Origin of the sequence: Bacillus sp. FJAT-29814 (assembly GCF_001510715.1) — a bacterium.
GTDB lineage: Bacteria > Bacillota > Bacilli > Bacillales > Cytobacillaceae > Neobacillus.
In genome coordinates, this window is sequence record NZ_LMTJ01000017.1 from 1 (window position 1) to 50,886 (window position 50,886).

Sequence of the window (50,886 nt, forward strand, 5' to 3'; positions counted from 1 at the left end):
AAGAAATGAATGTTTTTATTGTTGACGTTTTTGTTTGTTTAGTTTTCAAAGAACAATCATGTTCGCTCGTAAAAGCGACTTTCTTATCATAACAAGTTATCAACTGAAAGTCAACAACTTTTTTTATTCCTTTTTGTTGGAGAGAATCTGTCTCGCAACAACGAATATTAATATACCACCATTAATAATTTCGTGCAATAGTTTTTTCTCCATTAATCATAAGTTTTAATTTTCGCATTTTTTATCACAAATATACAAAAAAAAGTGCCGGTAAATGGCACTTTTTTAAAAAAATATTATTTATGACGCATAAGCGGGAATAACAATACATCGCGGATGGACGGCGAATTGGTTAGTAACATTACTAGACGGTCAATGCCAATTCCCAAGCCTCCTGTTGGCGGCATGCCGTACTCCAGCGCTTCGATGAAATCTTCATCCATCATATGGGCCTCATCATTGCCCTGCTCGCGCTCTTTTAGCTGCGCTTCAAAACGCTCACGCTGATCAATTGGATCATTTAGCTCCGTGAATGCATTGGCATGCTCGCGGGCGACAATAAACAATTCAAAACGATCTGTGAAGCGCGGGTCTTCTTCATTTTTCTTGGCAAGCGGCGAGATTTCCACCGGATGGCCATAAATGAAGGTTGGCTGGATTAATTTTTCCTCGACCTTTTGCTCAAAGAATTCATTGACGATATGGCCATAAAGCATATGATCAGTTATTTCAACGCCATGGTCTTTGGCAAGCTGTCGTGCTTCCTCGACGCTCATTTCCTTCCAGAAATCAACACCAGTGTATTCCTTGATCGCATCGACCATATGGAGTCTCTTCCATTCCGGCTTAAGGTCTACCTCATATTCTCCATATTGAATCGTAGTTGTTCCTAATACCTCTTGGGCAATATGAGCAATCAAGTTTTCTGTCAAACTCATAATATCGCGGTAATCAGCATACGCCTCATAAAGCTCAATCATTGTAAACTCAGGATTGTGACGGGTTGACACACCCTCATTACGGAACACGCGGCCAATTTCATATACTTTCTCAAGACCGCCGACAATCAACCGCTTTAGATGCAGTTCGATGGCGATCCGCATGTATAATTCCATATCAAGCGCATTATGGTGAGTGATAAACGGACGAGCAGAAGCACCGCCGGCAATGGCATGCATCATAGGTGTTTCCACTTCCAAGTACCCGTGGTCATCCAAGTAACGGCGCATGGATTGTATGATACGGCTGCGGGTAATAAACGTCTCCCGGCTTTCCTGGCTCATGATTAAATCCAAATAGCGTTGGCGATAACGCTGTTCAACATCCTTTAAGCCGTGGAACTTGTCCGGCAGCGGACGTAGTGCCTTGGTCAAGAATACAAAGTTTTCAACTTTGACAGACAGCTCGCCTACTTTTGTTTTAAATAGAGTGCCGTGGACGCCGACAATATCGCCAAGGTCCGCTGAATCAAATACTCCATACTGATCCTCACCAACTGCATCCTGGCGGACATAGATCTGGATTTGGCCTTTTAAGTCCTGGATATGGGCAAAGCCTGCCTTCCCTTTGCCGCGCTTTGTCATAATTCTTCCGGCAAGCGTAACAGAAATGTTCTTTGCTTCTAGTTCATCTTTTTCCATTTCATTGTATTGTTCAACTAGTTCTTGGGTATTGTGGGAACTGTCGAATCGCTTGCCAAAAGGATCAAGCCCATTTTCACGCATCGTTTGCATTTTTTCCCGTCTGACCCTTAATTGGTCATTTAACTCTTCATGATTCACGACTAATCAACTCCAATACTGTCTATATTATGTAAAACGCTATAAAGTGAAACTTCAATCAGTGGGGGTTTTACTGCCCGTTAATGTGGGATAAAACCTGCGTAAAATACCTGTCTTTACATTCTATTATTTTACACAATCTCAGAGATTCAGACATCTAAAATAAAATAAAAACTGCCAGTTTCCCACTGGCAGCTTGCATTGTAAACAAAATTATTATAGGTAATGACACTGTCTATGTCAAATATTAGCCAACAATTGCCTGGCTCGCCTCTTCCGCCTCCGCTTCAATGACAAGGTCAGTCAGCAGGGAGACCAGCTCGTCGCGAGTCCGGCATTCATTAATAGCATTGCGCACTTTGCCGTTACCGCGGACGCTTTTTAGGTACCAAGCCGTATGCTTGCGCATTTCACGAACGGCAATGTCTTCATTTTTAAGCGCAATCAGGCGATCCAAGTGAAGAATGCAGACATCGATTTTTTCACGAACGGATGGTTCCCCCATTAATTTGCCCGTCTCAAGGTATTGAACAGTACGGTAAATCATCCAAGGGTTCCCTAGTGCCGCACGGCCGATCATCACGCCATCGACACCTGTTTCATCTAGCATTCGCCTTGCATCTTGAGGTGTTTGCACGTCACCGTTACCAATGACGGGAATGTTTACCGAGTGCTTAACCTCGCGCATAATGTCCCAATTCGCCTTTCCTTCGTACATTTGAACACGAGTACGGCCATGGAGGGCAACCGCCTTCCCGCCGGCCTTTTCGACCATTTGGGCGTTTTTCACCGCGTAAATATGGTCCTCATCCCAGCCCATCCTCATTTTTACGGTGACCGGTTTTTCAACCGCGTTGACAACGGCTGAAACCATTTCATAGATTTTGTTTGGGTCCAACAGCCATTTTGCTCCGGCATCGCATTTTGTGATTTTTGGAACCGGACAACCCATATTGATATCGATAATGTCGGCGTTGGTGTTTTTATCTACAAACCGGGCAGCTTCGACAAGCGTTTCTTTTTCGCCGCCAAAAATTTGCAGGCTTAGCGGCTTTTCACGTTCATCGATATATAGCATATTCATCGTTTTTTCGTTTTTGAACACGATTCCTTTATCGCTGACCATTTCGGCACAAACCAATCCGGCGCCAAATTCCTTGACCGTTAGGCGAAAGGCCGAGTTGCAAACGCCAGCCATCGGCGCCAGGACAACAGGATTTTTCAATTCAATATCGCCAATTTTCAGCATTGTATAACCTCCTATCCTGGAGTATTTCGAAATCTATTCTTTTGGTGCCAAATCATCAATACTTATTTTTAAGCTTTGGGTAATTTTCTTTAGCAAGTCCTCCGCAGGCAAACGATTACCCCGCTCTATTTCTCCTAAAATCGATACCGAGACGCCCAACTCCTTTGAAAAGCTTTCCTGGGTATACCCTTTTAGCTTTCGATAGGCGCGAATACGTCTTCCCCATTTCTCCGCTTCCATAATCGGACTCCTTCTTTATCTGGTAATTCGTTGATTAATGCGTCTAGAGGCTTTTCCATCGCCGAGATACGAAGATCAGACTTAATTTCATGGAGTGGAATCATGACAAATGCCCGCTCCAACATTCGTGGATGCGGAACAACCAGCTTCTCTGTTTCAATATTTTCTTGATTAAAGGTCAAAATGTCAAGGTCAATTGTCCGTGGACCCCACCTTATTTCCCTTTTTCTGCCAAGGTCCAACTCAGTCTCTAAACATCTGTCAAGCAATTCCATTGCGTTTAAAGCTGTGTTGACCTCAATTACCATATTTAAAAATAAATCCTGTTCCTCATAACCGACTGGGTCGGTTTCATAAATCGAGGAGCATTTTACTAACCGGATATTAGGCGTGCCGGTCAATATTTTGATGGCATTCATCATATTATCATAACGGTTTCCGATGTTGGAGCCAATAGCAATAAGTGCTGTATTTTCCACTTTTATCTTCCCCTTGTAATTTCTACAGCTACTGATTTGTAATGACCGGGAATCGGCGGGTCAGGCTTAATTACCTTCACCGTGACTTCGGCAATCAAAGGAAATCCCGCCAGCACATTAGCGGCAATTTTTTCAGCAACGGCTTCAACCAGCTTATACGGCTTGCCTTCGACAATTTCTTGACAAACTTGGTATAGTTCCGCATAACTAACCGTTTGCTCCAGTTCATCGGTTTCCCCCGCTTGTTTCAAATCAAGCGAAACGGATAAATCCACAGAAAACCGCTGCCCAAGGCGCGTTTCTTCCAGAAAAACGCCATGGTAGCCGTAAAACTGCATTCCATTCACATATATTTTATCCATCAAGTTCACCTTTCCCCATTAGGGCATCCATCATTTTGGCCATCCTGCTCATTTCTTTGACATCATGAACACGTACCATTTGGCATCCTTTTTGAATTCCGTAACAAATCGTGGCCCCTGTGCCTTCCATTCTTTCGCTGACCGGCAGATTTAATGCCTGTCCAATCATCGTTTTTCTTGAAGTAGCCAAAAGAACCGGATAACCAAGATTAACGAGCTTGTCCAAATTTTGCATCATCAACAGGTTTTCCTGATAGTCCTTAGCAAAACCGATGCCCGGGTCGAGAATGATATTTTCATCCTTCACTCCTGCATTTTTCACAATGGCAATGCTTTCATATAAATCATTGAGGACATCCCTCATAAATAGATTATAATTTCGGTCACGGCGATTGTGCATTAGAATAATCGGAACATTGGCCGCCGCTGCCACCGCTCCCATTTGCTCATCTGCCTTTGCGCCCCAAATGTCATTAATAATGTGAGCACCAGCCGCAATCGCCTGTCTAGCCACTTCCGCTTTATAGGTATCAATTGAGATTGGGACTTTGACATGCTTCGCAATAGCCTGTATGATCGGAATCACCCGTTCCAGCTCTTCCTCGGCAGAAACGGCAGCAAAGCCCGGTCTGGTCGATTCACCCCCGACATCAATAATATCCGCACCATTTTCCACCATTTCCTGTGCATGTTCAACAGCGCGATTCATGTCATTAAATCGCCCGCCATCTGAAAAGGAATCGGGAGTGGCATTGAGGATTCCCATGATAATGGTTTTTTTCTTCGTATTTAACGTGTATGGACCGCACTTGATTGCCGGTTCATTAGCTGCATTCATCCCATTTCCCCCTCGAAAAATTTTAAACTTATTTTATCATACATTAAAAACATTATTGGATACAAAAAAAGGGTGCCGGCAATGGCCGACGCCCTTTCACAAGTCATTACTCTGCATCATATTGGTAAAGTGGGGTACTTAAATAACGCTCACCGTTATCAGGGATAATAGCCAACACCTTTTTGCCTTTCCCTAATTGCTTCGCTACCTGTAAGGCTGCAGCAATTGCTGCTCCAGAAGAAATGCCGCCAAGAATTCCTTCTTCACGAGCTGCATGGCGAGATGCTTCGAACGCTTCTTCGGTAGTGATTTTAATGATCTCATCATAAATATTTGTATTTAACGTATCAGGAACAAAGCCGGCGCCCAAACCTTGCAGCTTATGCGGGCCAGGGTTGCCGCCCGATAGAACCGGAGAATCATTTGGCTCCACTGCAACAATTTTTGCATTAGGGAATTTCTCGCGAATGACACTACCTGCACCTGAAATGGTTCCGCCCGTACCAATCCCGGAAACAAATGCGTCAAGCTGATCCATTTGTTCAACAATTTCCTTGCCTGTTGTTCTGCGGTGAACTTCCGGATTTGCAAAGTTTTTAAATTGTTGCGGCATGAAATAGCCCTTTTCAGCAGCTAAGCTTTCAGCTCGGGCAATTGCTCCCTTCATGCCTTCAGGTCCTGGAGTTAACACAAGCTCGGCACCGTAAGCACGAAGCAGGTTGCGTCTTTCTAAGCTCATCGTTTCTGGCATAACAAACACGGCTTTGTAGCCCTTTGCTGCTGCCACCATCGCTAAACCAATTCCAGTATTTCCGCTGGTTGGCTCAATAATGGTATCGACTCCTGGCTTGATTAGGCCTTGCTCTTCAGCTGCTTCAATCATGGCCAAACCGATTCTGTCTTTTACGCTGCTGCCTGGGTTAAAATATTCAAGCTTTAAGTAAACCTCTGCACTATTTTCATCGACAATTCTGTTCAGCTTTACAATCGGTGTTTGCCCGATTAAATCAGTAATTGAATTTGCTACACGAACCATTTGTTGGCACCCCATTTCACTCTATTCCGAGTAATTTTATTGGATTTATTAATATATTCAAAATACCAGTTATAAACTCGTTTTGTCAATGATTTTGCCCCAGGAAATTTGTGAATTTTTTGTATAAAGAAAAACACAGAATAGGAATCTGTGCTTTAGTTTTCGTCTTTAGTTTTTCCGTAAAACCAGTCCACTTTCGCTTCCTTCCAGAAGGTTGTGGCAGAGGCTGGGGTTTTCATTTGTTCCAAGGCAATCTGCCGGCGGATTTGGCTTTTAACTTCTTCATAGGAATACTTTTTCCCGCTGATTTTCCCTTCCAGCTTCAGCAGTACATAGGCGTTGTCCACCTGAACCGGCGTTGAATATTTGCCCTTTTTTAGCTTTTTCGCCGTGTCTATATAAATTCTTGGGTACTGCTCGTCCCCATCTGTAATATAACCAAGATCGCCGCCTTCATTCGCGGAAAATTCATCAACGGACCGCTCCATTGCCAATGCGGAAAAACTCGAGCCCTGTTTCAGTTCATTATAGGCCGCGTCGGCTTCCTTTTTTGTTCTTACCAGGATATGCGATACATGATAGGCTTCCGGGACATCAAATAGATGTTTATTTTTATCATAGTAGCTTTTGACTTCTTTCTCGGAAATGTTGACGTCCTTTGTCAAAAGCTCTTCCAGCAGCAGGTTGTTGCGGATTTGTTCTTTCCACTTTTTTTCATCAAGCTTGGAATTGGGGCCAACCGAATGATTGGTCGCCTGCAGCATTCGAAATTCCCGTTCGACCTCTTGATCGGATATTTTTATCTTTTCTTTTTTCGCCATTTCCTGAACGACCTGCTGATTAATTAGGTCCCTTAAGACATCCTTGCCGTAGCGTGTCTCTAATTCGTGAAGCCAATCCTGCCTGGTAATTTTCTTTTTTCCGATGGTAGCCACCGCTTCCTCAGCTGCCGCACCGCCAACCTCACCCGACTTTGATAGAAAAAAGACAAAGGTTACACAGTTTAGCATAATAAGGCCTGCAATTACCATCCAAAGCTGCTTCTTCCCCAACCTGATCTCCCCTTAATCGCAACTTTTATTTGGCCTCGTTTCTTAGCTCTTCCAATTCTTCCTTTGAAAACTGGTATTTTTCGTTGCAGAAGTGGCAGTGGGCCTCGGCCTTGCCGTCTTCTTCAATCATGGCGGTAATTTCTTGGGCACCTAGTCCGACAATTGCATCTGCAAAGCGCTGCTTGGAGCAGGTGCATTGAAATTTGACTGGCAGGGTTTCAAGGACTTTTACAGGCTCATCTCCAAAAAGCTCCGCCAATAATTGTTCGGGGGTCAAGCCTTGCTCGACTAGTTTTGATACGGGCGGTATCGTTTTTAGCCGCTCCTCGAGCTTTGTGATAATTTTATCGTCTGTTCCCGGCATAATTTGAAGGATGAATCCGCCGGCTGCCAAAATGGAATCATCCGGATTGACCAATACCCCGACGCCAACAGAGGACGGAGTCTGCTCCGAGGTCGCAAAATAATAGGTGAAATCCTCACCAAGCTCACCTGATACTAGCGGAACCTGCCCGGAGAAAAAGTCACGCATTCCGATATCCTTTACCACCGCTAACAAACCATTAGTGCCGACCGCGCGGCGGACATCGAGCTTGCCATGTTCATTAGCTTCAAAATCCACCTGCGGGTTTGTGACATAACCACGCACTTCGCCCTTGGCATTGGCATCGACCAAAATGGGCCCAAGCGGACCGCCGCCATTTATTTTAATGGTCAGCATTTCGTCGCCCTTTAGCATAGCCCCCATCATTACCCCTGCTGTCAATGTCCGCCCTAGTGCTGCCGATGCGGTCCTCCAGGTTTGATGGCGCCGCTGCGCTTCGCTGACTGTGTCGGTTGAAGTGACAGCATAGGCGCGAATGCTGCCGTTAAATCCGAGTGCTTTTACTAAATAATCGCTCATATTAAACCCCTTTCTCGCTGCTGTTTCTTAAGTTGTCCATGTTTCGTTTATAAATTAGCTGTAACCCTTTTAATGTTAGGAAAGGATCAACAACATCAATAACCGTTGATTCCTGCGCAATTAAACTAGCTAGACCCCCAGTAGCAATGACCGTAGGTTTTTTTTCGCTTTGAGACATCATTCGTTTGACAATACCCTCAACTTGGCCGACGTATCCATAGACTATGCCAGCCTGCATCGCTGCCACTGTATTTTTGCCGATTACCCCTTCAGGGCGGACGATTTCAATCCTTGGCAATTTAGCCGCCCTTGAATATAAAGCCTCTGTCGAGATGCCAATCCCAGGAGCAATCGCGCCGCCCATATATTGGCCATGTTCATTTACATAACAATAGGTTGTCGCGGTACCGAAGTCGACGATTACCAGCGGGCTGCCGTACTCGTGAATCGCGGCAATCGCATTGACGATGCGGTCGGCCCCCACTTCCCGAGGATTCTCATATTTAATATTTAACCCTGTTTTGATTCCAGGTCCGACAACTAATGGTTTTACGTGGAAATACTTTTGACACATTCTTTCCAGCGCAAACATGATCGGCGGCACAACGGAAGAAATAATAATGCCGTTTACATCAGTAAATTTCAGTCCTGAAAAATCAAATAACGCCTTGATGTTCATCCCGAACTCATCCTCTGTCCGGTTGCGGCTTGTCTCGACCCGCCAGTGGTATTTCAGTTCGTCATTGTCATATACGCCCAAAACAATATTAGTATTTCCCACGTCAATAACCAAAATCACATCTATCACTCACTTTATCGGATTTTTCATATTCCACATGCAAACATAATAACATAATATAGCCTATTGCGAAAAAAAAGAGTGCTTCATTTACGAAGCACTCTCGTCTGAATTTATTTGCTTGTATCATCTGATGAGCTTTCTTCAGAAGAATTCTCATCCTTTTTTGCATTGATGTTTACTTTCACATCATCGGCCTTTTTCATGTCGACTACAACAGATTTAAGTTCCTCCGGATTTTCCGGTAAGCGGCCATTATCGATTAAATACTTAATTTGTTCAGCATTTAATGTTTCCACTTCAAGGAGCGTTTTCGCAATTAAATCAAGCTTATCGCGATTCTCGGTAAGGATCTGTCTGCATCGTTCGTAGGAGTCTTTAATAATCCGTTGTATTTCCAAATCGATTTCATAGGCAATCGCATCAGAATAATTTTGTTCATTATGAAGGTCACGTCCAAGGAATACCTGACCGCCAGACTGTTGACCGAACTGCAGCGGTCCAAGCTTATCGCTCATTCCGAATTCGGTTACCATGCGGCGGGCAATGCCTGTCGCACGCTGGAAGTCATTGTGTGCCCCAGTACTAACTTCACCAAAGACAATCTCCTCTGCCACGCGTCCGCCTAATAGGCCAACAATCTTATCAAGCAGTTCCGGCTTTGTCATGAAATAACGATCTTCTCTTGGAAGCATGACAGCATAACCGCCTGCCTGACCGCGAGGCACAATCGTTACCTTATGGACCATATCCGCTTCATCCAACACTAGGCCAATAACGGTATGGCCGCCTTCGTGGAAGGCAACGATCCGTCTCTCCTTTTCAGAGATCACACGGCTCTTTTTCGCCGGACCGGCAATCACACGGTCTGTGGCCTCGTCAATATCCACCATTTCAATTTTCTTTTTGTTTTGTCGTGCGGCCACTAGGGCTGCTTCATTTAACAGGTTCTCAAGGTCTGCACCCGAAAATCCTGGGGTACGCATGGCAATATTTTTCAGATTAACCGCCTCATCCAATGGCTTATTGCGGGCATGTACTTTTAAGACCGCCTCGCGGCCATTGACATCTGGACGGTCAACGGTAATTTGACGGTCAAAACGCCCCGGACGGAGTAACGCTGGATCCAAAATATCCGGACGGTTTGTCGCAGCAATGATAATGATTCCTTCATTGGCTCCGAATCCATCCATTTCAACTAACAACTGGTTCAGTGTCTGCTCACGCTCATCATGTCCGCCGCCAAGACCGGCACCACGCTGGCGCCCTACGGCATCAATTTCATCGATAAAGATGATACATGGAGCATTTTTCTTTGCATTTTCAAACAAGTCACGGACACGGGATGCACCGACCCCGACAAACATTTCAACGAAATCAGATCCGCTGATCGAGAAGAACGGTACGCCTGCCTCACCGGCAACAGCACGGGCCAATAATGTTTTACCGGTACCCGGAGGTCCGACTAACAGAACGCCTTTAGGGATACGTGCGCCAAGTTCAGCAAATTTCCGCGGGTCTTTTAGAAACTCAACCACTTCGACCAATTCGGCCTTTTCTTCATCTGCACCGGCGACATCTCTGAAACGGACTTTTTTCTTGTCATCGTTATAGAGCCTTGCTTTGGACTTGCCGAAGTTCATCACCCGGCTGCCGCCGCCTTGCGCCTGGTTAAGCAAGAAGAAAAATAAAATAAAGATAATCACAAACGGAATAATCGATGTGAAGAAGGTAACCCAGCCGCTCGTTTCTTTTGCAGGCATAACGTCCACTTTTGCATCGGAATTTTGAACGGTGTCAAGGATCTTCTCCCCGTTTGGTATATAAGTGATGAATTTCTTACTATTTGCTTCCAGCTCACCGCGTATCTCAAACACGCCCCGTTCCGGCTGCATTGTAAATGACTTAACTTCGCCACTTTCCAATTGTTCAACAAACTTGTCGTATGAGATTTGGTCGGTTGGCTCATTGTTTCCGTTAAAGAAACTGACTACACCTATAATGACTAAAAATATCAATAAATAAAAGATGGTATTACGGAAAATCCGATTCATCTCTTACCTCCTCCCGCGGGTAAAAACTACATTAAATAGTATCATAGAAAATCTTGTTAATTCAAGGAATAGCCCTTGGTGACCGGGACGTTTAGCATTATCGGAAAACCTGAATTAGGTTATTGATTATTGCTGTATACTTCGGGTTTCAATACCCCGATATATGGAAGGTTCCGGTATTTTTCGATGTAATCCAGGCCATACCCAACAACAAACTCATCCGGTACGATAAAACCGACATAATCCGCTTTGATTTGGCTTTTCCTGCCGCTTGGCTTATCGAGCAGCGTGACGATTTTAATTGATTTGGCCTTACGGTAGCGGAATAAATCCACCAAGTAGCTTAGGGTTAACCCGCTATCGATGATATCCTCGATAATCAGGATATCCCGTCCTTCGACAGAGGTATCCAAATCCTTTAGAATCTTCACTTCTCCGGAAGATTTTAACGCGGTTCCATAGCTTGATACATCCATGAAATCCATTTCCAAATAGCAATCCATGCGTTTCAGCAAATCCGCCATAAACGGCATTGCGCCTTTAAGGACACCGATGGCCAGTGGAAAGCGGTCCTTATATTCCTCTGTTAATTGTGTGGCCAGTTCCCTTATCTTTTCCTGAATTTCTTCTTCCGAAACTAACACCTTTTCAATATCCTGGTTCATCATCCAATGTGCCCCCTAGAAGATCATTACCTACATATTTGAGTAGTATATATGGTTTTTCTTTTTTCTCAATTCCTTCAAATGATGATTTTTTCAAACCTGGAAGCCAGAGAATGCTTCCGTTTCTATCCGTAATGACAGGCCAGAGGTCACGGTCATACATCGGGATCTTTTGGTCGATAAAGATATCTTTTAACTTTTTTGAACCTGTCATCCCTTTTAATGTCATTCGGTCCCCACTTTGTCTGGTACGAATAATCAGCGGCCATTGGACCGCCTCTACAGAAAATAGAGCAGTATGTGCCTTCGTATCTTGAATATTGCCCTTTGAATATTCGGCAGTAAGCACTCCGTTTGGGAGGTTTACTGACCCCGGCCCGTTGAGTTGGATTGAGTACTTTTCCACCTTGAGATGCTGAAATTGAAACAGCAGCTCACGATAAGACCGATATACCTTTAGGTCACCCGGTAAATCCAGTTCTCCCGACGGTCCGCCATAGTTGATTAAGTAAAAAATCTGATCAATATGTACAGCGGAAAGAGCGGCCGGTTTTTCCTTGTAAAGATAGTTTAATATTAGTTGAATCCCTCTCCTTTGTAAAGGTAAAGGCATTTCAAGGAATTCAGCAATGTCAATGATTATTTTGCCTATTTCTTTGTTTTTCACTACTGTATTCATTTTTTCGATCGTTAATTCCTGCAGAAACGCTTCGTCTGTTTGCAATTCCTCGCCAAAGCGCTGAAAATGCTCATGAACAAGAGGGTTTTCATTTTTTAAAAAAGGAAGAACCTTATGACGGAACCTGTTTCTGCTGTAAGTGTCCTTGTTATTGCTCGGGTCGATTCTCGGGGTAAGTCGGTGCCTCTCACAATACTCAAGAATTTCATTTTTGGTTAAACACAAAAATGGCCGAAAAATGGTTCCTTGGCCAAAGGGGCGTGAGAACGGAATCCCTGCCCTTGCCATCCCTGTACTGCCCCGGGTAAAACGCATCAACATCGTTTCCATCTGATCGTCGCCATGATGGCCAAGGGCTAAATACGGGGCTTGATAACGCTCCATGACTTTTCTATAGAAATCATATCTTGCCTCTCTTGCTGCAGACTGGGAACTTTTCCCTTCAGCCTTCATTTTTTCCGGGACATTGATTCGCACCATCTCAAAAGGGACCGCTATTTTTTCACAATATTCCTTAACAAACAAAGCGTCCTCAAACGACTCTTGACCGCGAAACATATGGTCGACATGGGCCACGATAATGGTCAGATGTCTTTTTTCTTTAGTTTGGTTTAGGTAGTGAAGCAGTGCCAAAGAGTCAGGCCCTCCCGAAACCCCAACAACGATTTTTTTATTTTCCAGCTTGAACGAACGGCGTTTGAGAAAGGCCTCAACCTTCACTTCCAACATATCATTACACCCTGCTTGCTACAAAGTTCGAATATCAGGCGAAAGCACACAGTCCATACCGTGTTGCTTCCGTCTTTCTACTTAGAATACCACTTATGTTAAATTACTATCAAAACATAGGCTTGCCAATTGAAGAATTTTAATTAACCATTAGGTGTTTCCATTCATACGAATGAAAGCAAAATAAGTTTCAACGTTTATAGCAATTTTAAAAAAATGTACATGCTATATAGGACGCAAAGAACGATGCTGATAAAGAAAAATTCCATCCAGCCGCTTTTTTTCTTCTTTTTCCGATATTGCTGCCTTGACATCGGTCCGCCTCCCGCAGCTTGCTGCATTGCCGGACGCTTCGACCCCGCAGTAGACACACCTGCAGTTTTGGTACTGTTATGTGAATTTTTTTGGTCACTCATTGCAGCCAATAAATCGACTCTCATTTGCCCTGCTGTCTGATAATGGCCCTGGAGTGCTTTTAAAATGACTTTTTCAAATCGTTTCAGCTCTGGCTTTTGCCTGATTGCTTCTTTTAACTGAGCCAACCCGCCTGTTGTCTTCGTGAGCCTTTGAGGATAGGCGGTATTAATCATCATCATCGCCACTGCAAATAAATCATAGCCTCGATCAGCTTTCCGCGAGCCCAATCCCCAATAGCCACGATCGTAAAACTCGGTGAACTCTTTGATCGCCCGCCCTTGAATCGTCGTACCGCCCACATCGATGCATCTGATTGTCGGCGGGGGACCGGTGACAATCAGGTTCTCCGGTTTCAAATCGCCAAACACCCAGCCATTTTCATGGAGTTTGTCCAAATCGCTAAGCAGTTGCAAAAATAACACCGGCACCCACGCTTTTCCTTTTTTCTGAATAAATGCGAGCAAATCGGGACCGTGGATATATTCCATCGCATAATAGGACAGACGGCCATAGCTGCTGTGCCAATCGTCCACGTCAAACAAAGAAGGCCCGAGGGTTGGGGGCCCCTGGACCTTCGCAAAGGATTTTAACACATTTACCTCAGAGGTAATCGACATACTGTTATCGCTCATCTTCAACGCTATCTGAGTATCGTTATGCTTGGCAAGGTAGACCACTCCATTGGCGCCAAATCCCAGTTCCTTTATAATCACATATTGCTTAGAATGCCATTTCCCTTTTATAACGGTTCCGGGACTAATCCTATACTGAGTCTTCCAAGTATGATTCATCATCACTTGCCAGCAAGCTCCTTAATGATGGTTTTTGATTAAATGAGGATAAGGCCGTCCTGAGTGCCGGGCCGGTGGGGGTTATTCCTCCCGTCGACAGCTTGGAAAACACGCTTGTCAAATTTTGCAGGTTTGGCGTCCAATCGAGCAATTTTTCGACATCATTCCTTTTCCCGGGAAATACGTAAACAGAGAACTGATTTTCCCCTGTACGTGCATTCAAGCTTAAAGAAAGGTCAAACAGTGCTTCTTTCACGGTCGGAAGCTTATGTTTCATGCTGGCGCTGGTGTCGACAAGAATCAACACCTCCAGTTCGACAGTTTCTCCTAGTTCATCGACAACCTCCATGACCTCGCCCCGTTTTTCCGGCGGCAGGTCCTCCATTGTTTTCGAGCGTCCTAAAATTTGCTGCAATTCCCGATTGACGACCCCTTGGATGGTTTGATTCATCGCTTTTCTTGTAACCATTTGCACTGTCTGTGACAACTGCTGGGCATAGACAATCTGACTGACCCCGCCGCCTGACATGGCAATACCTTCGATTTCCGTCATTCCTTTTTCATCAATCACATCTTGCTCCATTACACCGATGACGTTTACGGTTACCCCTTGCTCCCTTGCTAGGGCGGCAATCGCAATTGGATCCTCTCCCTGATTTGAACAGCCATCGGTTATAAGAAGAATCTGGCGGATTTTCCCTGTATACATAACGATCTCCCTCCACTTATCTTATTAGCTATCATTTTCGACCGAGTGGAGGGTATTTATACATATTTCATACTTCAGCTGGTTAAAATAATCGGTTAGGCGCGCTTCTTTAATTTTTGCATGGGGATGGAGGCCCACTTTGGGGTATTATGTTTGATTTTCGCAACCATGATGGTCATATCGTCATCAATCACTTCCCCTTTCGAGCGGATCACTTCCTCGAGAATTAAGTCAGCAATATCCTGCGGGTCGTCCGTTTCCAATTCAAGAATTTTGCGTTTCATCCATAAATCGTAGTTTTCTACATGTTTTGGACCCTCAAATATCCCATCGCTCATCATGATTAACAGGTCTCCTGCCTTTAACTGCTCGCTGACAACGTCAACCTCGAAATCCTGAAGAATTCCCATCGGCAAATTACTGGCTTGAATCTTGATTACCTTTTTGCCCCGTTTAATGAAGCTTGGGGTGGAGCCGATCTTCAGGAATTTTGCTGAGGCATTTTTTAAGTCAATCATCGCCAGGTCCAGGGTGGAGAAAATTTCGTCCGTCGTCCTTAAAGAAAGAATCGAGTTAACCGATTTAATCGCGATTTGTTCCTCAATTCCCGATTGTAGAATCTTTTGCAAGAGCTTTAATGTCTCCTTGCTTTCATAATGGGCTCGTTCGCCATTGCCCATGCCATCGCTGATCGCTATCGCAAACTTGCCGAGTCCGAGCTCAATCGTTGAATGACTGTCACCAGATACAAGCCCCCCATCTTTAGCGGCATGGGCCACTCCTGTTTCAACGGTATATGCCTTTGAGGACCTGAATACGACGTGACAATATCCGTTTGGATAGGCGGCGCATTCCTCCCTGTTCACCAAAATCGTTTCACCTAGAATATCGGACAGCATCGGAGCAATCAATTTCTCACACTCACCTCGGCCGTTGCAATATGGGATGGACATCTCAATATCGACATTGCCCGGTTCAAGGCTGTAGATTTCAACCTGCTCAATATGAATGCCAAACCCCTGCATTGCTTCCATAATTTGTTCTTCCTGTTTGTAATAGTTTTCGCGTTCACGCTGAATTTCCTTGGCGAAGTTATCCATCACCTCGGAGACGCCCATCAACTGGTCGGCTACCAGATTCCGGCTCTCTTGAACCTTTTTCTTCAATTTTTGATTGGCTTGATAGAAGGTCAACTCTGTGCCAATCGTTTCATAGACCTTTTTGGAACGGGTACATAGCTTTTCCCATTCTCGAGCCAGTTTTAAGGAAACATTTCCATCATTTTGGTCCATTTCATGAATAATTTCCTCCAAATAGGCATAGGTTGTACTAAAATTCTTCGCCCAGCATTGTTCCTTCTTAAAGCAGGTTTGGCATGTCTTTTCGGTCACATGGCTCATAAAGTAATCCATTTCGCGAATGCTCTCTTCACCGTCCAGCTCTTCTCTATCAAGCTGGGAAAAGCTTTTGGACAAGGCATGAAAGACACTGGAAAACTGGGAAACCCGCTGCGCAGTCACATCGCGCATTTTTCGCATATATTTTTGCTGTTCGGCTGTATGCTCCGGCGTGCCGGGAATATATTTGGCCAATCTCGATGTTAGCATTTGCGGAGTCAATAAAAATAGAGAAATGGCAGCAGCCGATTCGAGTATTGTCAGCTTAATAGAGCCGCCGCCTTCCCCGTACATGGCGATTAATAGTGTGGCAATAAACAAACCGATAGACACCCCGATTTTTTTCCCTTCCTTCATCAATCCGCCTAATACCCCTGAAAAAGCCAGCAAGCTCATATGATAAAAACTAGAGACACTGGCTAGACTGAAAATCAACCCGGTCACGACCCCCACGGTCGACCCGATGGTCGCTCCGGCAATAAACGAAAATATTAACACAAGGTAACGGGATAAAATATGCTCCACTGATAGGTCATAGACTTTCCAGCCAATGGTTCCCGTCATGATGGAAGCGAGCATAATAATCAGGCAGACTATTTCCTCGGTTTTTAGCAATTGTCTGCGTTTATTGAAGGTTAGCAGCGGAATGCTTTGTAGGAAAATCAGCGTGAGGATAAAGGCGAGACTTGCCTGGACACCGACCATCATCCCGTCGTAGATTGTAAGCTGGTCCGAAAAATAATAGGATTCCGCCAGTTTTCCTAGCCCCAAGATACTTCCGACAAAAAATGGCAGTGCCTTCATTTCATTATCAATCCATTTTTGGCTGATTCGATAGATAATGATAAAGCAAACGGTAATGATGAAGGTTAGGGCGGCGTTTGCCAGCGATAGGGTGGCCGCACCCGAAATGAGCCCGATTAAAGCGATTGGTGCCCGGTCCCGTTTAATTAAATAAACCGCTGCAAAAAAAGGCAGACTAAACGGGGCCAGCTTTGCCAGGATTAACGCCCGTCCTAACAGAAAGCCGACAATTAATAAAAGGATCCCTTTTTTGATAAAAAAGGATTCCAGCATAAATTGAAATTTTTTTAACCCATTTCCAAAATTCCACTTTGGAGAGTGAAGGTTTACTTCTCCGATCGGCTCTACTAAACTTGCGTTTGGCTTCTCCATTTTTTCTCACTCCCTGATAGTTTTAGTTGAAAACTATTATAGAGTTGATAGATTTAAAAGTTTGTCAAATTAGTGAACAAGTTAAAAAAATCGTTCGACTGTTTTCACTATATTCATCCAAATAATAGTACCTATCCCGAATAGATGACGTTTCCTTGTGTAAATTAAAGTTTATATTGACTTTCCATAGCGGTGTTTGTATTATATTATTTGTGTTTTTAAATGAAAACTTGCCGATTGGCGAGTCCGTTAGGACGGTTCATGAGGCATAGTTGAATTTATGCGTTCAGAATTTAGGGAATAAATTCTGATTAGCTAATTTGGCGGTGTAGCTCAGCTGGCTAGAGCGTACGGTTCATACCCGTAAGGTCGGGGGTTCGATCCCCTCCGCCGCTATAACGAAAAGCGGAAGCGCCTTGACCAGGGGCTGCAGCTAGACAGAATTGAGGGAAAAACCGGCGATGTAGCCGGTTTATTTTTATAAAAAAATCGAATCACAAAAAAGACAAGCCATTATGACTTGTCTTTAATCTATTAGATAGTACAGTGATACCTGCTTTATCCGAGTAAAAGTCAGCAGCAAGTTAACCCCGTCTGGCCCCTCTTCCTCCACGCTTGGACTCTGTGTGCCGCTTTAGGGAAGATAAACGATCCTCGCTATCCTTTAAAAATTTCGCCATTTTTGTTTCAAAGTTCTCTGGTCTAGAATGATTACGATCGTTCGATCTGCCCTGACGAGGACGTTGGTTTGAAAATTTTCGTTCTCTTTCCGGTTGTTCTGGTCTATCTTTGGCCTTTTTAATGGATAGTCCAATCTTTCCATCCTTTTCAACATTAAGAACCTTGACCTCAACTTGGTCGCCGACTTTAAGATGATCATTAATATCTTTTACATAATTGTCAGCAACCTCACTGATGTGAACAAGTCCTGTTGAACCATCCGGCAGCTCCACAAACGCTCCGAAATTTGTAATTCCTGTCACCTTTCCTTGTAACTTGCTGCCTACTTCGATTGACATAAAAAAAATGTTCCTCCTTAAAAATATAAAAAATCAAACTTACTATATATTATACAGAAAGGGAAATTTGAGTGTCAATAATACGCCCTATTGGTTCATTTTTCCTTCTTTTCTTCAGGAATATTAAAGATAATTTCGTTTTTCTCCGAGAAAAAGTATTCTTTCCTGGCCAGCTTGGCAATATACTCGTCATCGTTTAATTTTATGATATTTTCGTTTAAAATATCTTCCTGCTTTTTCAGTTGGGCGAGCTCGATTTTAAGCTTCTCATGCTCGGCCATTTTTGCCTCAAGCTTGGCATTTTGGGAAATCAGGCTGGAAATCAACAAATAAGACAGGAAAGCAGCAAACACAAAAAACAAGGACAGCCGTCTAAGTAACAGCTTCCGTTTCCTGGCTGAAGCGATTTCCGCATATTCCTGCTGTTTGATATACGGCGTTTGGATTCTGGATACATTTTTTTGACGTTCAGCTCCCATTTCCCATACCCTACCTTACTCTTTTGTTTTTTTCCACTTTTCAATCCACTTGTTTATATAATTCCAGATTGCCTTAAATTTTCCTGCCGTTTTATTATATAACTTCTCGACGGATTTTTTAAGGCTTTTCGGCAAAAGTTTCCACAATATTAGCAAAATCTGTTTTACAATGCCAAAAATCAACCTAATTATATATAGGATAACACTCCAAATAAATTTTGCCAGGGATAACAGTCCCTTGCCAACGGTCATAACGATGACAATAACTAGCTGAATTAAACCGACAATCGGTTTGTAAATAAGCATCATAAAAGTCCTTTTAATAAATCGCGCCAACGAAATGACCGTCCTGATGGCTAGCTCCAGCAGCCTAAGGTACGTTGTTTTCAACAAGCTTTGATAGGCGGCAAACCCGCACAAAAGGGCAATAAAAATATAAAACCTTAATTCGCCGTTATTGACTAAAAACAATGCATAAAAGATAAGCATTGCCTGAATCATCCAAAACAGCAGATCATTGACGAATACAATCCAGGCCTTTCGCTTGGGCCTGTCCAAAAATCTTTGATACGTATCAAAAAGGGCCCCAAATAGCGACCCCATTCCGATCATGGAAAGCATTGTGAGAAATTGAGTCGAAAGGGTCATCGGAACAACTTGCTAAAGAACCCTTTAGCTTTCTCCCCGTGATGTTCATCCAAGTAGACGAGATCAAAGATTTTCCCTTTAATCGACACGATCCCTTTTTCGACGTCGAGATTCTTCATTTGCAAATTTTGCCCTTTAATGGCCAAAAATCCCATTGATGTCTCCAACAAAAATTCCTCATTATCAAAGCTTTCCACCTGCTTTACGCCGGTAATATCAAGAAGCTTTCTTCCTCTCATCATTACATCATGGTCTGGAATATTACTTTTCGTTGAATGATTATCGTAATATTGTTGGCTCATTCTCATCCCCCACAATCATTTGTCTCGCTACAACATTTTTATGTTAGGGACAAGAAAAATAGAACGAGCTTTACTATAAACCTTCGTCTGAATAACTTACCTTTTCCTCTTTAACGATCGTGTACATTTCCGCCGCTTCTTCCTTGCGGGTCGTTTCCTGAATCCGCTCGATTCTGACGGTGACTTTCCTTTGTCCAAGCCTAAGTGTCAGTTCATCGCCCACTTTCACCGTTGAGCTGGCCTTGGCCTCTTTGCCGTTAAGCTCAATCCGGCCTTGGTCGGAAACCTCTTTGGCTAAGGTTCTGCGTTTAATTAATCTTGAGACTTTTAAAAACTTATCCAAACGCATCTTCTGTTCTCCCCCAATCTATAATCCTTTTTGTTTTGCTTCATCCCAATAATGGTCGAGCTCTTCAAGCGTATAGTCAGCAAAGTCCTTGCCACTCTTATTTACCTGTTGTTCAATGTAGTGAAACCGGCGAACAAATTTTTCGTTTGTTTGAAAAAGTGCCTCTTCCGGATGAATTTTAAGGAACCTTGCCACATTGACAAATGCAAATAATAAGTCGCCGAATTCCTTTCCCGCCCGGTCCATGCTTCCGTCGGTTTCATTTAATTCAGCAGTGAATTCCTCCAGCTCTTCTTTCACTTTCTCCAAAGCCGGGGTAATTTCCTGCCAGTCAAAGCCCACCTTTGCCGCCTTCTTTTGCAACTCATAGGCTCTCAGCAAATTAGGAAGTGCTTTGGAAACACCGTCAAGCAGCGAGTTTTGCACATGACTTCCGCCTTTTTCTTGCACCTTAATCTGCTGCCAATTTTGAACAACCTCCTCGGCATTTGCCGCCTTGCCTTCCCCAAATACATGCGGATGGCGGCGGACCATTTTTGCCGACAGCCCTTCAATCACATCATCGATAGAAAAATAACCATCATCCTCGCCAATTTGTGCATGAAGCATCACCTGAAGCAAAACATCCCCAAGTTCTTCGATCAAATGGTCAATATCGCCTTCGTTGATTGCTTCAATCGCTTCATAGGTTTCTTCGATTAAATATCTTTTTAATGATTCATGGGTTTGCTCCTTATCCCACGGGCAGCCATTCGGCCCTCTTAACTCAGCAATAATAGCTCGCAGCTTTGCAAAGGTTTTCCAAAGGATTTCCTCATCCTTTACAGGTGGAACATACACAGAGGTCAGATTATTAATTGATATATTGCGGTCCAATTCATATAGTGGCACCTTCTCGATGACTTCCTGTTTGCTGCCGGCTGCTGTGACAATCCAAACCTCGTAGTCATCTGGATATCTCTCCATTAGCGTTAATTTGACATCGGAGGCAACAAACTGATCATATACCTGGCTGATGATAATATGCTGGTCCATTTGAAGTTCGCCAGCGTGAATCGAGGTGCCATCCAACAGCTGAAATCCGTCGATCGGATCGATTCTTAAGGATGCAAAGGTCGCGTCAATAAAGCTTTGCCCGCCGCCTACAACAATATTCACTCCCGCCGTTGGCCCTTTTTCAAACAGAAGCTGGACCGTGCGCTCTGCCACAAGCGGATGACCCGGCACTGCATAGATGACGTTTTCGGTGCCCGCCTTTTCGAGCAGGATCGTGGCAATTTCCTCATAAACCTCATCAAATTGATCATGCTGTTCATAAACATCATCAAACGAAGTAAATGTCATTCCTTCATGGGCCAACTCTGCTACAACGGGATGCTCTTTTGTTCTTAAGTAGACATGGTCAGCCTTGATTAATTTTCGATAAACACCGACTTGCAGTTGCTCCAAGTCTCCGGCACCCAAACCAACAATCTCAATTTTTTTAGCCATATTAATTCCGATCCTTTCGAGCCATTAAATAGATGAATTTACTGCCAAACGGAAAAAGTGCCAGCTCATCTTCTCTGAATACTTTTCCTCTAATCACAATGAAGCTAAAGACAAGTACGCCAAAGCCTACAGCCGATAACGCTTGCAGCGCTGCTCCTGTCCGGCTGCCAGCAAGCGAGCCAGCCAGGTTATCAATTAAGAGAAAATAGCCTTTTAAAGATAAAATCATCGCCAAAGCAGCAACAGAAACGGTTGCTAAAAACCTCAATGGCACCAAGGAAATGGGAACCATTTTTTTTAATTTTAATAACAAAATGATGGTGACAATACCTAATGAAATAAGTGTTGAAATCGCAGCTCCCATTGTTCCATACACAGGAACCAACACCATATTCAACATGTATTTGACTGGGAACAGACTTACCGTCGCCAATGCTGGGGCCATGAGGCTTCCCAGTCCCTGCAAAACTGCCATTGCAATAGAAATAATCGATGTAAACAAAATAACAAAACTGAGAACGCCCAAAACTGAGGAGCCAAGGTCATTCTCGAACAGCATGATATTGGTCGGATTGATAATTGCCGCCAGCCCGAAAGCGGCACCGAGTCCAATAACGAGGCTTACTTTAATTGCCAGCTGGATTTTATGATATAAAAATTCTGGCCTGGCTGCCATACGATCACGAGTAATTAGCGGTACAAGCGTAAGGGATATCGATGATGCCACAACCGTTCCCAATTGAATTAACGGCTGCCCCCGGTCATAGATCCCTTTTAGGGTTTTGGCCGGGTCCGGTCCGATACCTGATTTTACAAGCAATGAATATAGATTTAACGAGTCGGCCAATTGGATAAATATCATCAGCATCCCGCTGATGCAAATCGCTAGGCCATGAAAGGTGAGCGCTTTTACAATCGGCGTTATCCATGGTCTGCCCTTTCGAAGAAGCCCATACCCCGGCGCTATTATTCTCCATTCTTTACGAATCCATATAAACATAAACAAAATGATTCCGGAAACGATGGTTCCGGTAATGGAACCAAACATCGCTCCCCCGCCGACAAGGTATAAGGAGACACCCTTTTGCATCAGCAGATAGGAAAGAAACAGAATCGTCAACACCCGGACGGTCTGCTCGCCTACTTGTGATAAGGCAGTTGGCATCATATCGCCAATTCCCTGGTAAAACCCGCGCAGCGTGGCCATAAACGGAAATGTTAAAAAGACGATCGAGACGACCCTAATTAAAACTGAAAGGTCGGGGTCGTGCATCCATCTGGCGATTAGGTCTGCCCCAAAATAAAGGACCAGAAAGCAGATTAGGCCAAATAGTTGTAAGTATAGGAATGATACAAATAGCAGCAGACGGGATTTCTCGACTTCCCCATTTTCCTTTTGTTCCGCATAAAGCTTGGAGATCACAACCGGAAAGCCTGTTGTTGACAGTACGACCGCCATTCCATAAAACGGATACACTTGCTGGTATATGTAAAAACCGATATCACCCACGATATTTTGAAAGGGGATCCGGTAAAAGGCACTTAAAATCTTCGTAATGATTGCAGCAATAGTTAAAATAAAGGCCCCTTTAAACAAAGCCTTTGAAGGGTTCACATAGTTCACCTGCCTTAAGAACGCATAAGCGCCTTCAATTATAGCATTAAAAAAGGCAGCCAGGGCTGCCTTTTTAGTAAAATTACTGCTCCATTTGTCGGGCAAGGAAGCCTGCTGCTGTTTCTACGGCCTTTTGTTCGACTTCTCCAAGTGTTCCCTCTTTTGAAAAAATAATCACCGCTCCAATTGGGTCACCATTTGCGATAATCGGTCCAATTGTGTAAGATGTCACCGTCTCATCATTGCCTTCCACCAAGGCGACATCGCCTTGCTGGGTAATGAGCACTGAATTGCGATCTTCCATCGTTTTTTCAACTAATTCACTAATATTTTTATTTAAATAATCCTTTTTTGATCCACCTGCAACTGCAATGTAAGCATCTCTATCACAAATCAGAACAGGATTACCGAGGCTGTCAAATAGGGCTTCAGCATATTCCTTGGCAAAATCGCTTAACTCGCTGATTGGTGAATACTTCTTTAAAATGACTTCCCCATCCCGGTCAACAAAGATCTCTAACGGATCCCCTTCACGGATACGCAGGGTTCTGCGTATTTCTTTAGGAATTACAACACGACCCAAATCATCGATTCGACGAACTATTCCAGTTGCTTTCATCCAATGTTGCCTCACTTTCATCTGATGATTTTTGAACTTGGTTAGTGATTTTTGTAATCACTGCCAACTTTGAACTTAGTATCTTTCAACTGGAAAGTTCTATACACAAACGTCACATTTTTTTCACATATTCAGGAACTGCTGCCAATTCCGGAACGTTGGAAAGTGAGGCTCCTTCTTTATTTAAAAATTAGTTCACTGGATTACCTTGCTCTTTTTTCGCCAATGGAATGCCTTTAACCATTTCAAAAATGATATTGAGCCAAGCGGAGGTGTCGAAGTCCTTCGTTTTAATAACCATTTTTAATTTTTTCCCCTCCATGCCAGGGGTGACCGCACGGCCAAACTTGCTGCCTAAGTGGAAAAGCTTACTTCCATCAAGCGTGTTGGTTACGGCCTCATCCAATAGAATTGTCACATCCTGCTTAACCTGTTTAATTTGTTCGACGCCATTATTGATTGCAAATACCTTCATCTCGGCAATTTGGAACAAATAGGCGACCTCATCAGGATACTCGCCAAACCGGTCTAGCATTTCTGCCTCCAATTCTTCAATATCTTCGAGCGTCTGCGCACCTCTGAACCGCTTATACATTTCAATTTTTTGATGGCCATCTTTAATATAGGAATCAGGAATGTAGGCATCAATTTCCAGATCGATTTCAACCGTTGGCTTGGGTGCCGCCTTAAGGTCGCCCTTACGCTCCTCAATCGCTTCCTTAAGCATTTGCGAATAAAGGTCAAATCCGACCGAATCGATAAAGCCATGCTGCTGAGCGCCCAATAAATTGCCCGCTCCTCTGATTGACAGGTCCCGCATGGCGATTTTAAAGCCTGAGCCTAACTCGGTAAACTCCTTGATGGTTTCAAGGCGTTTTTCAGCCACTTCCGTTAACACTTTGTCCTTGCGATAAGTAAAATACGCATAGGCGACACGATTTGACCTGCCGACACGGCCGCGAAGCTGATACAGCTGAGAAAGACCCATGCGGTCGGCATCGTGGACAATCAATGTATTGACGTTAGGAATATCGACACCTGTCTCAATAATCGTCGTGCTCACCAACACATCGGATTCGCCAGCGAGAAAGCTGAGCATCACCGACTCCAATTCATTTTCTGTCATTTGGCCGTGAGCATAGGTTACCCGTGCGTCCGGCACAAGCATGCGGATTTCTTCTGCCTTGCGCTCAATATCCTCAACACGGTTATATAGGAAGTAGACTTGTCCGTCGCGGGCAAGCTCCCGCTCAATCGCCTCTCTGACAAGGCTTCCATTGTATTCCACCACATAGGTTTGCACCGGGAAACGGTTTTCCGGTGGTGTCTCTATGACCGATAAATCACGGACCCCAAGCATCGACATATGCAGCGTTCTCGGTATTGGCGTTGCGGTCAAAGTTAACACATCAATATTCGTCTTTAATCTTTTAATTTTTTCCTTGTGGGTAACGCCAAACCGCTGCTCCTCATCGATAATTAAGAGGCCCAAATCATGGTAAACAATGTCCTTGGACAACAGCCGATGCGTTCCGACGACAATATCAACCGTCCCGGCCTTTAAGCCTTTTATAGTTTCGGTTTGCTGCTTTTTCGTCCGAAATCTGCTTAACATACCGATATTTATTGGAAAGTCTTGAAATCTCTCGCGGATGGTCTCGTAGTGCTGCTGGGCCAAAATCGTTGTCGGCACCAAGAAGGCAACCTGCTTGCCGTCAGCAATCGCTTTAAACGCCGCCCGGATTGCCACCTCTGTTTTTCCATAGCCAACATCGCCGCAAAGCAAACGATCCATCGGCCGCGGCTGTTCCATATCCTTTTTGATTTCATGGATGGAACGAAGCTGGTCTTCCGTTTCACGGTAGGCGAATGAGGTTTCAAATTCCCGCTGCATGTCACCGTCCGGCGAGAATGCATAACCGACTGCCGCCTCCCTTTCGGCATAAAGCTTAATAAGGTCGTCGGCAATATCTTCAACTGATGATTGGACCTTTGTCTTGACCTTCTTCCAATCACTGCCGCCAAGCTTATAGATTTTCGGCTCTTTCCCCTCAGAACCAACATATTTCTGGACCAGGTCAATTTGTTCAACCGGCACATAAAGCTTATCTGTCCCCTGGTAGCGGATATGAAGGTAATCCTTATGTATTCCGTTAATGACCAGGGTTTCAATTCCTAAATATTTTCCAATTCCATGATTAACATGGACAACATAATCGCCTGTTTTTAGCTCTGAATAGCTCTTAATCCGTTCGGCATTGGAGAGCTTTTGCCGGCTGGAGGACTTTTTCACTCGCTTATTAAACAGCTCTTCCTCAGTAATGACGGCAATTTTTTGAATTGACAGCTCAAAACCGGTTTGCAGGCTTCCTTTCATAATCTGAGTTCTGCCTGGCAGCGGCTTCTGATCGTCGGTGATGACACTGGCATCTACTTCATAATCTTCTAGAACACGTTCCAGCTTTTTGACTCTTTCCTCGTCCGGCCCTAAAAATAGAATACAATAATTGCTTTTTTTCCATCTGTCAATCTCCGCTTTTAGCAGATGCATTTGTCCGTGGAAGTTCTGCATCGGCTTGCAGGAAACATTAATGATGTTCTGAGGATTGGTATTGGCTACATGCCGCAAGAACAACGACATATAGATAATCGGAAACTCCTTTTTAATTAAAAACGCCTGCAGGTCATGGGAAATATGCAAATCATGGATGATCTTCCCTTCGCCAAGCAAGGCGGTATACCATTCCGCCTCCTCTTTTACTAGCGATTCATTCATTTCATGGACCCGGCTGATTTCATCAATAAACACCAAGCCGTCTTTAGGCAGATAGTCTAGTAGACTGCTAGGCGATTCATAGGCTAAGGACAGGTATTTGTAGACTTCATCCGGCTTCTGGCCATTTTTAAATTGTTCCAGTTCATGACTGATATTTTGTGTAAGCTGCAGCTTGGCCTTGTCGTCCTTTAATTTTTTTAAGCTTTTAGCCAAGCCGCCTTCCAATCTGGCAGCCATCTGGCGATAATTTTCCGGCTCAAGCAGGAATTCTGTTGCAGGGCCAATGACAGCTTCTGTCACCTTTCCTTTTGAACGCTGGTCTTCGAGTGAGAAATAACGGATTGAATCGATTTCAGTATCAAACAGCTCTATTCTTAACGGGTTTTCTTCAGTAAGTGGGTAAATATCGATAATACCGCCTCTTACACTAAACTCACCGGGAGTCGTCACCATTTCACCGCGAACATAGCCCATGTTGACCAATGTTTTCAGGAATGTCTCAATCTCCAAATCTTCCCCCATTTTTACTGCTAGCTGGTATCGCTGCCAGATAGTTTTGGGAGGGAGAATTTTTTTCAACCCGGCAATCGGCACAATCATAATTCCTTTATTATGCTGACTCCAGTAATTTAGTGCGTCAATGCGCTGGGCTTTTAATTCCGGACTGGCAACACTGAGTTCAGCAGCAATTAACTCGTTTGCCGGAAAAAGAAATACTTCCGTTTCGTTTACTAGATTGGAAAGATCATCATAGAGTTTTTGTGCTTGTAATAGATTATGGGTAACAAGCATAATCGGCCTGTTTAATTTTTCGTAAATAGCCGCGGTAAAAACAGTCCTTGAAGAACCCGATAACCCGGATATCAACTGTTCCCGCAAATTTTCGTTAATTCCAGCCAGAACGGACTGGACATCTTCCTGCTGCAGAAATAACGATTTTAAACCATTCAAGGCTTCTCCTCCTCCCTTAAAAGTTTTATTTTTATATTGCTACATTTTTTAAACAGAAAAATGCTTTGGAGTCATTCCAAAGCGCACTTAATGGATCAAAAAATCGTATTGATGGTAATCCGGATTCCGTTCCAATGCTTCTTGGCAATCTTCACAAATCGCCTTAATATTAATATCCCCTGTGGTCTCATAGGAAACCATATCCTGTCTTTCCTGATCGGATAATTTGTGAAGGCCGAGTGCCTCCGCATGAATGGATGCTTCCTCTATAGAGCCAATTTTGGTGCCACAATGACGGCAATGATAATGGATGGCCACGCCTGTCCCTCCCTAGTTTGCAATTCATTATTAGTATGAACGGCAGCAAGGGAACTTATTCATGACGGCCTGCTTTGAAGTTACTTTCCTTTAGTCTATTAAGCATAAGCCCGTATCATTACTGATTATATTCATTCATTACTTGTAAAAATGGCTTTTTTAGCCATGCCTCACAAGCATCGGCGCTCTTTAATACCGCTTCTTTTACCGGCTCCTGTTCGTCAGGGCGGAATTTGCCAAGTACATAGTCAGGAACACTCATACCCGGCGGATTAGGCCGGTCGATTCCGATTCGGATCCGGTTAAACTCCTGTGTACCCAGATGCTGGACGGTTGACTTTATTCCATTGTGGCCGCCGGGACTTCCCTTCTGACGCAGCCTGATTTTTCCAACTGGTAAGTCAAGGTCGTCATAGATGACAACCAGATTCTCCAAGTCTATTTGATAATAATCGATTACCGCCCGGATGGACTCCCCGGATAAATTCATATAGGTTAGGGGCTTAAGCAGTAGGACCTTTTCCCCGCTGGCAAAACCGGTTCCGTATACCCCTTTATGCTTTGCTTGATTCAGCGGGACATTCCAACGGCTGGCCAGTTCGTCAACGACTTCAAAGCCAATGTTATGCCGTGTATGCTCATACTGTTTCCCCGGGTTTCCCAAACCAACAATCACCTTCATATGTGGTCCGCCCTCCTCTTCTTGCTTAGCCCGCTTTTTAAAAAGTTTCGTAAACATCGTTTTCTCCCATTTTCCATAATGCAATAAAAGACGTAACCAAACTAGGTTACGTCTATATACTATTCTTTGCCCTGAGGCTCTGTTTCTCTGCCTTCTTCTTCATTTGGATGGCCGCCCTCTTGCTGCTCGCCTGCATTGATTTCCTCTTCAACTTTAGGTGGCAGAATCGAGGCGACCACTTCGCTTTCCTCGTGGTTAATGGTCATCCCCATTGTCGGAATATCCCTGACATAGAGGCTCTCGCCCACTTGCAGATTAGTAATGTCGACTTCAATCTGCGGCGGTATATTCTCTGCTGTCGTCGTTACCGAAAGTTGATGAAGCGGCTGTTGCATGACTCCACCGTCCTTGACGCCGGCAGCGTATCCGACTAGCGCCAGTCTGACATCAACAGTAATCTTCGAGGATTTATCAACCGCTAGAAAATCAACATGAATGATTTCCTTCTTCATAACATCCTCTTGATAATCCGATAGAATAACATCCTGTTTTGAGCCGTCCATATCGAGCGAAAACACGCCATTTCTACCGACAGAACGAAGTGTTTTGGTTAAATCAGCCGAGCTGATAAACACCGGCCTGTTCTCTACCTTTGCTCCGTAGACGACAGCCGGGATCTGGCCATTGTTCCTCATTTTTTTTAACTCCGAGCCAGGAATTTCCTTGCGCTCCGTTGCTTGTAAAACAGCACTCATTTATGATCACCTTCCTATTTAGTCATCTGTAATAAAAATGCCCTAAAACAGGAAGGTTTAAACATTTTTCAGGTGGTGTTTATTAATCAAATAAGGTGCTGACTGATTGTTCTTCGTGGATGCGGATAATCGCTTCCCCAATGAGCGGTGCCACTGAAAGGCCAACGATTTTTTCAATTTTCTTCTCTTCCGGAAGCGAAATAGAGTTTGTTACAACCAACTCTTTGATTTTGGAATTTTGAATCCGCTCAATCGCCGGTCCGGATAGCACTGGGTGGGTACAGGACGCGTACACTTCTTTTGCCCCATTTTCCACCAAAGCGTTGGCAGCAAGAGTAATTGTACCTGCTGTATCAATAATGTCGTCGATTAAAATGGCGACTTTTCCTTCAATATTACCGACGATATTCATAACTTCAGCCACATTCGGTCTTGGACGGCGCTTATCAATAATCGCAATTGGCGCTTTAAGGCGCTCGGCCATCTTTCTGGCTCTCGTAACCCCACCATGGTCTGGGGAAACAATGACAATATCTCCATCCAACGCTTTGTCCTTGAAGTAGTCTGAAAGGATCGGAACACCCATTAATTGGTCAACCGGAATATCAAAGAAACCTTGAATCTGCGGCGCATGTAAATCAAGGGTCAGCACACGTGTTGCCCCGGCTGTTTCCAGTAGGTTGGCCACCAATTTTGCGGTAATAGGTTCGCGGGCGCGCGCTTTTCTGTCTTGACGGGCATAGCCATAATACGGCATGACAATATTAATCGTTTTGGCTGATGCTCTTTTCAACGCATCAATCATGATTAATAATTCCATAATATTGTCATTTACAGGCTGGCTTGTTGATTGGATCACGAAAACATCACAGCCGCGGATACTTTCTTCAATATTGATTTGAATTTCTCCGTCACTAAATCTGTTGACTGAACATTTTCCGAGCTCGACTCCAATGACCTTAGCAATTTCTTGGGCAAGGGGGAAATTGGAATTTAAACTAAACACTTTTAAATTAGGATCTAAATATTGATTCGACATGAGGGCCCTCCATTAAATTCGCTTATTTTTTCAAATTAAGCTTATCGACGTAATTTTCTTTATTGACTTGATGTGATCGTGCAATTGATAAAGCGTTGCCAGGTACGTCCTTCGTGATCGTGGAGCCGGCGGCAACATAGGCTCCTTTTCCAATCGTGACAGGGGCAACCAAATTGGAATTACAGCCAATGAACACTTCATCTTCTATTTTTGTTAAAAATTTATTTTTACCATCATAATTCACGGTGATCGAACCGCAGCCGATATTAACATCGCTGCCCACCTCGGCATCACCGATATAGCTAAGATGCGATGCCTTGCTTCCTTTGCCAAAGACAGCCTTCTTGATTTCAACGAAGTTGCCGATTTTCACATCATCATTAATATTTGACTCCGGACGAATATGAGCAAATGGGCCAATGTTAACCTTTGAACCAATTGAACTATTATGGGCGACTGATTGCCGTACCACGGTTCCATCGCCAATTTGGCAGGACACAATTTCCGAATGAGGGCCAATCGTACAGTCGGCACCAATCGTCGTATTGCCTTTCAGCATGGTTCCCGGCAGGATGGTCGTATCTGCCCCGATCTTAACATCCGCTTCAATATAAGTGTTTTGTGGGTCGACAATCGTTACACCATTGCGCATTTGTACTTCATTGATCCGGGCGCGCATGATCCGCTCGGCTTCTGCCAATGCGACACGGTCGTTGACCCCAAGTGTTTCATCCAAATCATTCGTTTGATAGGCAGTGACAATCTCACCCTGATTTTTAAGGATTTCGATTACATCAGGGAGGTAGTATTCACCTTGAACATTATTATTTGAAACATTCTTCAATGCTTCAAATAACGCAATATTATCAAAACAGTAGGTTCCTGTATTAATTTCATTGATTTTCCGTTCTGCTTCACTGGCATCTTTATGCTCGACAATTTTTTCAACAAATCCGGCTTCATTGCGAACAATGCGGCCATAGCCTGCAGGGTTCTCAATTCTGGCCGTGAGTACCGTCGCTTTTGCATTTGTTTCCACATGCTGCTTAAACAAAGCTTCCATCGTTTCCGCTTTAATTAACGGAGTGTCCCCGCAAACCACAAGCGTTACACCTGCTTTGCCCTCAAGCTTTTCTTTCGCCTGCATCACCGCATGGGCCGTGCCAAGCTGCTGCTCTTGAAGGGCATAGTGGCAAATATTGCCTAACTGAGCTTTTACCTTTTCCGCACCGTGGCCGATAATCGTAACAATTTCCTTCGTATCGAGCTTGTTAACCTGGTCGACAACGTGTTGAACCATTGGTTTACCGCATACCGGGTGTAAAACCTTATATAGCTTTGATTTCATCCGTGTTCCTTGTCCGGCGGCTAAAATCACAGCATAACGATTAGACATGGACAGTCCTCCATTTATTTAACCTTTTTAACCTTTTTTCCCACTAAAATATTAACGTAAATGAGGTTGTATTTCAAGGAATGAGAGAATTGTGTCTAATGTCGCAATTTTGGATATTCTATTTGAACGGGGGTTTATTATGGGGATGTTGGGGGCTTTTTTCAATAAAAAAGAGCCTTACTGAGAAGAAAGGCCCTAGTTGTTTTAATTCTCAGGAAGCTCCGGCTTCTTCAAATTCTATTTCCAATTCACCTAAACGGTGGTACTCAGCCAATACCGCTTCTTGAATTTTCCCTCGAGTTCCGGAGTTGATTGGATGCGCAATGTCACGAAATTCTCCATCTGGAGTCCGCTTGCTTGGCATAGCGACAAATAAACCGTTGTTTCCGTCAATAACGCGAATGTCGTGGACAACGAATTCGTTATCTAATGTAATTGATGCAATCGCTCTCATTCGACCGTCGGTATTGACGCGGCGCAGTCTTACGTCAGTTACTTCCATGTGCTCACACCCTTTTTTCAATGTTAGTTAAATAATTCAACAGGATTTTGCATAATCCTTCTTTATTTAGAAACTTTTTTGAAAAATTTGGGCGAATTAGTGAAAATCTTTCAAATAAAAAACGCTCGTCCTATAAAACGAGCGCAACTACTTCAATTTCAACCAATGCGTCTTTTGGCAGACGGGCTACCTCGACACAGGAACGTGCCGGTTTATGAACGGAGAAATATTCGCCGTACACTTCATTGATGGCAGCAAAATCATCCATATTTTTAATGAAAACGGTCGCTTTTACGACTGTTTCCAAAGATGCCCCTGCTTCCTTCAGCACAGCCTGCAAATTGCGGAAAACCTGATGTGTTTGATCTTTAATATCGCCCGTTACCATCGTTCCTTCGGATGTTAACGGAATCTGGCCGGAACTGTAGAACATATTATTTACGACAATGCCTTGCGAGTATGGGCCGATGGCCGCAGGTGCCCCATTAGTTTGAACCACTTTCACTTAAATTCCTCCTCGTTTTTGGAAGTAGTTTCCCACTTCCACTTTTATTGTTTTATCCTTTACATCTACATTAGATAATTTTACAAGAGAAATATACTCGTCAACAAGCCGTTCTTCAGTTTTTTCCGCTTCCACAAGGACGGCAATGCCGGCAACCTCTGCATTAAATTCCTCCAGCATGCTGATCATGCCGATTACGGTTCCCCCCGCCTTCATAAAATCATCGACAATCAGGACCTTAGACCCCTGCTTCATGCTCCGTTTCGAAAGTACCATTGTCTGGATCCGCTTTGCAGAACCTGATACATAATTAATGCTGACAGTCGGCCCTTCCGTCACCTTGCTGTCCCGCCGGACAACGACAACAGGGACATTTAATTGGCTGGCCACCGCATAAGCGAGCGTAATCCCTTTTGTGGCAATCGTCATGACCACATCAATTTTGGCATCGGCATAAGCAGAGGCAATGATTCTTCCCGCTTTCTGAACAATCTGCGGACTTCCCAAAATATCCGTTAAATACAGATATCCACCTGGCAGCAGCCTTTCCGAATCGGCTATTAGTTCACAAAGTTCATTCACAAACGGTTCCGCTTTTTCTTTGCTTACATTGACAAAAAACTTTACACCTCCGGCTGCTCCCGGAACGGTTTGCAGGGTGCCGATTCCCCGTTGTTCAAAGGTTTCCTTGACAATGGCCAAATCCTCACTGATGGAGGACTTAGCTGAGTCATACCGGTCAGCGAAAAATGTCAGCGGCACAAGCTGGCGAGGATGGTCCAGCAAATAACTTGTCATATCTATCAAACGTTCACTGCGGCGAAATTTCATAATTACCTCCAAAACCGAATATTCTATATTAAGAATACTACTAATGTGCGCTTTTAATCAAGAGAGTGCCGGCCGCCCAGCATTCTTACCGCAAATACCTGATCACAAAATCCCCTCAGCCCATTGTAGATGCGGTGCATCCTTGAATCATGCTGGACCAGGCCAAAAACGGTCGGCCCGCTTCCGCTCATCAAAACAGCATCGGCACCAAAGCGTTTCATTTGCTCTTTGATTTGGGCAACCTCCGGATGCAGCTTTAAGGTAACGTCCTCAAGAACATTGCCTACATTGCCGCATACTTGTTGATAGTCATTGTGATTGATTGCCTCAATCATTTTACCAATGTTTGGGTGGTGCATTCCCGATAAATTGAGCTGACGATAGACTTCTGCTGTTGACACGCCGATAAATGGCTTGGCCAAAATCACCCAGCATGTCGGCGGTGCCGGAAGTTCAGTAATCATTTCTCCCCTTCCTTTAGCGAGTGCCGTTCCGCCATAAACACAAAAGGAGACGTCTGAGCCAATCTCGCTGCCGATTTCAGCCAGTTCATCTAGTGTCAAACCAAGGTCCCATAATTTATTTAAGCCTCTTAATGCAGCAGCTGCGTCACTGCTGCCCCCAGCCAAACCGGCCGCTACTGGTATTGTTTTTTCAATCGATATCGTAACGCCCTGTTTTACATTAAATCGCCCTTTTAACAGCTGCGCGGCTTGATAAGCCAAATTGCGATGATCATCCGGTACATAACGGTTATGAGAAAGAATAAGTATTTTGTCCTCTTGTAATAAGGTCAGTTCTACCCGATCAGCCAAATCAATGGTGGTCATGATCATTTCCACTTCATGATAGCCGTCGGGACGTTTATGTAAAACATCCAAGGCCAAATTAATTTTAGCCGGCGCTTTTACTAGCAGCTTCACGCTCGTCCACCTACTTTTAAAAATATCCATTGCCCGCCTTTAAGTGCCAGGCTGTCCTGTTCCGATTCATATATTGTCCTATTTTACCACAATTTGATAAATGTAAGACGTAGGTATGAATATATCCTATTAAATTTCATAATTTTATCATGATTTTCTATTAAAAAATAGATAAAAAGCCGGACATTTGACCAATTCGCGGTCATTTGCCCGGCTTTGCTGCGGCGATTGTTTGTTTAAGGCATAAGCGTAATCAGCTTTTAAGAACTATTGCCGGCCCCGGCCGGCTAATTGCTGTTCCGCCAGTTCAATGGCTCGCTTTACCATGTTCCCTGCATCTTTTGCCCGAATGCCGCCCCATCCTTCCTTTTGGACGACATCATAAAAACCAAGATCTTTGGCAAGCTCTTCTTTAAACTGACTGGACATGATCCCTCTTCTTCTACCCATCAAAACAACCCCTTTCCACACCGCATTATCGTTAGTATGGATTAATGGAAAGGTTTTTAAAGACAGCAAAAAGCAGTAAACCTCGGTTTACCGCTATCTATTGCTATATAACAATTTAGCTTAAAGCTACACTTCCTGCTGTATCTTCATAGAAGGTAATTTGCACAGTTTCTGTCAGTACGTCTGCATAGCTGTAGGAAACACGTTCAAATGCATTTTCGTCCTGGTCCAATTCAATCACGAAAACAGATGGGTACGTCTCAGCAAGGATCCCGGAGCGCTCAATCGTTTTTCGCCGACCTCCGTTTGCCTTTAGTAACAACCTTTTCCCTAAATTTGAATCGAGGGATTTTTTAATATCCGCCAAGGATTTTGTCATTCGATCCACCTCACTATGTTAAGTATATCACACTGACATATTTTTGTCAAACAAAATAATAAATTATATCAGTCCAACAAAATGATTGTCAATATATTTCATTCCATTTTTTTTGCTAAATTTCAACATTTCTAGCGTTGCCTTATTGGGCAGGGAATATGTATGGAAAAAAATAAGCCCAGAATCATTGGCTTATTCTTCTTCCTGTACAGGTGGGTAAGGCATACCGGTTCTAAGGACGCCCTTGGTATCTATTCCTCCAAGGCCCTTCTCTCCTGTCAACGTGTTTCGCAGCACATCCCAAACGTTAATTCGTTCCATGAATGGAGTAAAGCTGATTTTGGCGACAATATAGACCGGGTCAAGGGCGTGAATGTTGATTCTAGATGGAGAACTGGCAAAGTTTGCCCCCGCGTAAATTAGCGATTCAAAATGCGACTGGCATGCGCCAGCGAAGATGACCAATTGGTCCAAATGAGGGACTTTCCTCCGTGCCTCTCTGACGGTTTGCACGAAATGCTTTGAATGGCGGTAGGCGTTGATGTCGGTTATTTTCCCTTTTGCCTTTGAATAGGCATCGTGGCCGGTGACCACTAGGATATCAGGGCGGTAATAATCAATCAGACCCCCAATTTTCTCCGGCATCTCCTTTTCGCTGCAATGAATGCCCAGAACAGGAACACCGATTTTTTCATAAAGTGACATGCATTTTTTTAAATAAGATGGGTCGCCATCTAAATGCAGGACTTTTCCGGGGATCTGGAAATATTTGCTGGGCTTGGAATAGCCTCCTGTCGCCGCGTATTCCTGCCTTTCCCTCAATAAATCCACATCCTGGGTAAATAGCTTTAATGACTGTTCTTCAAGAGTTCGGTACTCCTCGGAATGCTTTTTGCGCTCATTTTGATCGAGGACAACCAGATCTTGATAAGGGGCATCCGCTACCAGGCGAAAATCCTCGCCAAAAAGAAACGCCATCGTCTGGCCGTTTTGTTTCTGTATGTCAATGACACGAAAAAGAATATCACAGTTATACGAACGCCTGCCGACAATATCATTTATTTTTATATCCACTGTCGTCACTCCAATTAGACCGGCAAATATGGCCTATAAATAGGTTTCTTTTTAGGCTATGCATTGTGGGTCGTCCTGGTGAAAAAAATAGACCTTCTCGGAAGGTCTATTGAAAATAAGTATATAGCTCATCACTAAGTAGGCCAAATTCTTCGATTGAGAGTGTTTCGCCTCGCCGTGACGGCTCGATGCCGCTGGCTTCCAGGGCAGCGAGGATTTCGTCTTTCTTTGCTTTTCCGTCCGGAAGCTGGCTTGTCAGGTTGTTGAGCAGGGTTTTCCGGCGCTGGGCAAAACTTGCCTTTGTCACCTGGAAAAAGAAGCTCTCGTCCTTCACCGTCACTGCCGGCTCCTTCCGTTTTGTCAGCCTGATTACAGCCGAATCGACATTAGGCTGTGGCACGAATACCGTTTTCGGAACGATCATCACGGTCTCGGCCTCGGTATAATACTGTACGGCAATCGAAAGTGAGCCGTAATCCTTTGTTCCCGGCTTGGCGGAAATCCGGTCAGCCACTTCCTTTTGCAACATACAGACAATTCCGCTAATCGGTAAATGTTCCTCAAGCAGTTTCATGATAATGGGGGTTGTCACATAGTAAGGCAGATTGGCCACCACCATTAGGTCGTCAAATCCGCTGAATTCCTCGGCAATTACGGTATGGACATCGGCTTTTAACACATCATTATGAATAATTTTTACGTTTCCATAAGGGGACAGCGTATCTTCCAATATCGGTAACAGCCGCTGGTCGATCTCAAACGCAATTACCTTTTTGCTAGAACGGGCCAGTTGTTCGGTTAACGCGCCGATTCCCGGCCCAATTTCGATTGCTCCGGAGTTCTCGGTTAGTCCCGCAAAACTAACGATTTTTTTTAATATATTCGTGTCGATTAAGAAATTCTGCCCCAGGCTTTTCTTAAATGAAAAACCGTATTTCTCCAGAATGGCCCTGGTTCGCACCGGGGTCGCTATATCTTTATTCATGGTTTTCCTCCTGAAGGACAACAGCTAGCGCTTCAGCAAACTCCTGTTTGCCGATTTGAAACATCATCAGGCGTTTATGCAGCTGTTTTCCATTTGTATAGCCAATTTTTAAAAGCTCACCCAGTCGGGACCGCCTTTCCTTCGCGCCGCTACCGCCAATCAGGCCGGCATCAAGTAAATCCTCTTGGGTGATTTCTTCCATAAGCGTCTCTTGCATGAGCTGGGCATCCTTTAGCGCTTCCCTGATGGCATCCGGACTGGCATGCTCCACGCCGATTCCTTTATCGCCTTTGGCCAATGCTGCTTCTTTCGTCAAAAAAGCATGCTTGCAGCCGGGGACGCTTGCAGCGACTGTCTTCCGGATTTTTTCCCCCGGATAATCGGGGTCCGTAAAAATGATCACGCCTCTTGTACTTTGAGCCCGCTTTATTTTTTCAATTGTAGCCTGATTCACGGCGGACCCGTTTGTCTCAATTGTGTCGGCATCAACTGCCCGCTTAATAGCCGTTGTATCGTCCTTGCCTTCAACAACAATAAATTCTTTAATTCTCATTGCTCCTCCAAATACTTTTAAATAAATCTGAAAAAAAACTGAAACATTTTTGTAATGTCCATCGTCTATATTAACAAACACACTCATACATTAATGGTAAAGAGCAAGTATGTATTTGCTGTTAAGTATAAAGAAATTTTGCAAAAAAGCAAAATGCAGAGGTACGGCCCCCTGCATTACAAAATTGCTATTGAAGTATCTTGATTTTTACCTTTTTTCGTCCCCAACGGTATGCATCCGCTTTCGAAGACATGAATACATCAATTTTATTCCCTTTAATGGCACCGCCTGTATCAGCCGCAACAGCATAGCCATACCCTTCTACATAAACCTTGGTTCCAAGCGGGATTACTCTTGGATCAACTGCAATAATCTTCGCGTTTGGGTTAGCACGGAGGTCGAAACCGGTGGCAGTTCGCCCTGAACAGCCGTTGCAATATGCTGTATAGGCAGTAGCTGTAACATAATACTCCGTTCCTGTTTCTTCTGCACCACGTGATACCTGTAACGCCAAGTCTTTCGTTCCGACAGCCACAACTTGATCCTGCTTTGCTCTTAGTACCTGTTCGCTTATTACTGTTCTTGAGACCTCTTTCCCATTTTCCAACACGACCTCGTATTGCTTGGAAATGAGTCCCTGTTTACCTTGAGTTACTGTTCTTTCTTTCCCTTTTTCCAAGCCTTCATCCTTTTTTGTGATAACGGCAAATTCAACAGGTTCTTCCACTACATCGGTGACTTTTTCTACTCGAATGACGTTAACTACACCATTCACTGCGATGGTTTCTGTTAATGACGGTTCAACTCGGTCTAATTCGTTTAGTTCGATGCCCTGCTGTTTCAAAAAGTCAGCGACCGTAGTCGAAGTGGACCAAACATCTTGCTCTTTTCCACCGTCTACAAGACTCAGACGAAAGGCCAATTGAATGCCGATTTTCATCTTTTCCTTTATTGCCGTCTGCGGGTCAGGGGAAATTTTATCATGGTCGTTCAAGATAATATTCTCTGCCTCTAAAGCTTCTGCTACAGTCCCAGCTGTTGTCCAAATCGTTTTCTTCTCGTTGTCCTTGACAATGGTTACCTGTTTCGCCTGCCTCCAAACAACCTCAAGGTCAACTGTCACCTTGGTATCGGCCTTCGGATGCAAGTAGTCCTGGTTGCGGATGGTTACATCTTGTTCATCCAATATTTCTTTTACGGTATCTGCGTGTGTCTTATAGACCATTTGCTCGCCGTTTAGCGTGATTGCTACCGTCTTCTTGGATCCCTCATAGAGAAGAACCCCGAGAGCTGTCAGCAAAACTACGAAACTAGCAAACACAATGATCAAATTTCTTCCGCTCAAGGACTCGAAAAACAGGCTTTTCATGTTTTTGAATACGATGAAAAACGCCTCCTTTTCTTAGGGGAGATATTTAAAAACCTTGCTGTCGGCTGTCAACCTTTGCATACCCTGAGAACATATTCCTAATTATGCACAATACTGGAAATATTGCAAAGAAAAACTTATCGACACGGTTATCCTATGTTGAAAAGGAGACATGTAGAACTTTTTGTTATTAGAAAAAATTTGGACAAGCTTCTTAGCCTTTCGACAAATTCCTTTATCAGTTTATGGCGAATAAATTTTTAGCATTTCGTGTCGTGGCTTCTGCTACCTCTTCATACGTTAATCCCTTTATTTCGGCAATTTGCTCAGCCACGAGCTTTACGTAACTTGGCTCATTCCGCTTTCCACGATAAGGATGCGGTGCCAGATACGGGCAATCTGTTTCAATTAACAGCTTGTCCAATGGTACTTCAGCTGCAACTTCTTTCGGTTTTTTGGCATTTTTAAAGGTTACCGGGCCGCCAAGAGAAATATAGAAATTCATTTTCACGCATTCCTTCGCTGTGTCAGGACTGCCGCTGAAGCAATGCATGATTCCTCCCACTTCTTCTGCACCCTCTTCTTTGAGTATCTCCACGATATCCGCCGTCGCTTCCCGATTATGAATGACAATCGGCAGCTGCACTTTTTTGGCCAACCGGATTTGCCTGCGAAACACCTCTTTTTGAATCTCCTTTGGCGACTTGTCCCAATGATAGTCAAGTCCCATTTCGCCCAGCGCCACTACCTTCGGATGTGCCGCCAACTCTTCAATCCAGAGCAAGTCTTCATCCGTCATGTCGATGGCATCAACAGGGTGCCAACCGACGCAAGCATAAATAAACTTGTATTTTTCAGCCAACTCCATCGCTCTTTCGATAGTCGGCCGGTCAAAACCGACCACAACCATATGGGACACTCCCTCATTCTGCGCCCTTTCGATCACCTCTTCCAGGTCGTCATTATACTGCTCAGCATTTAAATGCGCATGGGTGTCGAATAACATATCAAAACCTTCTTTCTTTTTCATCATGGTATTACATTAGAATCTATTTTAAAAACTCCACACAAAAAAAGGGGAAATTCCACGAAAATTGTTACACGTGGAACATTCCCCTTTCGTCCTATTTCACTTTTGATCCGTTCGGAAGCGATTGGTCCACTGTTGCCACAGAAAGCTTACCGTCTTTTGAACCGGCAAGGATCATTCCTTGCGACAATTCGCCGCGAAGCTTAACCGGCTTGAGGTTTGTAATACAGATGAGTTTGCGGCCAACCAGCTCCTCCGGCTTATAGTATTGGGCAATCCCGGACACTACCTGACGTCTCTCGTAACCAAGATCAAGCTGCAGCTTTAACAATTTATCTGCTTTCTTGACCGGCTCACACTCAATGACCTCAGCCACCCGCAAATCAATTTTCATGAAATCATCAATGGAAATTTCCGCGAGTTCCTCTGGTTTTTCATCCTGCTTTTCTTCCACTGCCGGCGTTTCCACTGGAGCGCTGCCCCCTTGCATTTTTGTTTTAATAAACTCTACCTCATCAGCAATTTCTAATCTCGGGAACAGCGGTGCAGCTTTTTCCACCTTTGTTCCGCTTGGAATCGCACCAAAGGTTTCTAGGCTTTCCCAAGTCTTTAGTGCTTCATCCTGAATCCCTAATTGTTGAAAAATCCCATTTGGTGTTCTTGTTAGGAATGGCTTCAGCAGAATTGCAATCCGTCGCAGCGATTCAGCCAAATGTACCATCACACTGGCTAATTCAGCTTTACGTGCCTCATCCTTGGCCAACGTCCATGGCTGTGTTTCATCAATATACTTATTTGTGCGGCTAATCAACTGCCAAATCGCGGTCAAGGCAACGGAAAATTCCATTTTCTCCATTGCTTCCTCATACTTTGTGATGGTTTCCTGATTTACCGCAAGGAGCGATTCATCAAATCCACCGACTGAACCTGCATAATCGGGAATCACGCCGGCAAAATACTTTTCAATCATTGCAACAGTACGGTTTAATAGGTTTCCGAGGTCATTAGCAAGGTCAAAATTGATTCTTTCGACAAATCCTTCAGGAGTGAACACGCCGTCGGCCCCAAATGGCACTTCTCTTAATAAATAGTAGCGCAAGGCATCCAAGCCATAACGGTCGATTAACGTTACCGGGTCAACCACGTTGCCCTTGGATTTCGACATTTTCCCATCCTTCATCAACAGCCAGCCGTGAGCAAACACTTTCTTTGGCAGCGGCACATCGAGAGCCATTAACATAATCGGCCAATAAATGGTGTGGAAGCGAACGATTTCCTTCCCCACCAGATGAACATCTGCCGGCCAGTATTTTAAATAGTTGGAGTCATCCTCCGTACCGTACCCAAGGGCCGTAATATAATTGGATAATGCGTCAATCCACACATAGATGACGTGCTTCGGATCTCCCGGCACCTTGATTCCCCAGTCAAAAGTTGTCCGGGATACAGCCAAATCTTCCAGTCCCGGCTTAATAAAGTTATTGATCATCTCATTTTTGCGTGATTCGGGTTGAATGAATTCAGGATTTCCCTCGTAATATTGCAGGAGACGATCAACATATTTACTCATTTTGAAGAAATAGGACTCTTCTTTTACCTTTTCTACCGGGCGGCCGCAATCGGGGCAATTTCCATCAACAAGCTGGCGGTCGGTATAAAACGATTCACATGGCGTACAATACCAGCCTTCATACTGATCAAGATAAATATCACCCTGCTCCAGAAGCCTCGCAAAGATTTTTTCAACAACGTGTTTATGTCTGTCCTCGGTAGTCCGAATAAAATCGTCATAGGAAATCTCCAGCTTGTTCCAAAGTTCCTTGATTCCCGAGACAATTTCATCGACGTAGGCTTGAGGCGTTACCCCTTTTTCTTCTGCTTTGCGCTGAATTTTTTGCCCATGCTCGTCCGTTCCTGTTAAGTAGCGGACATCAAACCCGCGCATTCGCTTATATCGGGCCATCGCATCGCCTGCCACGGTTGTATATGCATGTCCAATATGTAAATTTCCACTAGGATAATAAATCGGTGTGGTAATGTAAAAAGTTTTAGCGTTTTCTGCCATCTTTAAGCCCTCCCTTAAGGCAATTCGCAAGCAATCCCACCTAAACAGTATTGCCTGTTTTTTTCCCTTCTATATCATCAAAATATACCTAAAATTGCGATTAAGTGCAAGAAACCACCTTTTTCGGGTTCCAGTTTTTAAAAATTTTTACCTTTTACACCCATAAATGACAATCATCTCTCGAACTATATTGTTGGATAAAAACAAATATCGATGTAGAAATTTGTCGAATCTGCCGACAAAACCTTGATTTAATAGGTTAACATTACAATAATATTAAAAACCTGTTTTTATTGGGATTTTATGAAGAAAACGCTATCTAATCAGTATTTTAGTCCCAGGAAAAAATTATCAACTATTTTCCAAAATAAAATAATTGACGAATATGGGAAAGGCTGGTATTATTAGGATTAAGAAATTTGTCGAATAATGGCGAATTATAATAGAGATATAGAAAGCTAATTTATGAGAGGAGATTTTAAAATGAAATCTACTGGTATTGTTCGTAAAGTTGATGAATTAGGACGTGTGGTTATTCCGATTGAATTAAGACGTACACTTGGAATCGCTGAGAAAGATGCGCTTGAAATCTATGTTGATGACGATCGCATTATCCTAAAAAAATATAAGCCAAATATGACTTGCGCTATCACTGGCGAAGTTTCTGATGATAACTTGGCACTTGCAGGCGGGAAATTAATTCTTAGCCGTGAAGGTGCAGAGCAATTAATCAAGGAAATCCAAAGCAATTTTGAAACTGCAAAGTAATGATAGATATATGAAAAAAAGAGGGCTCTCGGAGTCCTCTTTTTTTGGCTAATCAATATGGTATGCCTGGTATACATCACGTTTATTGAGGCCCCGGTCTTTGGCGGTTTGTTTGATGGCGTCTTTTGAGGCCATATTCTTTTCGTAAATATAATGGGCAACATGTTCTTCCACCGTCATCGGAGTCCACCAGTTTTCGGTGTCCTCGGCCTTGGCCTCGCCTCCTTCAACAATGAGGCAAAACTCACCGCGGATTTCCTCCTGACTTGCCCATAAAACCGCCTCCTCAAGACTGCATCTGATAAACTCTTCAAATTTCTTTGTCAATTCCCGGCACAACGCAATCCTGCGGTTCCCTAGTACCTCTGCCATCAAGGTCAAGGTTTCCTTCAGGCGATGGGGCGATTCATAAAAAATCATCGTCGCGGTTTGATGCTTCAATCCATCCAACTCTTCACGCTTATCCTTTTTATTACGGTGGAGGAAGCCGTAAAAATAAAACGGCTGACAAACAAGGCCAGAGGCAATTAAGGATGTCAGTGCCGCATTGGCTCCGGGCAGCGGAACTACTGTTAACTGCTCTTGAATCGCCTGGGAAACAAGCTCATACCCGGGATCTGAGATCGCCGGTGTCCCGGCATCGCTGACCAAGGCAATTTTTTGTCCATCCCGCAGTTTTTGTAGTAGTTTTTCCCCGCTGCTCGCTTTATTATGTTCATGATAGCTGACAATAGGATTGTCAATTTCAAAGTAATTTAACAGCTTTTTGGTGTTCCTAGTGTCCTCAGCAGCAATCAGGTCGGCTTCCTTCAAGATTCGGACCGCCCGGAAGCTCATATCCTCCAAATTGCCAATCGGCGTCGGGACAAGATAAAGAATCCCCTTCTGTTCCTCATTCTCAAAGCTCTTTTGCTGCCACATCATCATCACCTTTTTCCATTGCAATAAATTCCAGCTTCTGCTTGCGGGGTAGCCGCTTGAAATGGTACTCCGCACTCATCGCTTCGCTTTTGTTATCATAGCTTTTATAATAGGTCAGTTTAACCGGGCCTCTGCCCCGTGTATACTTGGCACCCTTGCCTTCATTATGCAGCTTGATTCTTCGGTCGAGATTATTTGTGTAGCCGCCGTAAAGGCTGCCGTCTGCACAGGTCAATACATAGAAAAAATGTCCGCTACTCTCCATATAAAATCTCTCTGATCTGTTTTGTATATTCATCATCTTCATTATAGACAATGATCGGTGGAAGAATCTTTATATCCGGATTACCGTCCTTGATCGCCTCAACCAATATCGTATTGGCTTCCTTCCCAAGTTTTGGGTAAACAAATTGAATGCGCTTAGGTTCTAGCCGGTACTGGCGCATTAACGTGATGATATCGAGCAACCTGCCTGGACGGTGGACAAAGGCGACCTTGCCCCCCTGTCTCACTAAATCACCGGAAGCCTTGATGGCATCCTCCAGTGTACAGAGAATTTCATGCCGGGCAATGGCCAGATGTTCATTTGGATTCATTTCGCTTTTTTCCGGCGTTTTAAAGTAAGGTGGATTGCAGGTGACCACATCAAACTTGCCATACCCTAACCTTTTAGGCATCTCTTTAATGTCTCCATGGATCATCATCAGGCGGTTTTCCAGCCCATTGTATTCAATGCTGCGAACAGCCATATCGTAAAGTCGTTCCTGGATTTCGACTCCAGTAATATTTCCTTTTGTCCTTGCACTTAAAAATAACGGAATGACCCCATTTCCGCTGCACAGGTCGATTAAATTGCCTTTTTGAATTGGAACATAAACAAACCTTGCCAGCAAAACGGCATCAAGCGAAAAAGCAAACACAGACGGGCTCTGGATAATCCGCAAATTTTCCGCCAGTAGGTAATCAAGCCGCTCATCACCCTTCAAGTTGACCACTATTGCTCCGCCCCTTTACCAATATGTATGAAAATGGAGGCTGACGTCATCAGCCTCCTCAGATTATTTTTTATTTAGAAAAGATAAACAAAATAAACAATCGCCTTCCTTGCGCAAGCTTCCGAAATGCAGATTGCAAATATGGAAACCTTCATGATACAGGCGGGCTAAATTGTCATAGCCTTCGCCGACATCAAACGGTTTGGCGCCAGGAGCTTGACTTGTGGTTTCCCCGGTGCCTTGCCCAAGTTTTTTCTTGCCATCCTTCCTGTCTACTTCCGTGGTTACATCTAAACGGCGCCTTAAATGTTCATTTTCCAACTTTAAACTATGATTTTCTTCTAGTATTTCGGCTAAATGCTCCTTTAATTCCCCGAGCTGTTGGTAAAGATGGCCAATTTGTGTTTCCATATTACTTACTGATTCAAATATTTCTTTTTTATCCACGTCTAACACCTCTTAATCTGTGGATTGGATCGAAAAGGCACCTTCTTTAATGATTTCATCCAAAGTATACTCCAGAACCCGCTCTTGTCCTACTAGTTCCACTTGCAGAACACGCTCCAAAATATTTAAGCCCACTACTTTTCCCATCCCATTTGGTGTTTCGAGTATCTCTCCCAAATCAGGCAGCTGTTCTTTGGCAGATTCATATTCATCATTTTCATACTTTAAGCAACACATCAGCCTGCCGCATAAACCAGAGATTTTCGTAGGGTTAAGCGATAAATTTTGGTCCTTCGCCATTTTGATTGAAACCGGGTCAAAGTCACCCAAAAACGTGGAGCAGCATAGCATTCTCCCACATGGGCCGATACCACCGAGCATTTTTGCCTCATCGCGGACACCGATTTGCCGCAACTCAATCCTCGTGCGGAAAATCGCCGCCAGATCCTTTACAAGCTCGCGAAAATCCACCCTTCCGTCCGCTGTAAAGTAGAAGATTATTTTATTTCGATCAAATGTATACTCAACATCCACCAGTTTCATATCCAGTTGATGTTCTATTACTTTTTCATTGCATACTTCATATGCTTCCCGGGCCGCCTGCTTATTTTCCTCAACAATCATCCGATCCTTTGGATCCGCAATTCTTACAACCTTTTTTAACGGCAGGACAACATCGTTCTCGGCTACCTGTTTTTTGGCAACCACAGCTCTGCCGTATTCCACGCCGCGAACGGTTTCGACAATGACAAAGTCATCCTTTTGAACTGGGAGGTCTCCGGGATCGAAATAATAGATTTTCCCCGCTTTTTTAAAGCGTACTCCTACAACATCATACAAATTCAAGATCCCTCCTGCAATTTTAACACAAGCTGTTCCATCATCAGCTGAGGATTCATGTTCGCTGAAAGCTTCTTGTTTGCGTCAAGAATAGCTGACATTTGAGCCGTTAGGCGCCGTCCGGATGTTCGTAACGCAAATTGCTTTAACCGATCGCTCTCTCCCTTAAAAACAATTTGCTCCTCTTTATCCAGTTGAATATATAGTAAATCTTTAAAAATAAGAAGTAATAGATCTAAACCACGATATTGCTGTTCTTTCTCTTTAAAATGTTGGAACCATTCCGTCTGAAGCATGACCAACGCCTCAAGATGATTCTTTTCCAACACCTCATATAATTTTACCACTATTTTTTGGGCTTGTGCAAACCATTCATCGACATTTAATACGAGCGCTTCATCGAGACTGTTGGTCAATTGCGCCAAGAGTGGCGCCTTCTTCGGCTCCACACCGTTCTCAATTAATTGTTTTACCAATATTTGTGGCGGGAGCGGCTGAAACGACAAAGTTTGACATCTTGATAGAATGGTCGGCAGCATCTGCTGCGGCTGCTCGGTCAATAAAAAAGCTGTTGTTTCCGCATTAGGTTCCTCCAAGAACTTTAGCAAACTGTTGGAGGCACTTATGCTCATTTTATCAGCATGAACCAGCAGGTAAACCTTACGTAAAGATTCTACGCCTTTTTTGGAAAACTCCGCCTGCAGAGCACGAATTTGATCCACCTTGATGGATTGCCCGTCAGGCTCGACAAGATGGACGTCTGGATGATTCCCGCTTTGAATCCGCCGGCAATTATGGCATGCTTCGCACGGTTTATAGCCGTCGATTCGAGATTGGCAAAACAGGGCGCGTGTGAGCAATAACGCTATTTCCTTTTTGCCAGTCCCTCTTTGCCCTTCAAAAAGGTAAGCATGGGCCACTCGATTTTTTACTATACTATTTTTTAACATCCGGAGAACAGCCGGCTGTAGCTCCTCAAGTTGATCCCATGTTTTAACCACGAATTATCACTCACTAACCTTTATTTTAAAAATGCAAAAACTGCTCAATTGGCAATACGAAGACGGTTGCTCCCCCAACTTCTACCTCGACAGGATAGGGGACGTAGGAGTCAGCGTTTCCGCCCATTGGCGATACAGGGGAAACCAGCTGTTCGCGGGCCCTGCAGTTGTCCTTGATGATTTGAAGGGCTCGGTCGACGCGAATGTCCTCAGTACCGATAATGAATGTGGTATTCCCCGATTTGAGAAACCCTCCTGTACTAGCCAGCTTCGTTGCCCGAAAATTATTTTCCACCAATGCCTTTGATAAACGGTTGCTATCCTGGTCTTGAACTACAGCGATAATTAACTTCATCAAAACCACCCTCTCCTTCGAGTTTTTCCGGTACTATAGTGTTTTTCTATATTATAACAGTTTCTTGGCTTACGTTCATTTGCAATAACTAGAAGATAGTTATTTTTATAAAAAAAAGCCCTACAACGCAGGCTTTTTTTCGGCTAATTTTGTTTGAACCAGCTCCAGGGTTCTTTCAAAAACCTCATCGATTGCTCCTGAAGCATCTATTTTAACGATTCGGTCCGGAAACCTTTCCATTAGAATATGATACCCTTCTCTCACTTTTTGATGAAACTCTAGCTTTTCCAGGTCCAGGCGATTGATTTCTCTGCCTTTATTTTTATTGATGCGCTGCAGCCCCATCTCAGGTTCAATATCAAAATAGACTGTCAGCTCAGGCAGCATATTCTCTATCGCGAATTGATTGATCGACCAGACCTCTTCAATCCCTAATCCGCGGGCATAGCCCTGGTATGCCAATGAACTATCAACAAACCGGTCACACAGGACAATTTTCCCCTCTTCCAAGGCGGGCTTGACCCGCTCGGCCAAATGCTGCCGTCTGGCGGCGGCATAAAGCAATGCTTCTGTGCGAGGGTCCATTGCTGTATTTTCCTTGGCTAGAATCACCCGACGGATTTGCTCGGCAATATCAATGCCGCCCGGCTCTCTTGTCACCAGGACATTTTGCAGTCGCTCCGCTACCATGCCAAGGATGGTCGTTTTCCCTGCACCATCCGGCCCTTCAAATGTAATAAATACTCCGTTCATTTTATGTACCTCCAAATCTGTCATTTCTTAAGGTGCCCGAAAAACTTTCAGCAAACCTTGTTTTATCATAGAACCTCCCTGAAACCGCGCTCCCCTGGTCAACAACAGTTGCAGCTGTTCCAATTTATCCCTCGTTATGTATTCTCCTTTTAGCAGCAACGGGATTCCTGGCGGATAGGGAATAATTGTTTCCGCACAGACACGCTCCAATGCTGTTTCTAGGGTTGTTTCCTCTGTTTCCAAGTTATCTATTACTTTGTATCCTAGAGCCAAACCTGAAATTTTATGCTCAGGATCCAAACGGACGTAATCGGCTTTATTGGAAATCGTTTCTGTCTCTAAAGACTGCTTTATTTTAGCTACGGTTTCAGCAAAAGGATACGCTTGCCCAGCTTGTAATAACGGCAACACAAACAGGACATTATACGGGTCAGCCAACTCCGTATAGATGGAATAATCCTCAAATCGTTTTTGCAGCTCAAACCCGGTTAAACTGCAGCGCGATTGGATTGTGACTTTTAGTAAGTCGCCCCGGCCGTCAGGAAAGTCCAACACCTTAATTGTCGGGATCTTGTTCAATTCCTCTTTAAAGCCGGAAATTTCATCCATCATAAAGGACAAATCATTCCTATTGTATGTCTCCAAATAGCCCCTTGCCAAATCAAGCGATGCCATGATGGGATAAGAAGGGCTGCTGGACTGGAACATCGCCAGATACTCCCCCAGCTTGTCCATATCAATCAGCCTACTATTAACATGCAAAAACGACCCCATTGTCATAGCTGGGAGGGTTTTATGGGCTGATTGAACGACTATGTCTGCGCCCAACGAAACGGCAGATGCCGGGAATGGGCCGCCAATAACGAGGTGGGCACCATGGGCTTCGTCCACCAATACAGGAATGTTATGCAGGTGTGCATGCTCCACAATGGCCTGCAGGTCATTAACCATTCCATAGTAATTCGGATAGGTTACTATGACCGCTTTGGCTTCAGGATAGCGACGTATGGCCTCTTTTACCGTTGCAGGACATACACCGCCGGCCACTTTCCATTCTTCGTTATATTCGGGCTCAAGGAAAATCGGCCTTGCCTTAGCCAGACTTACTGCATTTAACACTGACTTGTGGCAATTTCTTTGAACCAGCACTATATCATCCTCGGAACAAACAGCCATGATCATTGCCAAATTTCCAACGGTGGAGCCATTGATCAGGAAATAACTTTTGGCTGCCTGGTATAGTTTAGCCAAAAGAGTTTGGGCCTCTAAAATTGCCCCTTCCGGCGAATGAAGGTCATCTAAACCTGATAATTCGGTCGCATCAAGCATCAAGATATTTTGAAAAAAGCCATCCCCACTAGCGTCCATAACACGTCCATATTTATGTCCGGGGACATGGAACGAGATGGGCTCCTTTCGGGCGTGTTCTACCAAGGCATTATATAAAGGTACATTTATTTGCTTATTCATGTAAATACATCCTTTTAAGAGTCTTATCTATTTTCTCGTTTTAAGCAAAAAAAATAAAGCCCTTAAAGGACTTATCATGAAAAAATTTCCGGTGTAGTAATTTTTTTTAGTTGTTTTAAAAAGTATTTATACCTAGGGTCACTTGTTTCGGTTTGGATTAAATCATGTTCACACTCCGTACAAATAAAAGAAGTGTATAGATGTATGCCTTTTGGTTTAAGATTCTCACAGATTACGCATTTTTCTTCAAAATGATTATGTGCATATAAACTCAAGTCTCTCCACCTCCATACACCCATTCTGTCCGACAAAAACCATTTGTATACAATTTTTAGAATTTTCGTCTCGGCCTCAGTTATATTTTATGTTCCTATTTTCGTTTGGGTGTATGTCTATTGGTGAATTCTTTGCGAACAATTCGTACTTTTTTGAGATTAGAGCAGTGGGGAGGGTGGAAATTTGAGGGCTGTTGCTTCAATGGGGTGGGTTAGCGCAATGGAAACGTGAATTTCGGGGTGGGACTGCTTGGATTGGCGTAGTCGGAGCGTGAAATTTTGGGGTTTACTCCTCCAATAAGAGCTATTGGTGTAGTATTAGGGTGAAAATTCGGTATTCTGTTCACCATATGACCCTAAAAAAATTATATCTGCGGTGTTTCACTATATATCTGCGATCATCTTAGATATATCCGCGGTAATTTGATTATATCTGCGATCATTTCAATATATCTGCGATCATTTCAATATATCTGCGATGCCCCATTTTTAAAGCCAATGACCCTTTTAAGAAATGCAAAAAAGACAACCATCTTTCAGGTTGTCTTTCGCTTGCCCGGCAACGTCCTACTCTCACAGGGGCTTTCGCCCCAACTACC

General features: G+C 43.9%; 53 protein-coding genes and 1 tRNA gene. 2 read left to right on the forward strand and 52 right to left on the reverse strand.

The window, feature by feature from the left end:
• Positions 1-296: 296 nt before the first annotated feature.
• From lysS to spoIIE, 16 genes are all read right to left on the reverse strand, one after another.
• Entirely contained in the window at positions 297-1,781 is a 1,485-nt protein-coding gene (gene lysS, locus AR334_RS27730) for a lysine--tRNA ligase (protein WP_066321806.1), read from the reverse strand.
• A 247-nt stretch (positions 1,782-2,028) separates the two neighbouring features.
• The gene (dusB, locus tag AR334_RS27735) at positions 2,029-3,030 is read right to left on the reverse strand and encodes a tRNA dihydrouridine synthase DusB (protein WP_066321808.1); all 1,002 of its coding nucleotides are present in this window, start codon (positions 3,028-3,030) and stop codon (positions 2,029-2,031) included.
• Between the two features lie 33 nt (positions 3,031-3,063).
• On the reverse strand, positions 3,064-3,270 hold the full coding sequence (locus tag AR334_RS27740; protein WP_066321809.1) for a helix-turn-helix domain-containing protein: 207 nt from the start codon (positions 3,268-3,270) through the stop codon (positions 3,064-3,066).
• Positions 3,222-3,749 carry a 2-amino-4-hydroxy-6-hydroxymethyldihydropteridine diphosphokinase gene (folK, locus tag AR334_RS27745; RefSeq protein ID WP_066321811.1) on the reverse strand — a complete coding sequence of 176 codons (528 nt, stop codon included), beginning with the start codon at positions 3,747-3,749 and terminating at the stop codon, positions 3,222-3,224. Before folK ends, AR334_RS27740 begins: the two co-directional genes overlap by 49 nt.
• 2 nt (positions 3,750-3,751) lie before the next feature.
• A complete protein-coding gene (gene folB, locus AR334_RS27750; protein ID WP_066321812.1) occupies positions 3,752-4,111 on the reverse strand; it encodes a dihydroneopterin aldolase in 360 nt (119 codons plus the stop codon).
• Positions 4,104-4,949, reverse strand: coding sequence for a dihydropteroate synthase (gene folP / locus AR334_RS27755; RefSeq protein WP_066321814.1), 846 nt, complete (start codon positions 4,947-4,949; stop codon positions 4,104-4,106). The genes folB and folP overlap by 8 nt, the downstream gene beginning before the upstream one ends.
• 106 nt (positions 4,950-5,055) lie before the next feature.
• Positions 5,056-5,985 (reverse strand): cysteine synthase A, encoded by a 930-nt coding sequence (gene cysK, locus AR334_RS27760; RefSeq protein ID WP_066321820.1) that lies wholly within the window; start codon positions 5,983-5,985, stop codon positions 5,056-5,058.
• A 155-nt stretch (positions 5,986-6,140) separates the two neighbouring features.
• Entirely contained in the window at positions 6,141-7,037 is an 897-nt protein-coding gene (locus tag AR334_RS27765) for a peptidyl-prolyl cis-trans isomerase (protein ID WP_066321822.1), read from the reverse strand.
• 25 nt (positions 7,038-7,062) lie between these two features.
• Entirely contained in the window at positions 7,063-7,941 is an 879-nt protein-coding gene (gene hslO / locus AR334_RS27770; protein WP_066321824.1) for an Hsp33 family molecular chaperone HslO, read from the reverse strand.
• Between the two features lies 1 nt (position 7,942).
• Positions 7,943-8,740 (reverse strand): type III pantothenate kinase, encoded by a 798-nt coding sequence (locus AR334_RS27775; RefSeq protein WP_066321827.1) that lies wholly within the window; start codon positions 8,738-8,740, stop codon positions 7,943-7,945.
• Positions 8,741-8,853: 113 nt separating this feature from the next.
• Complete coding sequence (gene ftsH / locus AR334_RS27780) at positions 8,854-10,794, reverse strand: ATP-dependent zinc metalloprotease FtsH (RefSeq protein ID WP_066321828.1); 1,941 nt, start codon at positions 10,792-10,794, stop codon at positions 8,854-8,856.
• 119 nt (positions 10,795-10,913) lie between these two features.
• Positions 10,914-11,462, reverse strand: coding sequence for a hypoxanthine phosphoribosyltransferase (hpt, locus tag AR334_RS27785; RefSeq protein ID WP_066321829.1), 549 nt, complete (start codon positions 11,460-11,462; stop codon positions 10,914-10,916).
• Positions 11,443-12,867 carry a tRNA lysidine(34) synthetase TilS gene (gene tilS, locus AR334_RS27790; protein ID WP_066321836.1) on the reverse strand — a complete coding sequence of 475 codons (1,425 nt, stop codon included), beginning with the start codon at positions 12,865-12,867 and terminating at the stop codon, positions 11,443-11,445. Before tilS ends, hpt begins: the two co-directional genes overlap by 20 nt.
• Positions 12,868-13,064: 197 nt before the next feature.
• On the reverse strand, positions 13,065-14,078 hold the full coding sequence (locus AR334_RS27795; RefSeq protein ID WP_066321839.1) for a serine/threonine protein kinase: 1,014 nt from the start codon (positions 14,076-14,078) through the stop codon (positions 13,065-13,067).
• Positions 14,047-14,784 (reverse strand): VWA domain-containing protein, encoded by a 738-nt coding sequence (locus AR334_RS27800; RefSeq protein ID WP_066321843.1) that lies wholly within the window; start codon positions 14,782-14,784, stop codon positions 14,047-14,049. Before AR334_RS27800 ends, AR334_RS27795 begins: the two co-directional genes overlap by 32 nt.
• A gap of 95 nt (positions 14,785-14,879) precedes the next feature.
• Positions 14,880-17,357, reverse strand: a complete 2,478-nt coding sequence (gene spoIIE, locus AR334_RS27805) for a stage II sporulation protein E (RefSeq protein WP_066321845.1) — start codon at positions 17,355-17,357, stop codon at positions 14,880-14,882.
• A gap of 322 nt (positions 17,358-17,679) precedes the next feature.
• Between spoIIE and AR334_RS27810 the strand changes: the two genes are divergently transcribed.
• Positions 17,680-17,753: transfer RNA gene (locus AR334_RS27810), tRNA-Met, on the forward strand.
• A gap of 188 nt (positions 17,754-17,941) precedes the next feature.
• Here AR334_RS27810 and AR334_RS27815 read toward each other — a convergent pair.
• From AR334_RS27815 to metG, 26 genes are all read right to left on the reverse strand, one after another.
• A complete protein-coding gene (locus AR334_RS27815; protein ID WP_066321850.1) occupies positions 17,942-18,376 on the reverse strand; it encodes a S1 domain-containing RNA-binding protein in 435 nt (144 codons plus the stop codon).
• A 95-nt stretch (positions 18,377-18,471) separates the two neighbouring features.
• On the reverse strand, positions 18,472-18,855 hold the full coding sequence (locus tag AR334_RS27820) for a septum formation initiator family protein (protein WP_066321851.1): 384 nt from the start codon (positions 18,853-18,855) through the stop codon (positions 18,472-18,474).
• Positions 18,856-18,870: 15 nt separating this feature from the next.
• Positions 18,871-19,503, reverse strand: a complete 633-nt coding sequence (gene yabQ, locus AR334_RS27825; RefSeq protein WP_066321852.1) for a spore cortex biosynthesis protein YabQ — start codon at positions 19,501-19,503, stop codon at positions 18,871-18,873.
• Positions 19,500-19,805 (reverse strand): sporulation protein YabP, encoded by a 306-nt coding sequence (yabP, locus tag AR334_RS27830; RefSeq protein ID WP_066321854.1) that lies wholly within the window; start codon positions 19,803-19,805, stop codon positions 19,500-19,502. Before yabP ends, yabQ begins: the two co-directional genes overlap by 4 nt.
• Positions 19,806-19,878: 73 nt before the next feature.
• Entirely contained in the window at positions 19,879-20,154 is a 276-nt protein-coding gene (locus tag AR334_RS27835; protein WP_066321855.1) for an RNA-binding S4 domain-containing protein, read from the reverse strand.
• An 18-nt stretch (positions 20,155-20,172) separates the two neighbouring features.
• Complete coding sequence (gene mazG, locus AR334_RS27840; protein WP_066321857.1) at positions 20,173-21,645, reverse strand: nucleoside triphosphate pyrophosphohydrolase; 1,473 nt, start codon at positions 21,643-21,645, stop codon at positions 20,173-20,175.
• Position 21,646: 1 nt separating this feature from the next.
• Positions 21,647-23,260 (reverse strand): polysaccharide biosynthesis protein, encoded by a 1,614-nt coding sequence (locus AR334_RS27845; RefSeq protein ID WP_066321929.1) that lies wholly within the window; start codon positions 23,258-23,260, stop codon positions 21,647-21,649.
• Positions 23,261-23,342: 82 nt separating this feature from the next.
• Positions 23,343-23,879, reverse strand: a complete 537-nt coding sequence (spoVT, locus tag AR334_RS27850; RefSeq protein ID WP_066321859.1) for a stage V sporulation protein T — start codon at positions 23,877-23,879, stop codon at positions 23,343-23,345.
• A gap of 190 nt (positions 23,880-24,069) precedes the next feature.
• Positions 24,070-27,606 carry a transcription-repair coupling factor gene (gene mfd, locus AR334_RS27855; RefSeq protein WP_066321861.1) on the reverse strand — a complete coding sequence of 1,179 codons (3,537 nt, stop codon included), beginning with the start codon at positions 27,604-27,606 and terminating at the stop codon, positions 24,070-24,072.
• A gap of 87 nt (positions 27,607-27,693) precedes the next feature.
• Positions 27,694-27,924 (reverse strand): anti-sigma-F factor Fin family protein, encoded by a 231-nt coding sequence (locus AR334_RS27860; RefSeq protein WP_066321862.1) that lies wholly within the window; start codon positions 27,922-27,924, stop codon positions 27,694-27,696.
• Between the two features lie 118 nt (positions 27,925-28,042).
• Positions 28,043-28,606 (reverse strand): aminoacyl-tRNA hydrolase, encoded by a 564-nt coding sequence (gene pth / locus AR334_RS27865; protein WP_066321931.1) that lies wholly within the window; start codon positions 28,604-28,606, stop codon positions 28,043-28,045.
• 119 nt (positions 28,607-28,725) lie between these two features.
• Positions 28,726-29,361, reverse strand: a complete 636-nt coding sequence (locus AR334_RS27870) for a 50S ribosomal protein L25/general stress protein Ctc (RefSeq protein ID WP_066321864.1) — start codon at positions 29,359-29,361, stop codon at positions 28,726-28,728.
• A gap of 82 nt (positions 29,362-29,443) precedes the next feature.
• Complete coding sequence (locus tag AR334_RS27875; protein ID WP_066321866.1) at positions 29,444-30,400, reverse strand: ribose-phosphate diphosphokinase; 957 nt, start codon at positions 30,398-30,400, stop codon at positions 29,444-29,446.
• A 22-nt stretch (positions 30,401-30,422) separates the two neighbouring features.
• A complete protein-coding gene (glmU, locus tag AR334_RS27880) occupies positions 30,423-31,796 on the reverse strand; it encodes a bifunctional UDP-N-acetylglucosamine diphosphorylase/glucosamine-1-phosphate N-acetyltransferase GlmU (protein WP_066321867.1) in 1,374 nt (457 codons plus the stop codon).
• A gap of 211 nt (positions 31,797-32,007) precedes the next feature.
• Positions 32,008-32,298, reverse strand: a complete 291-nt coding sequence (gene spoVG / locus AR334_RS27885; protein ID WP_026574035.1) for a septation regulator SpoVG — start codon at positions 32,296-32,298, stop codon at positions 32,008-32,010.
• 130 nt (positions 32,299-32,428) lie between these two features.
• Positions 32,429-32,803, reverse strand: a complete 375-nt coding sequence (ridA, locus tag AR334_RS27890; protein WP_066321868.1) for a 2-iminobutanoate/2-iminopropanoate deaminase — start codon at positions 32,801-32,803, stop codon at positions 32,429-32,431.
• The gene (purR, locus tag AR334_RS27895) at positions 32,804-33,634 is read right to left on the reverse strand and encodes a pur operon repressor (RefSeq protein WP_066321869.1); all 831 of its coding nucleotides are present in this window, start codon (positions 33,632-33,634) and stop codon (positions 32,804-32,806) included.
• A gap of 53 nt (positions 33,635-33,687) precedes the next feature.
• Positions 33,688-34,557 carry a 4-(cytidine 5'-diphospho)-2-C-methyl-D-erythritol kinase gene (gene ispE / locus AR334_RS27900; RefSeq protein ID WP_066321875.1) on the reverse strand — a complete coding sequence of 290 codons (870 nt, stop codon included), beginning with the start codon at positions 34,555-34,557 and terminating at the stop codon, positions 33,688-33,690.
• 267 nt (positions 34,558-34,824) lie between these two features.
• Positions 34,825-35,007, reverse strand: a complete 183-nt coding sequence (locus AR334_RS27905; RefSeq protein WP_066321877.1) for a small, acid-soluble spore protein, alpha/beta type — start codon at positions 35,005-35,007, stop codon at positions 34,825-34,827.
• Between the two features lie 115 nt (positions 35,008-35,122).
• Positions 35,123-35,386 (reverse strand): biofilm formation stimulator Veg, encoded by a 264-nt coding sequence (gene veg / locus AR334_RS27910; RefSeq protein ID WP_066321881.1) that lies wholly within the window; start codon positions 35,384-35,386, stop codon positions 35,123-35,125.
• A 192-nt stretch (positions 35,387-35,578) separates the two neighbouring features.
• Positions 35,579-36,460 carry a sporulation peptidase YabG gene (yabG, locus tag AR334_RS27915; protein WP_066321892.1) on the reverse strand — a complete coding sequence of 294 codons (882 nt, stop codon included), beginning with the start codon at positions 36,458-36,460 and terminating at the stop codon, positions 35,579-35,581.
• Positions 36,461-36,566: 106 nt separating this feature from the next.
• A complete protein-coding gene (gene rsmA, locus AR334_RS27920; protein ID WP_066321893.1) occupies positions 36,567-37,445 on the reverse strand; it encodes a 16S rRNA (adenine(1518)-N(6)/adenine(1519)-N(6))-dimethyltransferase RsmA in 879 nt (292 codons plus the stop codon).
• Positions 37,438-37,998: a ribonuclease M5 gene (rnmV, locus tag AR334_RS27925; protein WP_066321894.1), complete on the reverse strand. Its 561-nt coding sequence runs from the start codon at positions 37,996-37,998 to the stop codon at positions 37,438-37,440. Before rnmV ends, rsmA begins: the two co-directional genes overlap by 8 nt.
• Positions 37,999-38,185: 187 nt before the next feature.
• Positions 38,186-39,367 carry a G5 and 3D domain-containing protein gene (locus AR334_RS27930; RefSeq protein ID WP_066321895.1) on the reverse strand — a complete coding sequence of 394 codons (1,182 nt, stop codon included), beginning with the start codon at positions 39,365-39,367 and terminating at the stop codon, positions 38,186-38,188.
• Between the two features lie 238 nt (positions 39,368-39,605).
• Positions 39,606-40,373, reverse strand: coding sequence for a TatD family hydrolase (locus tag AR334_RS27935; protein ID WP_066321933.1), 768 nt, complete (start codon positions 40,371-40,373; stop codon positions 39,606-39,608).
• Between the two features lie 118 nt (positions 40,374-40,491).
• Complete coding sequence (gene metG / locus AR334_RS27940; protein WP_066321939.1) at positions 40,492-42,462, reverse strand: methionine--tRNA ligase; 1,971 nt, start codon at positions 42,460-42,462, stop codon at positions 40,492-40,494.
• Between the two features lie 483 nt (positions 42,463-42,945).
• Here metG and AR334_RS27945 point away from each other — a divergent pair, with 483 nt between their 5' ends.
• A complete protein-coding gene (locus tag AR334_RS27945; RefSeq protein ID WP_066321897.1) occupies positions 42,946-43,230 on the forward strand; it encodes an AbrB/MazE/SpoVT family DNA-binding domain-containing protein in 285 nt (94 codons plus the stop codon).
• A 48-nt stretch (positions 43,231-43,278) separates the two neighbouring features.
• Here AR334_RS27945 and rsmI read toward each other — a convergent pair whose 3' ends face one another.
• From rsmI to AR334_RS27995, 10 genes are all read right to left on the reverse strand, one after another.
• Positions 43,279-44,151 (reverse strand): 16S rRNA (cytidine(1402)-2'-O)-methyltransferase, encoded by an 873-nt coding sequence (rsmI, locus tag AR334_RS27950; RefSeq protein WP_066321899.1) that lies wholly within the window; start codon positions 44,149-44,151, stop codon positions 43,279-43,281.
• Positions 44,129-44,416, reverse strand: a complete 288-nt coding sequence (locus AR334_RS27955) for a GIY-YIG nuclease family protein (RefSeq protein WP_066321906.1) — start codon at positions 44,414-44,416, stop codon at positions 44,129-44,131. Before AR334_RS27955 ends, rsmI begins: the two co-directional genes overlap by 23 nt.
• A complete protein-coding gene (locus AR334_RS27960) occupies positions 44,406-45,146 on the reverse strand; it encodes a tRNA1(Val) (adenine(37)-N6)-methyltransferase (RefSeq protein ID WP_066321908.1) in 741 nt (246 codons plus the stop codon). Before AR334_RS27960 ends, AR334_RS27955 begins: the two co-directional genes overlap by 11 nt.
• A gap of 63 nt (positions 45,147-45,209) precedes the next feature.
• The gene (gene yabA, locus AR334_RS27965) at positions 45,210-45,593 is read right to left on the reverse strand and encodes a DNA replication initiation control protein YabA (protein WP_066321910.1); all 384 of its coding nucleotides are present in this window, start codon (positions 45,591-45,593) and stop codon (positions 45,210-45,212) included.
• Between the two features lie 12 nt (positions 45,594-45,605).
• Positions 45,606-46,433, reverse strand: coding sequence for a stage 0 sporulation family protein (locus tag AR334_RS27970; RefSeq protein WP_066321911.1), 828 nt, complete (start codon positions 46,431-46,433; stop codon positions 45,606-45,608).
• A 2-nt stretch (positions 46,434-46,435) separates the two neighbouring features.
• Positions 46,436-47,434, reverse strand: coding sequence for a DNA polymerase III subunit delta' (gene holB / locus AR334_RS27975; RefSeq protein ID WP_066321917.1), 999 nt, complete (start codon positions 47,432-47,434; stop codon positions 46,436-46,438).
• Between the two features lie 25 nt (positions 47,435-47,459).
• Complete coding sequence (locus AR334_RS27980; RefSeq protein WP_066321919.1) at positions 47,460-47,789, reverse strand: cyclic-di-AMP receptor; 330 nt, start codon at positions 47,787-47,789, stop codon at positions 47,460-47,462.
• A 120-nt stretch (positions 47,790-47,909) separates the two neighbouring features.
• Positions 47,910-48,542: a dTMP kinase gene (gene tmk, locus AR334_RS27985; RefSeq protein ID WP_066321921.1), complete on the reverse strand. Its 633-nt coding sequence runs from the start codon at positions 48,540-48,542 to the stop codon at positions 47,910-47,912.
• 27 nt (positions 48,543-48,569) lie between these two features.
• Positions 48,570-50,012 (reverse strand): aminotransferase class I/II-fold pyridoxal phosphate-dependent enzyme, encoded by a 1,443-nt coding sequence (locus AR334_RS27990; RefSeq protein WP_066321923.1) that lies wholly within the window; start codon positions 50,010-50,012, stop codon positions 48,570-48,572.
• Positions 50,013-50,086: 74 nt separating this feature from the next.
• The gene (locus AR334_RS27995; protein WP_066321925.1) at positions 50,087-50,311 is read right to left on the reverse strand and encodes a sigma factor G inhibitor Gin; all 225 of its coding nucleotides are present in this window, start codon (positions 50,309-50,311) and stop codon (positions 50,087-50,089) included.
• Positions 50,312-50,886: the final 575 nt, after the last annotated feature.

Bases quoted from the DNA above. Each gene is read 5' to 3' on its own strand.
- veg (WP_066321881.1), bottom strand. From the start codon at position 35,386: ATGACAAAATCCTTGGCGGATATTAAAAAATCCCTCGATTCAAATTTA.
- AR334_RS27875 (WP_066321866.1), bottom strand. From the start codon at position 30,400: ATGTCGAATCAATATTTAGATCCTAATTTAAAAGTGTTTAGTTTAAAT.
- dusB (WP_066321808.1), bottom strand. From the start codon at position 3,030: ATGCTGAAAATTGGCGATATTGAATTGAAAAATCCTGTTGTCCTGGCG.
- mazG (WP_066321857.1), bottom strand. From the start codon at position 21,645: ATGGCTAAAAAAATTGAGATTGTTGGTTTGGGTGCCGGAGACTTGGAG.
- AR334_RS27870 (WP_066321864.1), bottom strand. From the start codon at position 29,361: ATGAGTGCTGTTTTACAAGCAACGGAGCGCAAGGAAATTCCTGGCTCG.
- AR334_RS27995 (WP_066321925.1), bottom strand. From the start codon at position 50,311: ATGGGTGTATGGAGGTGGAGAGACTTGAGTTTATATGCACATAATCAT.
- AR334_RS27945 (WP_066321897.1), top strand. From the start codon at position 42,946: ATGAAATCTACTGGTATTGTTCGTAAAGTTGATGAATTAGGACGTGTG.
- hslO (WP_066321824.1), bottom strand. From the start codon at position 7,941: ATGAGCGATTATTTAGTAAAAGCACTCGGATTTAACGGCAGCATTCGC.
- AR334_RS27955 (WP_066321906.1), bottom strand. From the start codon at position 44,416: ATGGAGAGTAGCGGACATTTTTTCTATGTATTGACCTGTGCAGACGGC.
- rsmI (WP_066321899.1), bottom strand. From the start codon at position 44,151: ATGTGGCAGCAAAAGAGCTTTGAGAATGAGGAACAGAAGGGGATTCTT.
- spoVG (WP_026574035.1), bottom strand. From the start codon at position 32,298: ATGGAAGTAACTGACGTAAGACTGCGCCGCGTCAATACCGACGGTCGA.
- tmk (WP_066321921.1), bottom strand. From the start codon at position 48,542: ATGAACGGAGTATTTATTACATTTGAAGGGCCGGATGGTGCAGGGAAA.
- yabQ (WP_066321852.1), bottom strand. From the start codon at position 19,503: ATGACCCTTTCGACTCAATTTCTCACAATGCTTTCCATGATCGGAATG.
- tilS (WP_066321836.1), bottom strand. From the start codon at position 12,867: ATGTTGGAAGTGAAGGTTGAGGCCTTTCTCAAACGCCGTTCGTTCAAG.
- folP (WP_066321814.1), bottom strand. From the start codon at position 4,949: ATGAATGCAGCTAATGAACCGGCAATCAAGTGCGGTCCATACACGTTA.
- hpt (WP_066321829.1), bottom strand. From the start codon at position 11,462: ATGATGAACCAGGATATTGAAAAGGTGTTAGTTTCGGAAGAAGAAATT.
- AR334_RS27740 (WP_066321809.1), bottom strand. From the start codon at position 3,270: ATGGAAGCGGAGAAATGGGGAAGACGTATTCGCGCCTATCGAAAGCTA.
- cysK (WP_066321820.1), bottom strand. From the start codon at position 5,985: ATGGTTCGTGTAGCAAATTCAATTACTGATTTAATCGGGCAAACACCG.
- AR334_RS27980 (WP_066321919.1), bottom strand. From the start codon at position 47,789: ATGAAGTTAATTATCGCTGTAGTTCAAGACCAGGATAGCAACCGTTTA.
- spoVT (WP_066321859.1), bottom strand. From the start codon at position 23,879: ATGAAAGCAACTGGAATAGTTCGTCGAATCGATGATTTGGGTCGTGTT.
- ftsH (WP_066321828.1), bottom strand. From the start codon at position 10,794: ATGAATCGGATTTTCCGTAATACCATCTTTTATTTATTGATATTTTTA.
- AR334_RS27795 (WP_066321839.1), bottom strand. From the start codon at position 14,078: ATGATGAATCATACTTGGAAGACTCAGTATAGGATTAGTCCCGGAACC.
- folB (WP_066321812.1), bottom strand. From the start codon at position 4,111: ATGGATAAAATATATGTGAATGGAATGCAGTTTTACGGCTACCATGGC.
- AR334_RS27835 (WP_066321855.1), bottom strand. From the start codon at position 20,154: ATGCGTTTGGATAAGTTTTTAAAAGTCTCAAGATTAATTAAACGCAGA.
- rnmV (WP_066321894.1), bottom strand. From the start codon at position 37,998: ATGAGAATTAAAGAATTTATTGTTGTTGAAGGCAAGGACGATACAACG.
- glmU (WP_066321867.1), bottom strand. From the start codon at position 31,796: ATGTCTAATCGTTATGCTGTGATTTTAGCCGCCGGACAAGGAACACGG.
- AR334_RS27935 (WP_066321933.1), bottom strand. From the start codon at position 40,373: ATGTTATTCGACACCCATGCGCATTTAAATGCTGAGCAGTATAATGAC.
- AR334_RS27820 (WP_066321851.1), bottom strand. From the start codon at position 18,855: ATGGGAGCTGAACGTCAAAAAAATGTATCCAGAATCCAAACGCCGTAT.
- yabP (WP_066321854.1), bottom strand. From the start codon at position 19,805: ATGAGCCAACAATATTACGATAATCATTCAACGAAAAGTAATATTCCA.
- purR (WP_066321869.1), bottom strand. From the start codon at position 33,634: ATGAAATTTCGCCGCAGTGAACGTTTGATAGATATGACAAGTTATTTG.
- spoIIE (WP_066321845.1), bottom strand. From the start codon at position 17,357: ATGGAGAAGCCAAACGCAAGTTTAGTAGAGCCGATCGGAGAAGTAAAC.
- AR334_RS27990 (WP_066321923.1), bottom strand. From the start codon at position 50,012: ATGAATAAGCAAATAAATGTACCTTTATATAATGCCTTGGTAGAACAC.
- rsmA (WP_066321893.1), bottom strand. From the start codon at position 37,445: ATGAATAAAGATATAGCGACCCCGGTGCGAACCAGGGCCATTCTGGAG.
- AR334_RS27905 (WP_066321877.1), bottom strand. From the start codon at position 35,007: ATGGGTAGAAGAAGAGGGATCATGTCCAGTCAGTTTAAAGAAGAGCTT.
- AR334_RS27815 (WP_066321850.1), bottom strand. From the start codon at position 18,376: ATGTCAATCGAAGTAGGCAGCAAGTTACAAGGAAAGGTGACAGGAATT.
- metG (WP_066321939.1), bottom strand. From the start codon at position 42,462: ATGGCAGAAAACGCTAAAACTTTTTACATTACCACACCGATTTATTAT.
- AR334_RS27930 (WP_066321895.1), bottom strand. From the start codon at position 39,367: ATGAAAAGCCTGTTTTTCGAGTCCTTGAGCGGAAGAAATTTGATCATT.
- pth (WP_066321931.1), bottom strand. From the start codon at position 28,606: ATGAAGGTGATTGTTGGTTTGGGAAACCCGGGGAAACAGTATGAGCAT.
- AR334_RS27800 (WP_066321843.1), bottom strand. From the start codon at position 14,784: ATGTATACAGGGAAAATCCGCCAGATTCTTCTTATAACCGATGGCTGT.